The organism is Urbifossiella limnaea, from assembly GCF_007747215.1.
Classification (GTDB): domain Bacteria; phylum Planctomycetota; class Planctomycetia; order Gemmatales; family Gemmataceae; genus Urbifossiella; species Urbifossiella limnaea.
In genome coordinates this window covers 6,764,021-6,821,691 of the sequence record NZ_CP036273.1, presented here as the reverse complement: position 1 = coordinate 6,821,691, position 57,671 = coordinate 6,764,021, and the positions used below count along the sequence as shown (strand labels likewise).

Below are 57,671 nucleotides of genomic sequence, written 5' to 3'. Positions count from 1 at the left end.
CCGCCAGGATCATGTACATGAACACGAAGGCCAGCAGGAACGCCAGCAGGAAGTTCGAGTTCGAGTCCTTCATGAGCTTCGCCTCGCCGAGGAACTCGTACCGGTACTCCGGCGACAGGTTCAGCTCGGTCACGAAGCCTTCGAGCTCGGGCAGCGCGTTCCCCAGCGCGATACCGGGGGCGAGGTTCGACTGGATGGTCACCTGCCGCTGCCGGGCGTAGCGCTCGATCGCCGCCGGGCCGCGCTCGGACACCGGCCGCGCGATGTTCCGCAGCTCCACCAGCTTCCCCGTGTGGGCCGGCACTGTCAGGCCGAACACGGCCTCCTCGCGGTCGCGGCTCGGCAGCTCGGCGCGGAGCCACACGTCGAACTGGTCCGGCCCCTCCTTGTAGCGCGTCACCGGCTCGCCGCCGACGAGCAGGCCGAGCGTCGTCGCCAGCCCGCGCACGTTCACGCCCTGGTCGGCGACGCGGTCGCGGTCGATGTGGACCTGCAACTCCGGGCTGCGGCTGGCGGCGTTCGTGTCCACGTCGGTGTACTTGCCGCCGGCCGTACGCATCTTGCGCACGATCGTGGCGGCGTACTCGTTCAGCTTCTCCGTGTCCGGCCCGCGGAGGCTGATGTCGACCTGCGCGTTCTTGAACGCCGACGACGCGAACAGGTTTACCTCCTGCACCGCGGCGCGCACGTCCGGGTAGTCGGCGGTGACGACGCGGGCGTCGGCCATCGCGTCGCGCTGGCTGAACTCGCGCTGTCGTAGGTCGGTCATGCGGCAGTAGATCAGCGCCCGCGTCACGTCGCCCTGGCCCTTGGGGGCGCGGCCGTCGGTCGGGCCGATGGTGGTGAACACGTTCGTGACGCCGCGGACCTTCGCCAGCCGGCCCTCCATCTCGCGGCACGTGGCGTTCGCCTGCTGGAGGCTGGTGCCTTCCGGCAGGATGAGCGACACCTCGAACTCGCTCTGGTCGTCCTTCGGCACGAAGTCGCTGCCGACGAGGACGAACAGCACGGGCGTGCTGGCGAAGCACGCGACGGTGGCCAGGACGATGACCCAGCGGTGCCGCAGGCTCCACGCCAGCACGCCGACGTAGCGGCGCGTGACCCAGCCCCAGACGCCGCGCGGCGCGCCGTCCGCGGTCGCGTGCTTCGGCGGCTTCAGGAAGCGGGCGCACAGCATCGGCGTCAGCGTGAAGCTCACCGCCATGCTCAACAGGATCGAGAACCCGACGACGAACCCGAAGCTGTTGAAGAACCGCCCCACCTGGCCGCTCATGAACGCGATCGGGGCGAAGATCACCGCCAGCGACAGCGTCGTCGCCAGCACCGCCAGCGCGATCTCCTTCGTCGCCGCGCCGGCCGCGTCCCACGCCGTACGGCCTTCCTCTTCCATGTGGCGGAACACGTTCTCCAGCACCACCACCGCGTCGTCGATGACGATGCCGACGGCGAGGATGAGGCCGAGCAGCGTCATGTTGTTGAGGCTGAAGCCCATCGCGTCCATGAACGCGAACGTGCCGACGATGCTGGTCGGCACCGCCGTCGCGGCGATGAGCGTGGTCCGCCAGTCGCGGATGAACAGGAAGATGACGCCGCTCACCAGCACCGCCGCGAGCAGCAGGTGGAACTTCACCTCCTCGATGGACCCCTTGATGAACTTGGACTGGTCGCGGATCACCTCGATGCGGATGTCCGGCGGCAGCGACTGTTGAATCTGTTCGAGCCGCGCCCGCACCGCCTCCGCGACGGCGACGGTGTTGCCGCCGGACTGCTTCTGCACGACCAGGCTCACCGCCTCGTCGCCGTCCAGCCGGCTCAGGCCGCGCTCCTCCTCCCACCCGTCGGTCACCTCCGCCACGTCGCGGATTCGCGTGATCGTCTTGCCGCCGGCGGCGTCGTCGCGCACGGCCACGACCAGGTCGCGGAAGTCCTCCCAGTTCTTGACGCGGCCCATGACGCGGGCGTTCTGCTCGCCGGGGCCGGCCGTCACCTTGCCGCCGGGGAGCTCGACGTTCTGCTCGGCCAGCGTCCGCCGCACGTCCTCGGCGCTCACCTTCCGGCTCGTCAGCTGGTCGGGCCGCAGCGTGACGTTCACCGCCCGCGTCTTCCCGCCGACGAGCACGACCTGCCCCACGCCGAGCAGCCCTTCCAGGTCTTCCTTGATCTGCCGCTTGGCGATCTCGGTGATCTCGCGGATGTCGCGCCGGCCGCTCACCACGACGGTGACGACCGGCGCCGCGTCGAGGTTGAACCGCTCGACCTTCGGCGGGTCGGTGCCGACCGGGAGCGTGGGGAGGATGGTGGACACGCGGTCGCGCACGTCCTGCGCGGCCACCTCGCCGTTGCGCTCGAGCTTGAAGCCGATCACGACCGACGACACGCCTTCCTTCGTGGTGCTGCGGAGCTCGTCGATGCCGGCGACGGTGTTGACCGCCTCCTCGATCGGCTTCGTGACCGACGACTCCATCTCCTCGACGCCGGACCCCTTGAGCGTGGTGGTGACGACGACGACGGGCACGTCCACGTTGGGGAACAGCTCGACGCCGAGGCGCGAGTACGACGCGAGGCCGAGCACCACCGGCCCGAGCACGAGCATGGTGGTGAACACCGGCCGGCGGATGCAGACGTCCCAAATCGCCATCACGGCCTCGGAAGGGGAACCCGGAGGTTTGGCCACAAAAAGGCACAAGAGGACACAAAAAATAGAACCAAGACCAGGTCCGGGTCAGAGTTCAGGTTTTGCTCGGTCTTCCTTTTTGTGTCTTTTTGTGCCTTTTTGTGGCCAACAGTCTGAGTTCTGAAGTCACGGCCGCACGCGGATCGTGCCGCCGTCCACCAGCTGCGTCTGCCCGCTGGTGATGATCCGCTCGCCGGGCTTCAGCTCGCCACTCACCTCCACCCAGTCGCGGTCGCGGCGGCCGACACGCACCGGCACCGCCCGCGCCCTGTCGCCGTCGGCCACGAACACCTTCGTCACCCCGGCGAACGTCACGAGCGCGGCCGGCGGCACCGTCAGCACGTTGTCGTCGGCGCGGGTCTCGACCTCGGCCCGGGCGAACGAGCCCGGCGGCACCTTCCAGCGCGGGTCGTTGTTCGGCACGTCCACCTCCACGCCGAACGTGCGGTTCTGCACGTCCACCGTCGGGGCCACGCGCCGCACCACGCCGCGGAAGGGGCGGTCGAACGCCTCCACCCGCACCGCCACGGCCTGCCCCGGCCGCACCTCGGGGGCGTGCTTCTCCGGCACCGCGGCGCGCAGCTTCAGCGGGTGACACACCACCAGCCGGAACACGTTCTTCTCCGGCATCGCCCGCACCATCTCGCCCTCCCACACCATCCGCTGCGCCACGACGTACCGGAACGGCACCGCCGGCCCCAGTGCCGCCGCCCACGCCGACCACTCGTCCGTCACCGGGGCGCGGACCACCGTGTCCTTCAGCCGCTGCTCCGCCTGCTCCAGGTTCGCCTGCAACTTCCGCGCGTTCACCATCGCCGAGCGCGCTTCCGTCTGCACCTGCCGCAGCGCCGCGTCGGCGACCTTCCGCTCGGCGGCGACCACGGCCACGTCCTCGCGCGAGCCGCCGCCGCGCTCCAGCAGCTTCGTCTGCTGGTCGAGCTTGCGGGCGGACTCCTCCGCACTCGCCCGCGCCCGCGCCACCGCGGGCACGGCCTCGATCAGCTTGCCGAGGTCGACGCCGGCGCCGGGCACGGCGTCCAGTTCGAGCCGGGCCAGCTCCGCCTCCAGGCCGCGCCGCGCGACCTCGACTTCGAGGCGGTAGTCGTGGTCGTCCAGTTCGAGGAGCGTCTCGCCGGGCGAGACCGAGTCGCCGATGTCGCGGCGGACGCGGAGGACGCGGCCGTCCACCTTCGGCGCGAGCGTCACCTCGCGGTACGGGTCGAGGGTGCCGACGACGCTCACGGTGCGCGGGAGGCTCACGGCCGTCAGCGGCACGACGGTCACGGCCACGGGGGCGGCGTCGGCCCTGGCGCCGGTGTCGGCGGCCTTCGGCGCGCAGGCGGGGATGAAGAGGAGGAGGAGGGCGAGCAGAAGCGACCGAGCCGGCCCCGTCCGGGGTCGGAGTTGTTGAGGCGCCAAGAACTCCGACCCCGGACGGGGCCGGCTCGGGAGGTGCATCGCCGAGTCGCGCGTCATCGCTTCCCCCTCGCCAGCAGGCCGCCGAGGATCACGTCCAGAATGTCCGCCGTCTGCGCGTCCGGGTCGGTCGGCCGGCCCGAGAGCAGGTTCGTCAGGATGGTGCCGTACAGCAGGTCGCCCACCACGGCGAAGAACCGCTCCCGCGGCACCGCCCGCAACACGCCCGTCGCCACCAGTTGTTCCCAGAACCGGGAATGCTTGCAGTCGTGTTCGTCGCCGTCCTTGCGGGCGAAGTACAGCGGCCGGTGGTGGTGCGGGAACGCCGCCCGCTCCTGGATGAACAGCTCGGCCATCTCCGGCCGGCGGTGGAAGAACCCGAGGTACGTCCGCACCGCCCGGCCGATCTGCGCCACCGGGTCGGGGTCGGGCGCGTCCAGCACCGCGTCCATCTCGGCGGTCAGCTCCTCCAGGCCGCGCTCGACGGCGGCGAGGAACAGCGCCTCCTTCGTGGGGAAGTAGCGGTACACGGTGCCGTTGCCGACGCCGAGGCGGTCGGCGATCACCTGCACCTGCGTCCCCGCGAACCCGAACCCGGCGAACACCTTGGCCGCGGTGTCGAGGATCTGACCCTTGCGGCGCGCCTCCAGTTCGGGGTCGCGCGGCCGGCCGGGCTTGCGAGGGGCAGTCTCCACGAGAGTCACCGCAGGAGAGGGGATAATTAACGGACGGGTCCGTCCGCGAAATAGTACCCACGGAAGTGGACGAAAACAAGCCGTGTTCGGGGCGCAGGTTTTAGCCCCGAAGGGGCGGCAGCCAATAGCCCGGGGCGTCAGCCCTGGGATGAACGGGCCGTGTTCGGAGCCCCGAAGGGGTGGCAGCCAGCAGGCTTCCCAGGGCTTGCGCCCCTTCGGGGCTCCGGCATTTGCTGGCGTCCGCCCCGCATCCGCGTTACCCTCAGCGCATGAACGCCACCCTCCTCGCGCTGTCGCTCCTCGCCCCGGCCCAGACACCAAACGTCGTCGTCGTGTTCACCGACGACCAGGGCTACGGCGACGTCGGCTGCTACGGCGCGAAGGGTTACCGCACCCCGAACCTCGACCGACTGGCGAAGGAAGGCGTCCGCTTCACCGACTTCACCGTGTCGCAGCCGGTGTGCTCGGCGTCGCGGGTGTCGCTCCTAACCGGCTGCTACGCCAACCGCCTCGGCATCCACGGCGCCCTCGGGCCGGCCGCGCGGCACGGCATCCACGCCGACGAAACCACCCTCGCCGAGGTGTGCAAGAGCAAGGGCTACGCCACCTACGCCGTGGGGAAGTGGCACCTCGGGCACCACCCGCAATTCCTGCCGACGCGGCACGGCTTCGACGGCTACCTCGGCCTGCCGTACTCGAACGACATGTGGCCGTTCCACCCCGAGGCGAAGCCGGGGGCGTACCCGCCGCTGCCGCTGCTCGACGGCGAGAAGGTCGCCAACCCGAACGTGACCGCGGCCGACCAGTCGCGGCTGACGGCGCAGTACACAGAGCGCGCGGTGCGGTTCGTGCGCGACAACCGCGACCGGCCGTTCTTCCTGTACCTGGCGCACTCGATGCCGCACGTGCCGCTGTACGCCGGCGAGCGCTTCCGCGGCAGCTCGCAGGCGGGCGCGTTCGGCGACGTGATCCAGGAAATCGACTGGTCCGTCGGCGAGGTGCTGAAGACGCTCGACGAGCTAAAGCTGGCCGAGAACACGCTGGTGATCTTTACCTGCGACAACGGCCCGTGGCTGAGCTACGGCAACCACGCCGGCAGTGCCGGCCCGCTGCGCGAGGGGAAGGGCACCGTCTGGGAGGGCGGCGTGCGCGTGCCGTTCCTGGCGCGCTGGCCGGGCCGCATCCCCGCGGGGAGCGTGTGCCGCGAACCGGCCATGACCATCGACGTGCTGCCGACCGTGGCCCGCATCATCGGCGCCGAGCTACCTTCGCGCCGCATCGACGGGCTCGACATCGGCCCGCTGCTGCGCGGCGAGGCGGGGGCGAAGTCGCCGCACGCGGCGCAGTGGTATTTTTACGGCACCAACGAACTGCAGGCGGTCCGCGCCGGGAACTGGAAGCTCGTGCTGCCGCACACGTACCGCACGATGCGCGGCCAGGCGCCGGGCGCCGACGGCACGCCGGGCCGCTACCGGCAGGTGAAGCTGGAGGCACCGGAACTCTACGACCTGACCGCCGACGTGGGCGAGACGCGGGACGTAGCCGCGGCGAACCCCGAAGTGGTTCGCCGCATGATGGTACACGTCGAGGCGGCGCGGGCGGAGTTGGGCGACGCGCTGACGAAGCGCACGGGAACGGGCCAGCGCGAGCCGGGCCGCGTGCCCGCGCCGTGACCGGAAACGAAGCCGGGGGCCGATCGGCCCCCGGTCGTGTGCGTCACGTCACCGCGAGCCTCACAGCAGCTCGTTCACGGTGGCGCGGTCGTCGAGGATGTACATCGGCCGGCCGGCGCCGTTGGTGAACGTGTGGGCCGGGTCGATGCCGATCGCCTGGTAGATGGTGCTCAGCAGGTGCGGCACCTTGTACGGCCGGTCCTTCGGGTACTCGCCGCGGGCCGAGCTGCTGCCGACCGCCTGGCCCATCTTCAGCCCGCCGCCGGCGACCAGCGCGCTCATCACCGGGCTCCAGTGGTCGCGGCCGGCGTCCGTGCTGTTCACCTTCGGCGTGCGGCCGAACTCGCCCCACACCACGGTGATCACGTCGTCCTGCATCCCGCGGTCGTGCAGGTCCTGGATCAGGTTCGCCACGCCGCGGTCGAGCACCGGCAGCTGCCGCTTCAGCGTCGTGAAGTTGCCGCTGTGCGTGTCCCACCCGCCCGTGCTGAGCGTCACGCAGCCGACGCCCGCCTCGACGAGCCGGCGGGCCGTCAGGAACTGCTCGACGCCCTTGTACCGGTCGCGGGTGCGGGGGTCTTCCTGCTTCAGGTCGAGCGCCTGACGGACGGTGCCGCTGCTGATCATGTCGAAGGCGCGGGACGCGAACGCGTCCATGCCGCGCATCGTGCCGGTGCCGTCGATCTCGCGGCGGACGGTGTCGAACCGGCCGAGGAGGTCGCGGCGGTCGCCCATGCGGTCGGCGGTGCCCGGCCGCAGGTTCTGGATGCCGGGGCCTTCGGCGGTGAACGGCCGGTGCGAGATGCCGAGGAAGCCGGGCTCGGTGCCCATGCTCATGCCGCGCAGGCTGACGAACGGCGGCACGTCGGTGCTGGCGCCGGCGCGGGTGCGGCTGATGACCGACCCGATCGACGGGTGCTGGCCGCCGGTGGCCGTGCGGTTCGTGTTCTCGGTGTACCCGGTCATCACGTACGAGTCGGAGTGCTCGTCGTTGGCGACCAGCGAGCGCACGATGGACAGCTTGTCCATCATGCGGGCCTGCATCGGCATGTGCTCGCTGATCTGGATGCCGGGCACGTTCGTCGCGATCGGGCGGAACTCGCCGCGGAACTCCACCGGGGCGTCGGGCTTCAGGTCGTACATGTCCATGTGGCTGGGGCCGCCGGGCAGGTACACCATGATGACCGACTTCGGCGTGCTGCGGGCGGGGGCGCCGGGCGCCTGGCTGGCGGCGCGGGCGCGGAGGACGTCCGCGAGGGTGAGCCCGGCGCCGAACGCGCCGACCTGGAGGAAGTTCCGACGCGACACGCCGTCGCAGGACTTCTGCTTGCTGCCCCAGAACGTGAGCATGGACGCGACTCCGAGAGGGTGGTGGTGTGGGGTGGGAGGTTGGGCGATACGGAAACCACCGGCGGGGACCGGACCCTCCGAGGGCCGGTTGAAAGTGATATTAGCTTCGGCGAAGTGGCGCCGCAACTCGAAACTTCGGCAACGTGTCGGGTCGGCTCAACAGCTCCCGGCGCGCGGGGAACCCGCGCGCCGGGGTGTGGTCAGCGGTTCGGCAGCGTGATGGTCAGCGGCGGCAGTCCGCCCGGCACGCCGGGCGCGACCGGCGCCGGCGGAGCGCTCATCGAGGCCGGCGGCAGGCTCGGCGACACCGCCCCCGGCATCCGCGTCGAGGACGACCGCTCGATCACCGGCCCGTCGGCGCCGACCGACGTGTCGATGGTCATGGTCATCGGCTCGGCGTGCAGCGCGAAGCCCTGGTCGGGCTCGTACTTCGCCATCAGCATCACTCGCGACACCGACGGCGTGTACGTCGGCCACGGCAGGAACAGCGCGAAGCTCTTGCCGAACCGCTCGTCGGTCGTCACCAGCCGGGCCAGCACGTCCTTCTCGAACGTCCAGCTGCCGAGCCGCACCGGCTCCGCCGTCCCGGCCCGCGGGGAGGCGTCGAACAGCTCGACCGTTAGCTTCCCGTCGGGGTTGGCGATGGGGAGCATCTTCTGGCCGCCGGAGAACAGGAACATTTGCCCGACCAGGCCGGGCTTGAACTTCCCCTCGGCGGTCGGGTCGGGCAGCTTGGCGATGCGGTTCTGCCAGTTCAGGTGGAGGAACGCCGCCTGCGTGCCGCCGCCGAACGACGGCATTTTCGTCGCCAGCTTCGCCATCCCGCTGGCGGCCGCGGGCACCGCCGCCGCCGGCACCGTCGCCGACGCCTGCTTCACGCCGGCGTCGGCGGCCGGCTCGGCGCCGGTCTTCAGCTCCACCGACTTCACGTTCCCCGCGGCGTCCTTGTGGACGTGGATGCACCCCGGGGCCAGCGCGGCCATCACGGCCGCGAGCGTCACCGACCGAAGACGTTCCACGAGCGGCCCTCCGTGGCCTGGGGGTTGGGGGTGGGCGCCGGCTCGGCCGGCGGGGCGATGGCGAACCCGCGGCCGGGCACCGGCACCGGCGGGGGCGGCGACGCCGGCGCCGGCGGGGCCGGCGGCTGCGGCATGGCCATCGTGAACGACGCGCCCCGCGCCGCGGCCGGCGCCGCCGACGTGGCCCCCGCCGCCGGGGTCACCGTGCCGGCGGGCGTGTACGGCCCGGCCGGCACGAACGGCGGCAGCGTCACCCCCGCGGGCACGGCGACGGCGCCGGGCACCTCGGGCACGGCCGACGAGAACGGCGTCGGGCCGGGGAGGGGGATCGCACCGGGCGTGGCCGGCGCCGGGGCCGAGTTGGCCGGCGGCAGCCAGTTGTCCGCCGGCATCCACGGCGGCGTCGGGCCGAACTGGAACCCGCCGGGGATCGGCCCGTTCGGGTTCGGGAAGCCGGGGATCGCCTGCGGCGTCGCCCCCTTCATCGCCGGCCCGATCACCTCCAGGCCGTGCCCGTGGTACCGGGCGATGTCCGGCACGCACCACTCCATCCGCCGCGCCTCCTCCGCCAGGATGCGGGCCTGGTCGGCCTCGTTGCGGACGATGTGCGGCGTCATGATGATCAGGATCTCGCGCCGCTGCACGTTGTGCGTCCGGTACCGGAACAGCGACCCGACGTACGGGATGTCCTGCAGGAACGGGACGCCGTTCTGCGCCCGCGTGTCCTGGTTCGTGATCAGCCCGCCGATCACCACCGTCTCCCCGTCGCCGGCCAGGATCGTCGTCTGCACCGTCTGCACGTTGATCGGGAACGCCGTGCCCGCGGTGCCGACCGCGACCGGGTTCGCCGCCGGGCTGGCGATCTGCGGCTCGACGCGCATCAGCACCTTGCCGTCCGGGTTCACCCGCGGCGTCACCCGCAGGGTCACGCCGGTCGCGGTGTACGTCACCCCCTGGACGGTGCCGGTGGCGTTCTGCGAGATGTCGCCCGGGATCGGGAAGTTCTGGCCGACCTGCACGTACCCGGTCTGGTTGTCCGTCACCTGCACCTGCGGCCGGCTGGTGATCTCGGCCCGGCCCTGCGTCTTGAGCGCCCGCAGCAGCAGGTTGAACGACTGGCTCTGCGCGCTGAACACGAACCCGCTCACGCCGCCGGCCCCGACCCGGCCGACGCCCAGGTTCCCGAGCCCCTGGAAGCCGACGACGCCCTGGTTGAACAGGTTGCTGTTCGGCAGCGCCGACACCGGCGTGGTGTTGAAGTTGAACCCCGGCGTGCCCGGCCCGTTCCCGGTCGTGCCGCGGCCGAAGATGATCGGCGTCTGCAGCCCCACCTCGGCCCCGAACTCCTCGTTGTTCGACAGCTGGATGTCGGCGATCGTCACCTGGATGACGACCTGCGGGGGGGCGGCGTCGAGCCGCTCGATCATCCGCTTCAGCTCGCCGAAGTACTGCGGGCTGGCCGAGATCAGCACCGTGTTGCTGACCGGCTCGGCCACGATCACCACGTTCCGCAGCAGCTGCTGGTACGACGTGTTGAACCCGGCCGGCGTGATGACGTTGGCGACCGAGTTGGTCATGAACGTCTGGAGGTTCTGCGCCACGTCCGCGGCGGCCTGGTTGCGCAGCTTGTACACGTCCATCATCCGCTGCGGGGCGTCCGTCGCCTCCAGCCGCATGATGACCGCGCCGATCGTGTCCAGGTCGTTCTGGCTGCCGGCCACGATCAGGCTGTTCGTCCGGTCGTCGACCGAGATGCGGAGGTCGATCAGGCTCGCCCCCGGGCCGGGGTCGGCGCCGAGCGTCAGCAGCGGCCGGGCCGCCGTGGTGCCCTGGTTCAGCCCCCCCTGCTGCTGGCCCTGGGCGCCGCCCTGCCCGCCGGGCGTCAGCCCGGTGCGGTTGGTGCCGCTGAACAGCTGCTGGAGGGTGATGCCGGTCAGTACCGCGTCGGCCTTCGTGAGCGTGAACACCTTGATGTTCGACGACGCGGCGGCGACCGTGTCGAGCGAGGTCATCAGGGCGTCGATCAGCTCGATCGTCTTGTCCGGGGCGGTGACGACGATGCCGTTGATCCGCGCCGCCGGGATGATGTGGACGTCCGCCAGGAAGCCGCTCTCCACCGGCTTGCCGTCGGCGCCGACGAACTGGAGCGTGTTACTGCGGGTGGACAGGCCGCCGCCGGACGTCTGCCCGACTTGCGGGACGGTGGCGTTGAGGCCCGGCACGTTCTGGCCGATGCCTGCGCCGCCGCCGGGCTGCTGGGTCAGCCCCTGGAGCCCCTGGAACGCCCCCTGCTGGCCCTGCCCCTGGAGCCCCTGGAGGCCGCCCTGACCGCCCTGGGCGATCGTGGCCAGGTTGCCGATGGCCCCGATGTTCCCGGCCCCGGTGACGCTCTGCTGGTACCAGCGCTGCGACGCCTGGAGGTTGGGGTTCACCGTGTTGGCGGTGATGGCCTGGATGAGGATGCCGGCCACCTCGTCGGCCAGGCCGTTGCGGAGGCGGTACACCTTCACCCGGTTCTTGGCGATCGACGTGGCCGAGTCGAGCTGCAGCAGCAGCGCCTCGATGTCGGCCATGTCGCTCGGCGCGGCCTGCACCAGGACGCTGTTGCTGGCCAGGTCGAACGAGATGCGGACCTGGCTGCTCGGCGGCCCCTCGTTCGGGAACCGCTGGCTGTACAGCCACTGGATCTGCTGGGCCACGATCTGGGCGCTGGCGTTCTTCAGGAAGATGCTCTTCGGCCGCACGTCGAGCCCGTTGGGCACGTCGAGCCGGTCCACCTCTTTGATGATGTCCTCGAACCGGCCCTTCGGCCCGGCGATGAGGAGGCTGTTCGTCCGCGGCATGGCGATGACGTAGACGTTCTGCGTGGCGCTCGGCGCACCGGTGAGGGCGCTCAGGGCGTTGCCCGGTGTCGTCTGCCGGGCCGAGCTCGGCACGATGTTCCCGCCCGGCCCCACCTGCACCTTCGAGAACACGGTGTTCAGCGTGCCGGCGATGATGTTGGAGTCGGCGTGCTTGAGCGACACCATCCGCAACTCGGGCTCCAGGCGGTTGCCCTGCCCGACGCGGATCGTCTCGAGCAGCCGGAGGATGAGCTCCATGTCCCGCTGGTCGCGGGCGGTGAGGACGAGCACGCCGAGGTCGTTGATCGGCGTGGCGGTGACGGGGCCGCGCGGCGCGGCCACGCCGACGCCCTCACCGGGGAGCGGCACGCCCGGCCCCGCCGGCAGCGGCGTGGGCGGCTGCATCGTCGGGGGCAGCGCCGGCGGCTGCTGCACGGCCGGCAGCTGGTGACTGACCTGGACGATGTTCGGTGCCAGCCGGCGGCGCGCGCCGGGCAGCGGGACGGGTTCGTTCATCACCGCCCCGGTCGTGAAGTACCACGGGTCCGGGTCGGTCTCGGGGTCGTAGATCGTCCGGCTCATCGCCGGGGGGGCGTCCTTGCCCCGGTAGTCAAAATTTACGGGGCCCTCCCCGCCGAAGCGGGCCTGTCGGCCTCCTCGTCCCCCCGCGGCTCCCCCGCCGGGTCTCCCTCCGCCGCCGCCGCCCTGGAAGCCGCCGCCGCCCGGCCGGGCTCCGCCGCCGCCGAGGCCGGGGAACCCGCCGCCGCCGCCGAGGCCGGGGAACCCGCCGCCGAGGCCGGGGAATCCGCCGCCGCCCATGCCGCCGGCACCCTGGCCCTGACCGGTGCGACCCTGGTTGCCAGTGACGCGGCTGTTGGCGCTGTCGCGGCCCTGCACCGCGTCAACCAGTTGCTGCAACAGCGCCGGGTCGATCCCCTGGATCGGCACCACCCGCACCACCTCGGCGCCGTTCGTGGGCGTGGCGCTGTCGAGCTGGTCCACGAGCGCCTTCACCTCGCGGAACAGCGTCTCGCTGGCCAGAACGACGAGGCTGTTGGTGCGCTCGTCCACGCCGACGGACATGGCCGGCGGCCGCTGCTGGTTGCCCTGACCGCCGCCGCCCTGCGGGACGAACGGGAACAGCGGGTTGACGCCGCCGCCGCCGCCGCCGCTCGGCGCGATCGCCGTCTTGAACACGTCGCGGACCACCAGGACCATGTCGGCGGCCTCGGTGTTCTTCAGCGTGATGACGTTCGTCCGCTGGATGGCCTCCGAGTCGGTCTCGCCGCTGTCGATGACGTTGGCGAGGAGCCGGCGGATGGTGAGCAGGTCGAGCTGCGTGGCCTTGACCACGATCAGCGAGTTGCTGCTCGTCTCGGCCACGACGCGGACGCGGTCCTTGGACGGCGTGCCCGCGGCGCCGCCGCCGAGGAGGCCGCCCAGAAGCCCGCCGCCGCCGCCGCCGCCGAGGAGCCCGCCGATGAGGCCGCCCGGCCCGCCGCCGCCGCGGCCGCCACCGCCCTGGCCGCCCTGGCCGCCCTGCTGCTGCGGGCCGTTGAACACCTCGGTGACCACCTTCGACGCCTCGGCCGCGCCGACGAACTTCAGGCGAATCACCTCGAACAGGTTCTCGTCGGGCTTGGCCTGGCTCGTGTACAGCCGGACCAGCTCGCCCACCAGCGCCAGCGCCTCCGGGTCGCCGCTCTCGATGACGAGGCGGTTGCCGACGACGGTGATGTTGACCGGCTTCAGCTCCTGCTTGGCCGGGTCGACGATCTGGGCCAGGACGTAGCGCGGGTCGTACGGCCCGGACGGCAGCTGCGACTTGCGGGTCCCGCCGTTCGGCAGCGGGGCCGGCGGCGGCATCGTCAGCGGGGCGGGCGGCCCCATCGGGTTGGTGCCGGGGATCGGCCCGGACGGGATCGGGTCGGTGAGCGGGCGCGCCGGCCGCGGCTGGAAGTTGGCCGGCCCGTTCGGCCCCGACAGCAGGTTGTTGATGATGACCGGGTTCTTGTTCATCCCCCGCATGGCGTTGGAAATCGCCTCGGCCAGGATGCCTGCGTTGCCGTTGTCGAACTGCAGCGTCAGCCGCGAGCCGGCCGGCACGTTCGGGCCGCCGGGGATGGCGTTGGGGTCGAGCGCGCGGATGGCGCGCTCGGCGTCGTCCAGCTGCGTCTGCGTGCCGCGGAAGAGGATGCCGGGGTTGAGGCCGGTCTGCGGCTCGAGCACGGGGCCACCGCCGGCGATGCCGGACGGGAACAGCTTGCCGAGCGTGGTGGCCGTCGTGGTCGGGTCGAGGTTCTGCAGCGCGATGAGCTTGGTGACCAGCGCCCCGTTGTTGCCCGCGACCGGGTCGCTGCCGCGGAGCTGGGCCAGCACCTCGGCGTGCTCCTCGGGCGTGCCGTAGACCATGATCTGGTTACTGGTCGGGATCGACTGCACGCGGATGGCCGGGTTCTTCTCCTGGATGATCTTGGCGATGGCGTCGGCCGTGCCCGGCGCGACGGCGTGCGTCCGCAGTTCCGGCGCCGCCGGCACGATCTCCTTCTGGTCCGGGCTGGTCTTCTTGTCGAAGTTGGTGATGATCTCCTGCGCCAGCGTGATCTTCTCGGGCGGCGCCGTGATGAGGACGGCGTTGCGGCGGTTGTCCACGACGATCTGCACCGTCTTGGTGCGCGACCCGGCCGACGGGTAGGTGGTGTTGCGCGGGTCGCGGCGCGGGTCGTTGCCGCGCGGGTCGCCGCCGCCCTGGCCCGGGAAGTACGGGTTGCCGCCCGGGAACCCGAAGCGGGGGTCGGTCGGGAACGCCGGTGCGGCGGCGCCGGTCCCCTCGATGCGGGTCTGGTCGTCCTTGAGGAGCTGCTGCAGCACCGCGGCCATCTCGGGGGCGCGGCGCCACTTGCACACGTGGGTGATGCTCTCGGCCTGGCCGCCGCCCTTCTCGTAGTCCTCGAGCGTCTTCGAGATGCGGCTGATGTTCCCGGCCGTGTCCATCACCTGGATGGCGTTGGCGTTGGTCAGCAGCACGGCCCGGCCGAAGGGCGTGAGCATCTTGTCCACTTCGGGCATCACCTCCGACGCGGAGATGGCCTTGAACGGGCCGACGTTGCACAGCACGATCTCGGTCTTGCCGCGCTTGGACAGCTCGGTGTGCTCGATGCGCTGGAGCAGGGTGGGGTCGATCTTCTCGTCGGCCGGCTGGATGTAGAACGACGCCTGCCGGCGGATGATCATGAACTTCTGCGGGATCATCGCCTCGTTCAGGAGGTCGGTGACCTCGGCGAGGGTGAACTTCCGCGCGGGCCCCGGCGGCAGGATGGTGACCGAGCCGGTGGGCCGCACGGTGGTGACCAGGATGAGCCCGGTCTCCTTGCCGTACCAGTCGAGCACGGTCTGCCAGGGGGCGTTGTCCCAGCTGACGGTGACCGTCCGCGGCTCCTCGGCCTTCGGGGCCGGGGCGGCGGCCTTCGGGTCGGCCTTGTCCGGCGCCTTGTCGGGGACCGGGGTGGGGGCGGGGGCCGGCTGCTGGGCCGACGCGCGCTGGAACTCGGCGACGACGACGGGCGGGGCGATCTGCGGCGACTGGGCCGCGGCGTAGGTGGTGGCCATGCCGAGGCCGGCGGCGGCCCACATGGCGGTCGGCACCCACCGGCGGCGCTTCCAAACCGGGGCGTACCGGGTGCCGTCGATCTGGCTCATGGACTTCCCCCATCCGACTGCGGGCGGGTCGGCGGCGGCCGAAGGGCCGCAGCCGCGGCGCGCCCCGTTCCCCCACGGTGCGCGGCCGGCCGCCTACAAGTCGTCACGAACGTGTCGCGGGTGTTTACCGTCCGCCGCCGGGGTAAGCAACGGAGAACTGCCGTCGCCAGCAGTTTTTAATCTACGCCCAGTTTACCAGTTCTTCCGGGCCGCGGGGGTGAGAGGGGGGTGAGAGAAGCGGGGTTGTTACGAAGGCGAAAACAGGTGCCGCGAGCGGGGCAACTGGGGTTGGCGCCGGGGGGCCGATGCCGTTTGCTGAAGGGACCACACCGAGGGCCGGACGCGATGGGCATGCAGGACTACACGGCGAACCAGCAGAAGATCATCAAGCGGTACTACGAGAACATCGACCAGATCTCGCTGCAGCGCCTCGCCGAGTTGGTCGGCGACCTGTACCTGGCCACCGGCAAGAAGCTGGCGAAGGCGTGGGAGGCGGCCGCGGGGTGTATGCAGAAGCTCGGCGTGCCGCAGAGCCGCATCGACCACCTGCTGGCGCAGAAGAAGCCGGAGATGGTGGCGACGCTGGTGAAGGAGCTTTCGGGGAAGGAGTGAGGAGTCTTCGGGAGTCGGTGGGAGTGGAGGAGTTAGAACCTGGCGTTACTCCTCCACTCCCGAAGACTCTCTTACCCCCGCGTCGTGACGTAGCCCCGCAGCAGCCCGCCGAGTTCCTTCACCCAGCCGCGCAGGCCGGCGAACTCGGTCCGGTCCACGGCCGCCTCGCGGGCCACCAGGTACACGGCGTCGGCCGCCGGGCAGGCCGCGTCGCGGTCCGGCAGCACGCCCCACACGCCGGCGTCGATCAGCACCCAGTCGTACCACTGCCGCAACTGCTCGGTCAGCTTCGGCAAGTCGTCGGCGATGCCGGGCGGCGGCGCGGCCGGGTTCCCGCCCGCGGCCAGCACCTGCAGGTTCGGCACGGCCGTCGCTTGCGCCGCCCACGCCAGCGGCACCGTGTGCCCCAGCACCTCGACCAGCCCCGGCGCGGCCTTCAGCCCCATCATGCGCGCCACGCCCGGGCGTGTGATGTTGGCGTCGGCGATCAACACGCGGCCGGGCGTCTCGCGCGCCAGCGTGACGGCGAGGTTGAGCGCCACCGTGGTGGTGCCCGACTCGCCGGCCGCGGCGGTGAAGAACAGCACCCGCGGGGCGTGGTCAGCGAACTGCGCCTTCACCTCGTCGCGGAGCACGCGGTACTCGCCGCTGACGGGGTGGTCCGGGTGGTGGAAGGCCACGAGCGCCGCGTCCGGCCCCTCGCTCGGCTCCGGCGCCCGCACGCGGCCCGACAGGTCGTGGAAGCTGACCGAGAGGTAGCGCGGCGTGTCCGTCGCGAGGCGCGGGAACGGCCGTGCGTCGGCCGCGGGTTCGGCCTTCGCCGTGGCCGGCAGCGGCGGGAACTTGACGACCGCGGGGCCGGGCGAGAAGACCGCCCCGCCCGGGGCGCCGACCTCGACGAACGGCGCGTCGTCGGTCGCGGGGATGAAGTCGTCGGCGGGCGCGGGGCGGGGCGCCGCCCACGGGACGGACGGCGCCCCGCCGCCGCCTCCCGTCGTCGGGCCGTTCCACGCGCTGAACATCCGGCTCATTCCCTGCCCCCGTGCGGCCCGGTCCGACCCCGGCTCCCCCTGCCGTCAGGCCGACCGCTTCCGTGCCGCCTTTTGCTTCGTCCCGCGCGCCGGCCCCGCATCACCGGCCGCCGGCCGCGCCCGTAAGGTTTTCCCCGCCGGCCGCGCCGCCGGCGCCGGTTCCGCCGGTTGTTCCTCCGGCACGGGAATGCTCAACCGCCCCAGCGCCTCGACCGCCGCCTCGGTGTCCACCGTGTCGCTGCCGACGGCCGCGGCCAGCTCGCCGGCGACGGCCGCCGCCTGGTTCAGGACCCGCGGCATGCCGCCGCAGGCGCGGGCCAGTAGGTCGAGCGCCTCCAGGTCGAACACTTCGAGCGGACGCCCGCCCGCCGCTTCGATCTGATGCCGCAGGTACTTCACGGACTGCTCCGCGGTCAACGGTTCGAGGTGCGGCCGCGCCGCCACCCGCTGCGCCAGCGCCGCGTGCGCCGGCTTCGCCAGCATCTCGCGCAACACCGGCTGCGCCACGAGCACGGCCACCGCCGCGGCGCCGGCCGGCGTGTCGAGGTTCGCCAGGAGCCGCAGTTCTTCGAGCGCCTCGGCCGTGAGGTGCTGCGCCTCGTCGACGAGCAGCACGGTGGGCAGGCCGCCCTCGGCCGCGGCGAGAATGTGCGCCGTGACGGCGAGGCGGAGTTCCTGCTCGTTCAGCCCCTGGTACGGCTGGTTCAGGTCGAAGAGGATGGCCTGCAGCAGGTCGGCGGGGCGGGCGGCGTGAACGGTCGGCAGCACCGCACGCGGCACCGCCGTCGGGAGGCGGCTCAGCCAGCGCCGCGCGACGAGCGTCTTGCCGGTACCGGGGAGGCCGTCGAGCAGCACGAACGGCTCGCGGCGCGACAGCGCGGCGTCGAGGTCGGCCGCGGCGGCCTCGTGGGTGGGCGCGGGGAAATAGGCGAGCGGGTCGGCCGCGGGACGGAACGGGCGGCGGGCCAACCCGAAGTGCGACCAATCCACGTCGCCACCTTTTTCGCGCGAGGCGTGAGGCCGGAATGATTCCCCACGGGGTTATCGGCGGCGGTCGCGGCGGGGCTTGAGGCGCAAGTGGTTGGCGCCGCGTGTTGCGCAGATTGTGCCGGATTTTCCGCGGAATTTCGGCGCGAACGGCATTCAACTTCTCTCTTGGCGCCGCAGCACGTCTCGGTATAGTTTCGATCTCTCAACACGACCCGCCGCGGGGCGGATGGCACGGAGGCCGCGCATGAGCAGGACGCTCAGCCTGGTTCACGGCGGGTTGACGGCCGCGCGGGAACTGATCCGCCGCGGCCGCCGCCCGGAAGCGCTGACCCGCCTGCGGCAGCTGCTCGCAGGGTCGGACGTGGCTCCGGCGGCCGCCGCCGAGGCGCACCGATTGGCGGCGGAACTCCTGATCGACTTCGACCGTTTCGGCGCGGCCCGGCGGCACCTGCGTGCCGCGCTCGGGCTGGAGCCCGGCTGCGCCGCGACGTTCTACCTGGCCGGCCTGGCGTCCGAGCGCGACCCGGCCGGCGACGACCGCCGGGCCGCGGTGCGGTTCCGCCGGGCGAGCGAACTGGAGCCGACGAACGCCAACTACCGTGCCGCCTTCGGCCGGGCGCTGGTGCGGGCGAACCTGGTGAACGCCGGCGCCCGCGAGCTGGAAGCCGCGGCCGCTCTGGCGGCGGGTGATCTGACGGTGCTGCGGCTGGTGGTGAGCGGCCTGCTCGAAGCGGGGCGCTCGGCCGCGGCGCAGCGGGTGGTCCTGAAGGCGCGGTTCCTGCGGCCGGCGTGCGCGTCGGTGGCGGGGTTGTGGAACCAGGTGCGGTTCGAGGCGGCGCGGCAGTCGCAACGGAGCCACAGGGGCGCGCAGGATGCGCATGCGGCCAGGGAAGGCCGCCCCCTGCTCCCGTTCCTCCGCGTCGTGGGCGCCGAGGGCTGGCGCAGCGACGTGGTGTCGGCACCGCGGCCGCACCTCGCACGGCTGCGGGCGACGCGGGGTTAAATATCAACGCCATGAGCGGGGTCGCGTCAGCGCCCCGTGCGACCGCGGAGCTAGCATGCTCCGCGGTCGCACGGGGCGCTGACGCGACCCCGCTCGGTTGCATTCACGCGTGTCGCTTTACTCCCACGCCAGCGCCGCGGCGTCGAAGACGGGGCCGTCCACGCACACCCGCTTGTAGTCCCACCCGTCGGCCGTCTTCACCTTCGTCACGCAGCTGAAGCACGCCCCCACGCCGCACGCCATCGGCGTTTCCAGCGACACGTGACACGACACGCCCCACCCGGCCGTCAACTTCGCCAGCGCGTGCAGCATCGGCTCGGGGCCGCAACCCACCACCGGCCCGCCCGGGCCTTCGGCGGCGAGCAACTGGGTCACGAACCCCTTCGTGCCGAGCGAGCCGTCGTCGCTGGCGAGCTTCACGGTCACGCCCGCGGCGCGGAAGTCGTCCACGCCCGCCGCCAGCGCCGCGGTGCGGACGCCGTAGTACAGCGTCACCCGCCGCGCCCGCCGGCGTGGGGCGTCACCGCTGTAGCCGCGCGCGCCGAGCAGTTCCCGCGCGTACGCCAGGAACGGCGTCTGCCCGATGCCGCCGGCGACGAGCCGCACCTCGTCCACGCTGCCGACTTCCGGGAACGGCTTCCCCAGCGGCCCCCACACCTCCAGCGCCTCGCCCGCCTGCACGTCCACCAGCCGGCCCGTCATCTTGCCGACGACGAGGTACACCACGTCGAGCGCGGCGCTGTCCGGCGACAGGTCGTAGAGCGCGAACGGGCGGCCGAGCAGCGGGTCGGACGTGCCCGGCAGCCGCAGCATGACGAACTGCCCCGGCCGCACCGCCGCCGCCACGTCGGGGCAGTGCAGGCGGACGCGGTACGTCCGCTCGGCGAGGCGGACGTGTTCGAGAACGCGGGCGGTGCGCTGGAACATGGCGGGTGCGGCGGAGGAAGGAGCGGTCAGCGCGACTTCGGCAGCGGACGCCAGCCCTTGGGGCGGGCCGGCGACCGGGCCGGGCCGGGCCGCGGGCCGGCGGGCTTGAACGCGGCGCCCGGCTTCGCGGCCACGGGCTTCCCCGCGGCGCTGGGCTTGGGGCCGGCCGGCTTGAACGCGCCGCCCGGCCGCGGCCCGGCGGGCTGGGGCGCGGCGCCGGGCTTCGGCGCGGCGGGTCGGAACGCGCCGCCCGGCCTGGGACCGGCGGGCTTGAACGCGGCACCCGGCCGCGGGCCGGCGGGCTTGAACGCGGCGCCGGGGCGCGGGCCGGTGGGCTTGGGCCGGGGCGTCAGCTTCATCCCGTCCGGGATCGCCTTGGCCGCCTTCTCCTTCAGCTTGGCGATGCGCTCCGACGCCAGCGCCACCCACCGCCGCAGCTCGACCAGCTCGGGCTCGCTCACCCGCCGCGCCTTCCCCTTCGCCAGCTTGTCCAGCTTCACCGGGCCGATCGCCACGCGGCGGAGCTTCAGCACCTTGTGCCCCTGCTCCGCCAGCATCCGCCGGATCTCGCGGTTCTTCCCTTCCGTCAGCACGATGCGCAGCCACGTGCTGTCGCCCTGCGGCTTGAGCCGCCGCACGTCCGACGCCCGCACCTTGCCGTCGGACAGCCACACGCCGTCGAGCAGCTTCTGCAGGTCGTCAGGTCCGGGCTTGCCGGCGACGAGCACGAGGTACGTCTTGGGGATGCTGAACCGCGGGTGCGTCAGCGCGTGCGCCAGCTCGCCGTCGTTGGTCATCAGCAGGAGGCCTTCGCTGGCCTCGTCGAGCCGGCCGACCGTATACACGCGCTGCTCGACGTGCGGCAGCAACTCGACGGCGCGCGGGCGGCCGTCGGGGTCGTCGTTGGTGCAGAGGTAGCCGACGGGCTTGTTGACGGCCCAGTACACCGGCCGCTCGGTCTTGACCGGGTGGTCGTCGACGGACACGTCGTGGCTGGCGGGGTCGATCTTGAGGCCGAGGTCCACGACCTTCCGGCCGTTGACCTTGACGCGGCCGGCGGCGATGAGGTCGTCGCAGTGCCGCCGCGACCCGACGCCGGCGTGGGCCAGGAATTTGTTGAGCCGTTCCATGCGGTCATTCTAGTGCGGCCGCGGCGCGGGGTCGGAAATGATTCGGCGGTAGTGGCGGAGTGTCGGTTCGGGGGCAGAAGCGCGATCCGGCCGCGCGGCTGTCGCCCGTCGGGTCAGCTGTTCTCGATCACCCAGCGGATGGCCTGCCGGAGCACCTCCGACCCGGAGTCCGCGCCGAGTTTCGCCCGGATCCGCGCCCGGTACGTCTCGACGGTCTTGGGGCTCAGGTGGATCTGGCCGGCGATTTCGTTGGTGCTCAGCCCTTCCCCGAGTAGCCGGAACACCTCCAGTTTCGACCACACCAGCGCCCGGGCCGCGGGGAGGCGAGCGCGGAGCCGCTTCACCAGCTCGATCCCGTCCCCGCCCTTCAAGGACACGTCCACGATCACCACGTCGGGGGCGATCTCGGTCGCCCGAAGGATCCCCTCCGGAATGTCGGCCGCCTCCCCGCACACGCGGATGTCGGGCTCCCGGGACAGGCGGATCGCCAGCCCCTCCCGCGTGACCGGGTGGTCGTCCACGATCAGGACGCGGATCGGGGGCGCGGCGGCGGCGGCGGGCTTATCGGGCATCGGCGGCCCCGGCCAGGAGGGAGCAGACGACGAGGGTGCCGGCCGGTCCGGTGTCGAGGCGGAACGACGCCCCGATCCGCCCGGCCCGGTAGCGCATGAGTTTTAGCCCGAGCCCGCCGGCCGCCTCGGCCTCCGCGGTGGTGAACCCCCGGCCGTCGTCACCGACCCGGAGTTCGGTCGCGGCGTCGCCGGCGGTCAGGGTGATCCAGACCCGGGTGGCGCCCGCGTGCCGGAGGGCGTTGGTGACGGCCTCCTCGGCGATCCGCAGCAGGTGCGAGGCGGCCGCGTCCGGGAGCCGGGGCGTGCCGGCGGGCTCGAACGTACACCCCACGCGCGTCGTCTCGCGGACGCGGTCGGCCAACGCCGCGAGGGCCGGGCCGAGGCCGGCCGCGTCCACCTCGGCGGCCACCAGCCCGCGGGATAGCGCGCGCACCCGGGCGAGCGCGTCCCGCAGGCCGTCGCTGACCCGGACCGCGAGGCCCAGTTCCTCGGCCCCCCGATCCCGGAGGTCGCCCACCAGCGCCTCGGTCATCAGCCGGAGGCCGGTCAGCTCCTGGCCGACCGAGTCGTGGAGCTCGCGGCCGATCCGCTCCTGCTCGGCGGCGGCGATCTCCAGCACCTCCCGCTCCAGCCGCTCCCGCTCAGTGGTGTCCCGAATGACGGCCACGAACCGGTCGAGGTGGTCTACCCGGCCGACCGTGAGGTCGGCCGGGAACGTCGTGCCGTCCCGCCGGACGCAGGCGACCTCGCGGTCGCCGCCCCCGGCCTTCTCGGCCCCGGCGTTCATGAGGGCCGTGACGTACGACTCGTGGCGGGTTCGGTCGCACCGGGCCAGCAGCGTGTCGAGGCTCCGGCCGACCAGCTCGGCCGCCGGCCACCCGAATGCCCGCTCGGCGGCCCGGTTGACGGACTCGACCACTCCCGACCCGGCGAAGGTGATGATCGGGTCGGCCGCCGCCTCCAGGATCGCCGTGGTTCGGTCGCTCCGCTCCCGGAGGTCTTGTTCCAGTCGCTTGCGCGCGGTCAGGTCCCGCTCGGTGAGGCTGACCGCCGGGGCGGCGCCGTCGACCGGCCGCAGGAGCGTGGCGGTGACCGAGACGTCGAGCACCCGGCGGCTGCACATTTGCACGAGGCACCGCGGGTCCGGACCATTCGGTAGGGCCCGTCCCGCGTGGAGATGAGCCGTGTTTCGACTGATGACACTGTGTTGCACGAAGTGCGGGAACTCGCTCCACGTCGAGACGGTGGAGACGGAGCCGCCGACCGCGGGGTGGAGGTGCCGGTGCCCGCGGTGTAACACCTGGTTCGTGGTTCCCGGCGGGGACGCGGGAGAGCCGAAGCAGGACCCGACCGGGTGGGCGATCCGGGCGCAACCGGTGGCCTGAACTTACGTCGCGTCGGCGGCGGGCTGAGCCGACGTCACGGGCTCGGCCGGTGTCTTCCAGCCGGCCCGCGCGATCGCCTCGTGGGTCGGCACCTTCACGCCCCAGGCGAGGCCGACCCAGCTCATCACGCGGATCAGGTAGTAGCTCACGTCCACCTGCCACCACGAGAGCCCGTGGCGGGCCGACGTGGGGAACGCGTGGTGGGCGTTGTGCCACCCCTCGCCCAGGGCGAGGATCCCGAACACCACGTTGTTGCGGCTCTCGTCCGCGCTCCGGTACGGCCGGAACCCCCACAGGTGGCAGGCCGAGTTGACGCTCCAGGTGACGTGGTGGACGAGGAAGATGCGCGCCAGCCCGCCCCAGACGATGCCCGACCACACCCCGACCCAGCTCATCTTCACCAGGCCCCCGATGAGGCCGGGGATGACCAGCCCGAGGACGACCCACAGCGGCCACAGGGCGTCCGCGACCCGGAGGGCGCGACTCTTCTGCAGGTCCTTGACGTAGTCGTACAGGTCCGGCGGGTCGGCCCGGAAGAACCAGCCGACGTGGGAGTGCCACGCCCCGCGGAGCGCCCCGAGAACGCCGCCCCCGGCGTGGTGCGGGGTGTGCGGGTCGTCGGCCGAGTCGCTGTGCTGGTGGTGCCGGCGGTGGTACGCCACCCACTTGAACAGCGACCCCTGGAGGGCCATCGACCCGAGGGCGGCGAACACCACCTTCACCCAGGTGTACGTCTCGAACGAGCGGTGCACGAACAGGCGGTGGAACCCGACGGTGATGCCCAGGGCGGTGGCCAGGTACATCCCGAGTAGGAGGCCCAGGTCGGTCCAGGAGAAGCCCCACCCCCAGAGGAAGAACGGTGCGGCGACGAGCCCGAGGAGGGGGACGACGATGACGAGGAGGATGACCGCCTGGACCAGGACCGGGGCACGGCCCGGTGGGGCCGTCGGGAGTTCGGCAGCGGGCTCGGCGACGGGAACCACGGCTTTCTCGGTCACGACACCCCTCCGCGAATCCGGCTCTTGTTCGAGCGAGTAGGAAATCGTCAGGGCAACTTCCGGACCGACCCGCCGCACGGTGTCTCAGGCGGTCATGTGGGTTGGAGGGCCGGCGGCCGGGACTCGGTGCCGAGATTCCACGCCCGGGGGTCTGGAACCCGGCACAACACGTACGCCAGGTAGCCCGACAGGGCCGCGGCCAGGAAGCACCACACGGACGCGAACGCCTCCCGGAAGGCGACGTAGGACACCCCGGCGGCGGCCAGGGCCAGCCACCCGAGTGGGCGGACGGCGGGCACGCGGGACGCGGCCAGGGGGACGCACACGGCCGCCAGATAGGCAGCCGGCCACACCGGGCCGGGGTCCGGCAGGTCGTACCGGAGGGAGTGGCCGACGACCCGCGGCCCCTCCCACCCGCCGGCCGCGACCGGGACGAAGTACGCGGCGGCGACGGCCAGCCCGGCGGCCGCGAGCCCCACGAACGCCCGACGCCGCCGGCCGGGGCGCTCCAGGGCGGCGGCGGCAAGCGGCACCCCGACCGGCCAGACGGCGAGGGCGAAGAACAGGAACGCGCCGCTCGCCGCCCGGGCGAGTACCGGGTCGTGCCGCCCGACCGCGAACCAGACCGCGCCCTCGAACACCTGCTGGACCCCGAACAGGAGGGGGAGTGCGGCCAGGGGGAGGTACGCCCGGTCCTTGACCGCGGCCGCGGCGAGGCAGTACCCGCCGACCGGCAACAGTACGACGGCCACCCCGGCACTCACCTCGGTCGAGAAGCACACGCGATTCCTTCCGGGGGCGAGAGGGGCGAGCCGCCGGCGCGGGGCCGGCCTCCCACCCCGCGGTGCTCCGGCTACCGGCCCGCCGCAGGGGCGTGCAGCCGGTCCCCGGGCTCGGGGGCCGTGGTGAACGGGTGGCGGCTGTGGGTCGTCGCGGGGGAGGTGGTGTGGGCCGAGATCGTGCTCCGCTCCGTTGGTGTTGGGATCGGGGCGGGCGGCGGGCGTTGCTACTGGTCGTCGGCCGCCCGCTGAGACTGGTGGAACACCCAGTCCGTCTCCGCTTGAGTCATCTCGGGAAGGGGGACGAACCCGAGTATCAGGGTCACCCGGCGCCGCATCAGGGCCGCGGCCTCCGGGGACAGGGCCGGGTACAGCAGCTTTGCCCGGCTTCGGTGCTTCGGGTTGTCGCGCATCGCCACTCCCAGGTGCCCGTGCCGTTAGACGCCGAGCGGGCAGGTGCCGTCCAGGGGGCCGCCGACCCTGGTGTAGACCCGAAGGACCGTCGCGTCGGGAACGCGCGGCGCGAGGGCGGGCGCGGGCGCCGCCGTTCCCGGAGCTGGTACGCGGGCCGCGGACGCAACCGAGACGGGCAGGTCGGAGATGTGTTGTTGGTCCGGCCGGCGTTCGTGACGCATGGCGTTCGTCCGGGGTAGGAATCGCGGGGTCCGGCCGGCCGCGGGATTTAATTATACGCTTGGTGGTTTTTAAGATTGCAGAATCTTCAATTCTTTACCGGTTTCGCAGGCTACGGCGTGCACCTCGCGGGCACGGTGTACCGCGTGATGTACGCGCCCGAGTGCCCGAGGTGCCGCCGACGCCGGCGCAGATCGCCGACCGCACCATCGGCGCGCAGTTCCTGACTTTCAAGCGCTACCGGCGGGTGCCGTTCGCGCCGCTCAACAGCACGTTCGACTGACCCACGAACGCCGAACGCCCGGGAGGGACAACCCCCGGGCGCCGGGTGACACCCGCCCGGGGCGGTGCTGGAATGCCACGGACACCAGCACTTTACCCCGGTCGTGTCCAACCCGCCTCACCCCGCCAGTCGGCGCGGCGAGCCTTCTTTATCGCACGCCCCCGAACCGGGTGGGCGACTGCCAAGACGACCATGCTACCGGCCCACAGGCAGCCAGCCAGATGGACCGGCGGGAGCACGAGTACGGCCGCCATCGCCAGAATCGCCGCCCAGAAACTGAGGAAAGCGGCCGCGTAGTACTCGCGTCGGTAAGCCTGGAGCATGGCGACAGCCGCGAGCGGGTTGGCGAGCCAGAGTCCGACTCCGCAGAAGTACTTGACTGCCACGCCCTCGATCGCGACCGCCGCGGGCGCGAAGACGAAAGGCAGTGTTAACAGCATGACCCCCGGCACGCCTGGGGAAACGGGAACGACGCACGCCGCCCCGTAGAGCAAGCAACCGAGGACCATCAGGCCGGTGCCAATTCGGTAAGCGGTCATGCGAGACTCCACACCTTGCCCGGGATGCCTACCCCCTAAGCGGATCGAACCTCGCAAACCTGCCACCACCGATTACTGTTTTCGCGCGGGGTGTGCCGGCACCTCACCCCATCGCCTTCGCCGCCTCCACCGCATTCGCCAACGCGGTCTCGGCGTACACCTGGGTCACGTCCGCCCGCTTGTGTCCCAGCAGCACCTGCGCGGCCTCCAGGCCGAACCGCGACCGCACCTCGGTGGCGAAACTGTGCCGCAGCTGACCCGGCGACCACGGCGGCACGCCGGCCCGCTCGCACGCCCGGTGGACGAAGGCGGCGTAGCTGTCGTGGGTGAACTCCGTGCCGGTCTTCCGCACCGTCTCCGCGTCCGGCTTCGAGCGGTCCACCTGCGACGGCTGTACCTTCGACTTCCGCGCCGCGCGCAGGGCCACGTGTGGCCGTAGCGCTCGCGGACGACGCGCAGCGCCTGCCGGTATTCGTCGGCCTCGCCGGTGGGGCGGCGTCGTCGCCGATCGGGCGCCGACCGCGGCCGGGGTGCCGGCGGCAAGTTCGCCGCACAGCCGTGCGAATTCGGCCCGGCTCTCAGGGCTGTCGTACCGGCCGAGCGCGACCCACCGGCCGCCGACCCAGCAGCGGGCAGAGTTCTGCTGCGGGTGCTTGCAGTACGTGGGGAACTTGCTTCTGGGACGAGGCATGCGGAACCCCCGGGAAGGGGTTTACGGAACGACGTTCCGTAAACCTTGGCTATCCCGGCCGCACGCCCCACGCGGGGCGGACACCTAAACGGTGTGGCCGAATCGACTTGTCAGATACGCCCGCCGGGACTCGAACCCGGAACATCCCGCTTAGAAGTCCCGTCGGGCAACCGACTTAACCACCGCGAAGTGCCTGCATTCCTAGCAATTTACATCAATAAGGCGGGGCGTGCAAGCCGCTCATTCCGCTCAAAATGGTGCCTCGAAACCGGGTTTCCGGTCCGTTTCCGGTCCGTTCACGGACCGCGGACCGAACCCCTAAGCTGCTCGTCGAAAGCAGGTCGATTCGACTCTTGCCACATCAACCATGAGCATTTCAGCCTCCGTGCCCGACCGCCCGGATGGCATTCCCCACCATCCGGGCGACCACCGGGTCGGGGTCGGCTGCCGCGGCACGTAGCGCCGAGAGGGCCGGAGCCCCCCGCGGGCCGAGGCGGTAGAGTCCGACCAGTGCGAGCTTCCGCACCGCCGGATCGGGTCCCTCAAGGGCGTCGATGAGGAACTCCGCGGTTCCAGGCCCGTCGCCGGCCACCTCCTGTAACGCCAGCTGGATCGCCCGCTCCCGCTGGTAGGCGTGCTCGGTTCCCAGGGTCAATAGTGGGCCGACGGGTGTCGAGTCGCCGGCGTGTCGGAGCAGGCGAGCGAGGGTCCATTCGCGGGCTGCCCCGTAGCTCGCTCGACATCTGTCGGCCAGCGCAACCACCATTCGGTCGGCAGCGTCCACGGCGACGAGAAGGTCAGCGACCCAGTCGGACGCGGCTCCACCCGCCTGCACCCGGTGGAGGGTGGCGAGCAGGGGCTCGATGGCTTCGCCGCCGAACTCCCGGACGGCCTCCCGGATGGCCGTGGGACGGCCGCCCACCCCGTCGTCCAGCACGCTGGCCAGCAGCGGGCCCAGGGACGCGGGGCCGATCTGCCGAATCGCCTCCCGGGCCACCCCGTGCCGGGTCATGAGCGAGAATGGCGGGCACGGCTCGTCGTCCTCCGAGAGCATGCGGACGAGAGCAGGGGCTAGGCCGTGGTCCCTGGGGCCGAGATCGGCGAGGGTCGCTCGGACTAGTCCGGCGCTGGACCGGGGGTCGGTCAGGGCTGCCAGGGTCGCCCCCTCCGGTGCCCCATCCAAGGTCTGCCGGACGGGGCGCGTCAGCCCCACCCGGGTTACGGCCTCGCGGGCCACCCGTAGGTTCCGCACTACGTACCTGGCCCCTGCGGCCGCCGCGTCCGACCCAGTGTACTTCGCGGTGTAACCGTCTGCTTCTTCCTCTGCGGAGCGCGCGGCTAGTTCTTCCTCGGCGGCAACGAGCGCACGGCCGAACTCGGCGTCGATCAGGGTTGGGTCGAGGCCGATGACGGGGGGGCTCTCGATAACTGTACTATGCCAGGTCGAGAGGGCACCCAGCCACGCCCGGAGCGTGTCCAGGTCGTCCGCCGCCGACCCTTCGCCAGGGGACACCGGCCGGACCGGCGCCCCAGCCGCCCGGCCGGCCCTCCAAACGTACCGCCGGAACCAGCCGAGCATGGGTGCGACTCCAAGGCGGGACATGAACACATCTATCGGCGGGACTCGGCGGGTGAGGCACCAGACAAAGCCTACCCGCCCGCCGGGCCAGGTGCCGAATCGGTTTCCGTCTGTTCGCGCTTTAGCTCTGTTAGACTTGCCGACTTGCCACACATGAAGGTGTCGTGAACCGCTCACAGAAAATTCCCCGCCCGTCCAGCGGCGGCCCCCTCCCCCGATCCCCGAGCCATGACCGGGAGCACTCACCGGGTCACCGCTCGCGGCGGCGGGGCGGTCGGCACCTCGCCGCGCTGCACCCGCAGGCAGTAGTCGAGCCCCTCCCGGGCGGAGCCGAGCGTCGGCTGAACACCGAGGGCCGCCCGGTAGGCGGCTATGGCCTCGTCGTACCGCCCCCACTTCCGCCGCACGTCACCGACCCCGACGAACGCGACGGCGTACTTCGGGTCGATCCGAAGTGCCTCCCTGTACCGCTCCTCCGCACCCGTCAGGTCACCCTGGCGTTCGAGCACATCACCGAGGTTGTTGACCGCGACCGCGTCTTTCGGATTGAGCCGGGCGGCCTCCCGGAACGCCGCCGCCGCCCCGTCCAGGTCTCCCTTGGCTTGGAGGACGGTCCCTAGGCTGTGGTGTGGTTGGGCGAGCGCGGGGTCGAGGTGGATGGCCTCACGGAGCGCCGCAGCCGCCCCGTCCAGGTCCTTCCGGTCGCGGAGGAGGGTCCCCAGGCCGTGGTGCGGGAGGGCGTACTTGGGGTCGAGGCGGATGGCCTCCCGGTACGCCGCCGCCGCCCCGTCCAACTCCCCCTTGGCCCGGAGGACCATCCCCAGGTGGTTGTGCCAGTTGGCGTGCTTGGGATCGAGGCGGATGGCCTCACGGAGCGCCGCCGCCGCCCCGTCCAGGTCCTTACGGTCGCGGATGACGATCCCCAGGCCCTTGTGCGGGACGGCGAACACGGGGACGAGGCGGATGGCCTCCCGGTATGCCGCCGCCGCCCCGTCCAGGTCCTTACGGTCGCGGAGGACGTTCCCCAGGCCGAGGGGCGGGGGAGTGAGATTGGGGTCAAGCCGGGCGGCCTCGCGGTACGCCGCCGCCGCCCCGTCCAGGTCCTTCCGGTCGAAGAGGACGTTCCCCAGGCCGTAGTGCGGGAGGGCGTACTTGGGGTCGAGGCGGATGGCCTCCCGGTACGCCGCCGCCGCCCCGTCCAGGTCCTTCCGCTTGTAGAGGACGATCCCCAGGTTGTTGTGCGGGCGGGCGTGCTTGGGGTCGAGGCGGATGGCCTCCCGGTACGCCGCCGCCGCCCCGTCCAGGTCCTTCCGCTCGTAGAGGACGATCCCCAGGTTGTTGTGCGGGAGGGCATACTTGGGGTCGAGGCGGATGGCCTCCCGGTACGCCGCCGCCGCCCCGTCCAGGTCCTTCCGGTCAAGGAGGACGTTCCCCAGGTTGTAGAGCGCGGTCGCATTCTCAGGTTGGAGTGCCGCCGCGGCTTGATACCACCGGACCCGCTCGCCGGCCTTATCAGAGGTTTTGATCAGGTAGGTATCGCCGAGTTGCATCAGCAGGGCGAAGTCCGTCCGCCGCGCCACCGCGAACCGGAGTAGGAGCTGCCGGGCGGGCGCGGTCGGCATCGCCGGAGAGCCGCTGTACGCCAACACCAGCCCCGACGGCTGGGCTGCCCACTCGTGCCGCCCGACCAGTGCCGACAGTCCGGCCACGTCCCCGGCCGCCATCCGCTGCCGCACATCATCCCGGAACGGGTCCGGGTCGGCCGTGGACAAAAGATCGCGGACCGCCGCCGACCGCGACCGGGCCAGCCAACCGTCCAGGCCAGCAAGCAGCGCAGTTCGGATGGGTGAGGCGTTGATGCGCGCGGCGGCCTCGGCCGGCGGAGTGGTGCCCGGTACGATCCCGTACCCGGCGAACGCCGCCGCCCACCGCTCCACCACCCGCTCCGGCAGCGGGAGTGTTTTTGAGTCCAGCACCGTCCAGCGGAAGTCGTTCACCCCGTCCAGGGTGCGGAGCATCGCCAAATCGCGGGCGTAGGCGGCTCGGCGGTCGGCGTGTTCGGCCACGGCGTCGTCGGCGGCGCGGCGGTCGGCCTGGTCGAGGAGCGGGGCGGCGCGGGCGGCGTCGCCCGCTTCGAGTACCGCCTTCGTCCGGTCCAGCAGGTCCCCCACCGCGTCCGCCGCCCGCGACTTCCGCTCGCCCTCCTCGCCCTCCAACCGTGCGGCCTCGGTCCGCTTCTTCCCCTCCTCGTCCACCCGCCACACGGCCACGCCGCCGGCCCCGGCCACCAGCAGCACCGCCGCCGCCGCCAGCCACACCTGCACCCGCCGCCGCTTCCGCTGCTCCGCCGCCCGCGCCTCCGCCTCGCGGCGGGTGATTGCCTCCGCCTCCGCCTTCGCCTCGGCCGTCGCCCGCTCGCCCTCCGCCTTCACCCGGTCGAGCTCCGCCTGACGCGCCCGCGCCTCCGCCTGCGCCCGGAAGTCGGCCACCGCCGCCGCCACCTCCCCGGCGTTCGCCGGGCGGTCGGCCGGGCGCGGGCTCAGGCACCGCTTGCACAGCGCCACCAGCTCCGGCTCCGCCCCGCAGGCGTCCAGCCGCGACAGACAGTCGGCCACGTCCCCCTGCGCGGCCTTCACCCGCGTCGTCTCCGCCGACCCCGCCTCGAACGGCGGCCGACCGGTCAGGATAACCGCCATCACCGCGCCGAGGCCGAACACGTCGCTCCGCGGTGTCACCTTGTGCGCCGCCCCCGCCGCCTGCTCCGGTGGCATGTACGCCGGCGTCCCCATCACCGCCCCGGCCTGCGTGTGGTGCCCGTCCGAGCCGCGGAGGGAGCGCACCTCGGTGTTCGGGGCCGTGGCGCCTGCGTCGGCGACCGTCCCGTCGGCCGCGCCCCCGGGCCGCAGCACCTTCGCCAACCCCCAGTCCATGACCTGCACCTCGCCGAACGCGCCGACCATCACGTTCGCCGGCTTCAGGTCGCGGTGGATCACGTCGTGGGCGTGGGCGTACCCGACCGCCTGGCACACCGCCTCGAACACCGCCACGAACCGGCCGCGGTCGTCGCCCGGGTCGCGGCGGGTGCGCAAGAGCTGGTCGAGGGTGTCGCCCTTGATGAGCTTCATGGCGAGGAACGGGCGGCCGTCGGGGAGGGTGCCGAAGTCGTGGACCGGAGGGATGCCCGGGTGCTGGAGCTGGCCGGCGATGTGGGCCTCGTCGGCGAAGCGGCGGGCGGTGCCACTGTCCGGGCCGAACTGCTCCTGGAGCAGCTTCACCGCCACCTCGCGGCCCAGCGCCGTGTCGGTGGCCCGGTAGACGGCGCCCATGCCGCCGCGGGCGATCTCGGCGCCGAGGACGTACCGCCCGCCGGCCGGTGGGGTGATGGCGAGAGGCGGGAGCGAGTCGCCGCGGCGGGTGGTAACGTCCGGGTCGGGCGTCCGCGCGGTGAGGTCGGGCGGGTCGGCAGGCATGGGTGCGAGTCCCGGGAAGTCGCACCGATGCTATCACGTCCACACCCGGCGGACAATCTCCAGGATGTCGGCCCGGCACTCGGCCCGCCCCCCCCGTCGCCCGCCTCCCTCCCCGCCCGCGGTCGGCATCGCCCCGGCCGTGTCCCAGACCTGGAACCACTTCAGGTCGCCGGCCTTCCGCAGGTCGTTCAGCCGTTGCTCGCTGGCGGTCGAGGCGGCCCCGGCAGTGCGGGCAGGCGTCGGGGAGGTGGGGCGTCGTGGCACTCGGCGATCTGGCCGGGCGGCGGCGGGGGCCGGTGACGGTGGCACGAAAGCCGGTGCCGTTTCGGGCCTATGGCGGGGCGTCCGTCTGGGAAGTTGCGGTTATCGCCGGCGAGGATGGCCACGACGCTCGCCGGCCGCGTAGCGGGCTGGGCGCGCCGGCGGGCGCGCAAGACACCGCCGCGACGGCCGCGAGGCGGAGGCGCGTCATGTGCGGGCTCGGGGTCAGGGGGTGCGGGCCGGCAGGAAGCGGTGTCGTTCGAGGAACGCGGTCATCCTCCGCAGACATTCCTCGTAGTCGTCGCTTTTGAGCGTCTTGCGGAACTCGGGGCTGTTGAAGAACCCGTGCCCGCGGCCGTCGAACGCCGCCACCTCGCACACGTTCCCGGCGGCGGCCATCGCCTTCTCGAACGCCGTCACCTGAGCGAACGGCACCGTGGTGTCGGCGGTGCCGTGGAACACGATTGTGGGCGGTAGCCCGCGGCGGACGTGTTGCTGCGGGGAGATGACCTTGAGGTCGTCACCGCGCTTCAGGCTGAGGAGGTCGAGCACTGGGTTGAACAGCACCAGCCCGTCGGCCGCGGCCTCCTCGTCTCTCCCGTCGGTGAAACCTGGCACGATCGTCGTACAGGCCGCGAGGTGCCCGCCGGCTGACCCGCCGGCCGCGACGATCCGCTTCGGGTCCACGCCGAGCTCGCGGGCGTGGGCGCGGACGTAGCGGATCGCCGCCTTCGCGTCGCGGACCGCATCCGCCGGCGTCGTCTTGTGCTTCGACGCGACGCGGTAGTCGGCGCAGATGGCGACGCACCCCTTCGCGGCGAAGTGCCGGGCGAATGAGTCGAATTGCGACGGGTTCCAGGCGTTCCACCCGCCGCCGAAGAAGAACACGACCGCCGTCCGCCCGTCGCCGGCCATCAGGTCCGGCGGGTCGAAGACGTGGAGCTTGAGTTTGTCGTCTGACGCCTCGCGGTAAATGAGGTCGCGCGGCGGGGCCGGGGCGTCCGTCTTCGGCGGCGCGTCCGTCTTCGGCGGCGCGTCCGTCTTCGGCGGCGCGTCCGTCTTCGGCGGCGCGTCCGTCTTCGGCTGTCGGATGATCGCCACGGGCAGGTCGTTCTTCTGTGCCGCGCCCGGGGTGCTTCGGCCGTCGGCGACCATCTTCTCCATCAGCGCCGTGATCCGCCGCACCTCGTCGGGCTGCTCGGTGGCTAGGTCGCGGCGCTCACTGAGGTCGGCGGTGAGGTCGTACAGGTGCGGGCGGGTTCCGTCCGGGGCGCCGCTACCGGGGCCGAAGATCAGCTTCATCTTCCCCGATCGCACGGCGAAAACGCCCGACGACGAGTGATGCACGACCGCCTCGTGAATCGGCCGGTCGCCGCCGCGCAGCAGTGACATCAGGCTGACGCTGTCCTCGCCGGCGGTCGGCGGGAGCGTCGCCCCGAGCGCCTCCGCGAGCGTCGCCATGATGTCCACCGAACAGATCGTCTGCGAACACGTCGTCCCCGGCCGGACGACACCGGGCCAGCGGACGATGAACGGGACGCGGTGCCCGCCTTCCCAGGCGTCGGCCTTGTACCCCCGCAGCGGGCCGCTCGGGAAGTGCCCGGCGGCTTCCAACTGCGGCACGCCGATGTACGCCGCGCAGCCGTTGTCGCTGGTGAAGATCACGAGGGTGTCGTCGGCGACGCCGTTCGTCCGCAGCGCGTCGAGCACCCGGCCGATCACCGCGTCGGTCTGCATCACGAAATCGGCGTAGGGGTGGCCGATCGCGCTGCGGCCTTGCCACTCGCGGGCGATGGCGATCGGCGTGTGCGGGGCGGTCAGCGGCAGGTACAGGAGAAACGGCTGCTTCGCCTTCGCGCCGCGGGCGATCACGTCGCACGCCCGGTCGGCCAGCGCCGGGAGCACGTCTTCGAGCTTCCAGTCGGGCAGCGCCGGTCCTTGCAGGCTGGCCCGGTTCCGCACCAGCTGCGCCGCCGGCAGCAGCCGCGACGGCACACCGACGGTGCGGTCATTCTCGATGAAGCAGTACGGCGGCCAGTTCGGCACGCACGTCCCGAAGTATTCGGCGAAGCCGCGCGTCGTCGGCCCGCCGGGGATGTTTCGGGCGAATACGTCCTTCCACGCCGCGACCATCTCGGGCGTCGTCGCCTCGACCGCCTTCCCGCCTCCGCCGGCCTTGCCGCCAAGCCCCTGGAAGTGCTTCTTCTGGTCCGCCGTGATCGGCCAGTCCCAGCCGAGGTGCCACTTGCCGACGCACGCGGTGTGGTAGCCGTGCTGCCGGGCGAGGCCGGCGACCGTCAGCCGGTCCGGGGCGATCAGCGGGGCGCCCCACACGCCCACGATGCCGGCTTGCAGCCGCGTCCGCCAGTGGTAGCGGCCGGTGAGGAGCGAGTACCGGGTCGGCGAGCACACGCCGGACGACGAGTGGGCGTCGGTGAACCGCATCCCGTCACGGGCGAGGGAGTCGATGTGTGGCGTCGGGATGCGACCGCGGTCCGGGTTGTAGCACGACACGTCGCCGTACCCGAGGTCGTCGGCCAGGATGACGACGACGTTCGGCTTGCGCGGCTGGGCGGCGGCCGGGCCTGCGGCGGCCGCGACCACGACGGCGGCGGAGAGGAGGCGGAGCATCGGGGGGACTCCGGGGCGTTACGACTTCTTCTTGGCCGGCTGCGGGTTCTGCCACCGCGGGGCGACGAGCGTCGCGTTCCAGGCGTCGAGCTCGCGCTGCAGCGCGGCGACCGTGTCCGACCGGGTCGCGGCGAGGTCGCGCGATTCGGCGATGTCGTCGCCGAGGTGGTACAGCTCGGCCGGCGCCTTGCCGACCCGCACGAGCTTGTAAACCCCGCGCCGCACCGCGAAGTTCTGCCCGCCGCCGGTCCGCCAGAACAGGGTGCGGTCGGCAAGCCCCGCCGTCGTGTCACGGCGGAGGTGGGGGAGGAGGTTCACGCCGTCGAGCCCGGCCGCCGGCTGCCCGCCCGCGGCGGCGACGGCGGTCGGGAACACGTCGAGCGAACTCACCGGGTGCTCGAACCGGCCCGGCTTCAGCGCCGCTGGCCACGACACGAAGAACGGCACCCGCACGCCGCCCTCGTACACCTGCCCCTTCGCACCCCGGAGCGGGGTGTTCCGGCAGTTCGTCACCCCGACCGGCCCGCCGTTGTCGCTGAAAAAGACGACGAGCGTGTCGTCGGCGATCCCGTGCGCCTTCAGCCGCGCCACCACCCGGCCGACGGCGTCGTCGAGCCCGCACACCATGGCGGCGTAGGTGCGGAGCTTCTCGTCGGCGATACCGCGGACGCGGTCGAGGTACGCCGGCGGTGCCTGGAGCGGCGTGTGCGGGGCGTTGAACGCGAGGTACAGGAAGAACGGGTCGCCGCGGTGCCGGTCCACGAACGCCGCCGCCTCCCGGCCGATGGCGTCGGTGAGGTAGTCGCTCTCCTCGACCGGCTCGGAGTTACGGACGAGGGGTATGAAGTATTCCTGCCGGGCGCGGGCCGGGTTGGTGCGGAACTGGTTGTGGTCGAAGTACTGGTGCCCGCCGCCGAGCAGCCCGAAGTACGACTCGAACCCGCGGCGGTTCGGGTGGTACGACGGGTGCGCCCCGAGGTGCCACTTGCCGACGGCCCCGGTCTTGTACCCGGCCCGTCGCAGCGCGTCGGCGAGCGTCGTCTGGTCGAGCGGAAGCCCGACGGTAGCGTTGTCAGGGAGCCACGCCGGGTTGTTCTCGTGGCCGAACCGCTGCTGGTAACGGCCCGTCAGCAGCCCGGCCCGGGTCGGCGAGCAGAACGGGTGGGTAACATACCCGCTGGTGCAGACGACCCCGCCCCGCGCCAGCGCGTCGAGGTGCGGCGTAGGGATGTCGCGGCACCCCTGGAAGCCGACATCGGCGTACCCGAGGTCGTCGGCGACGACCACGACGATGTTCGGTTTGCGGGAGGGCTGGGCCTCCGCGAACCCCGCGAGTGTGACGACGAGCGCGAGCGGGGCGAGGTAGCGGATCACGGGCGGGCTCCGGGAGGTGGGCCCATTGTGCGTCGGAACCGTGCCTCCCGCCAGCACGTAAACCCGACCAGTTTCGCACATTTCGCACCGCGTGACGTGAACTCCCAGGCGCGCTCGTCGTCGTCGGTGGCGTAGATCAGGTGGACGTGACCGCGGAGCGGGTCGGGCCAGCCGAATTGTGTCGTGACTGATGCTGTAGGGCTCCGGCCGGCGGCACTCACCATGACCGCATACGGGCCTGGGCCGGCGGGGCACCGAGATCCCACCGCAACACCGGGGTGCGGGGTTTGTGTCGGCAGGGGCCGCCCGGGCCTCGGCTCGTGGCCGCAGACCCGGCAGGTACGCAGCAGCCGTTTGCAAAAGTAGCAAAAAGTAGCGAAGCCCGGCGGTTGTGCGGATAACGCCGTGCGACACCTGCGACACCAAGTTAAGAAAGGTTAAGCCGCCGACTGGCCACAACGGAGCCGACAGCGGGCCGGTCGGCGTGGCAGCGGCGGTAGGGTTTATCGTGGGGGATCGGCACCCCGCCCGCCGTCACCCGGAGGCCCACTCGTGTCCCAGCCCGACCCTGACCCTCCCGAAGCCGCCCACCCGGCAGCGTGCGACACATGCGACACATTGTTGAGAAATGCTAAGGTGCCGCCGCTGAGCGACCGGCAGCGGCGGTTCCTCGCGGCGTACCAGGAGCGGCTGGCCGTCGCCCCGGCCGCCCGCCTCGCGGGGGTCCACCGGGCGAGCGTCTACAGGTGGCGGTCCGACCCCGTCTTCGCCGCCGCGATGCGGGACGCGGCCGAGGTGTTCTTCGCGAACGTCCAGGCGCGGGTGCTGGCGGCGGAGGCCGAGCGGGAGGTCTGGCGGGCGGCCCGCGAGCGGGCGCGCCACCCCATGCGGTGCGACTACCTGGCCCGCGCCCGGGCCGCCAAGCGGCGGTAGCGGGGTCACGCCGGGGTGTTGCACACGGACCGCGCCAGATGCAGCGCCCTTCAACGGTCCGCTTCGACCCGCGCAGGCCATCGCCCCAGACCCCCGTCCGCGCAGCCGCTATGCTGTGGAAGCGCAGACATCCCGCCTCGAAGCGGGGCGTCGGACACCCAATTGATTTTGGCATAATCCGAGGCGGCGATGGGCGGGCGGGGCAGCGGGAACTGGTGGCGCTGGCAGTCCCGGAAATCGACCGTCGAGGAGTCGCTGACGCTGTCCCTGAGGGACTTCCGCAAGTCGCTCTACCAAACCGCGGCCGGCGCGCTCGCCTGGACCTCGTCGAGCGGTGCCAGATCGTCCATCGGCTACGTCGTAACCTGGAACAACGACGCGCCCTCGATCACCCTGAGCTACCGCTGGCGCGACGCCGAGGACGTGCGGATCTTGGTCTGGTTGGAGAGGACGCCCACGCCGTTCGGCGGCTCGCGCTGGTGGTTCACCTGTCCGCTGGTCGTGCGCGGCGTGGCCTGCAACCGGCGCGCGGGCAAGTTGTACCTCCCCCCGGGCTCGCGGTACTTCGGCTGCCGAACGTGCCACGACCTGACGTACCGGAGTGCCCAGGAAGCGCACCAGGACCAGCGGCTCCTGAACCATCTCGGCGTCGCCTTGGGGGCGGACAGGGAGACGCGCCGCGAGCTCCTGGCGCGGCTCCGCGGGTAAGCACCTACCCAAGGTTCGAACGCTAACCCCTCACCGGTGGCGGCTGCCGGCGGTCGGTGCTCTTGGAATTCCTCCACAACGCCCGGGCCTTCTCCGGGTCGCGCGCCTTCCACGACGCGTACTCCTTCGCCTTCTGGCACGGCTCGCACCGGACGCGGCGGGGGATTCGGCCAGTCTTGGTCAGTGGAATCAGGGCGTGACACTGTTGGCACATTAGCCCGGCTAGGTCGGGCGTGTAGGAAACACACACCTCTCCGGGGTCAAGGAACGCCCCTTCTTCGCCCCCTGAGGTCAACGCATCGGTCAGAAATCGAATCACCCGCTCCACTTCCTCGGACGGCTTATTCTCACCGATCACGGCGCAGACCAACGCGTTGCCAGGGATCGCGCCCGGTCGTGCGACTTGGCGGGCGACCGGGGGCGCCCACGCGAATTGTGCGAGGGCACTCACGGCGAGCGCCCGACGGTCGGCGTACGGGTTGCGCCACTCGGGCGGCGTCCGGAGGAGGGCCCGGATTGAATAGACCACCCGCTTCCACACATTCCAAGCGTCATCCACGCCCCGCGCGGCCGAGCTGCTGTAGCACGCCGCCGCGGCATACCGCGTGAGGAACCTGATCTCCTCCACGGCCGCAGGTCCAAGTGGGACGAAGTCAAACACGCTCGGGTATGTAAAGAACTGCGCGACCATATAGGAGTTGGTGAGGTCGCTGACGTAGTCCAGCGCGAGCAGTTCGCCGAGCGTCATTCGTCCCCCGGGCTCGATCCGTCATTTCCTAGGGCCAGAAGTCTCAGCGTCGAGCCCGCCCCCCTCCGACAGCCTGTTACAGTGCATTCGGGACGTGACACCCGACGGGCGTCGGGCGTCGGGGGTGTGAAGGATCGAGGCACGCGCCGATCACGGATAGTAGTGGGGGTGGGGAGCCTTTCGGCCGTGCGGTAAGTCGTTGCTTTAGCTGAGTTAGGGCGTGGATGACACGCTGGTTGCGACACCGCGACCGGTGCCGGTCGCGGTGCGTACCGCGGTCCGCGCACGGGGCGGGGACCGCAGGTGCCCCGCGTAGCGTCGAGACTGACTCATGACGCCCGACGGGTGTCGGGAACGGGCCATCCAGGAGGTAGACGATGCCGACGAGGCGACAGCAGGTTCTGATCCCGGAACCGCTCGCGGGCGAGCGACGGGTGCTGATCTCGGAGATGTCGATCCGCGCCGGGGTGACGACGGCCCTCCTTCGCGCGCTCGCCGAGCGGGGCGAGGTGCCGGCGGTCCGGTGCGGCAAGTTCTGGAGCTTCAGCTTGGCCGACCTCGGCGTGGTCCGGGCCGCGGCCACCGCGGCGGGGCACCCGCCGATCGTCGCCTCGACCGCCGCGGGGGCCACGGCGTGACCGACATCCTCGCCGAGACGGTGCTGACGATCGCCCAGGCCGCCCGGGAGGAGCCCGGCGCCAAGGGCGCGGCTCATGCCAGCCGCTACCGCTTGGTCCGCTGGGCGACCCGCGGGGTTCGGGTCGGCGGCGTGGTCGTGCGGCTGGAGGCGGTGCGCAGCGGTGGTAACTGGGTGACGAGCCGGGAGGCGCTGGCCCGGTTCCGGGCCGCGACGACGGCGGCGGCCAGTGGGCCGGTCACCCCGGCGAGAACGCCGGCCGAGCGCCGCCGGGAGTCGGAGGCGGCCGAGCGGGCGCTCATCGCCGCGGGGTGGTAGCCCTGCGACGACGGCTGCGGGCAGGCCGGTGGCGTAACGGCCGCTGCCACCGGCGGCGGGCGGGTGGCACCTGAGACAGGCACCGAGGTCGAGTTGCCTCATGGTTCGAACCAACACCGACGACGGCGCGGCCTCCTCATCGGATGTGCCCGAACCGGACCCGACGGCCGCCGCCGCATGGCACGCCGCGGCCGACCGCCTCACCGAGTGGGCGTGGGACCGGCTCGCGGTGAGGGTGGACCGCTACGGCGGGTACTACGTCAAGGACGGACGCGTCGAGAAGTGCGCGAAGCCCCCGCAGGGGCCACAGCCCCACGCCTTCAACAAGGCCGTCCTCAAGCAACACTTCGAGGCGCGGGGCTCGGGCGATGTGGCCGGCGGCTACCCGCTCACCGCCCCGACCGAGACCGACCCCTGCGTCGGGAAGTGGGTCGGGATCGACTGGGACAACCACGACCACCTCCCCGAGGTCGCGGCCCGGAATCTCCGCCACGTCCTCCACGTCTACCGCCGACTCATCGGCCTCGGGTTCCGCCCGCTGCTCTGCACCTGGGGCGGAGGGGGGTATCACCTGTGGGTCTTCATCGACGGGAAGGTTCCCGGCCCGATCCTGCACGCGTTCGGGCGGTGGCTCGTCGCGGATCACGAGGCCTTCGGGATTCCCGGGCCGCCAGAGTCGAACCCCAAGAAGCCGTCGATCCCGAAGTTCGGGAACTTCCTCCGGTTCCCCGGCCGGCACCACACCCGGGACGTGTGGGCGATCGTGTTCGACGGGGAGGGCTGGGTCCAGGGCGCGGCCGCGGTCGAACACGTCCTCTCCCTCCCGCGTAGCCCGGTCGCACTGATCCCGCCCGGGGCGGCGCCCGTCCCGAAGCCCGAGCGGCCGAAGCGGCTGTCCGTCGTCCACACCACCGCCGGGGTGCAGTTCGAGCCGCAGGTCCACCCGCGCGACGTGTTCGCGGAGTACAACCGGCGAGTCGAACTCGGCATGGTCGTCGCCTGGCACGAGCAGCTGGGCGGGCACGAGGTGACGGGCCGGGGGGTCGACCGGGTCGAGTTCCGGCGGGGCGGGAAGGACGGGGGCGGGAACAGCTTTAACGTCGCTGTCCGGGACGGCGTCCCGGTGACGTACAACTTCTCGTCCAACGCCGGCATCCCGCACAACGACGGGCTCGGCCCGTCGCAGGTCCGGTGCTTCTACGAGAAGGGGGCGTGCGACACCCGCACGATGCGGGAGTTCGCGGCTCGACTGCGAGGGGAGCTCGGGTGGGACAAGGCCGAGAGCAGCCCCGGCGGGCACGACGACGGCACGGCCGGCGGGGGGGCCGCGCCCCCACCGCCGGCCGCGGCAGCCGCACCCGCGGGGGACCATTTCGAAGGGACGCCCGAGCACACCGACCTGGCCAACGCCCGGCAGTTCGTGGCCGACCACCGGGACAACGTCATCTTCGCCGACGACCTGAAGTGCTACTTCGTCTTCAACGGGAAGGTCTGGGAGCGTGACCCGAACGGCAACATCGCCGGGCGGCTGGCCCAGCAGACCGTCCGGCGGATGGCGTTGGCCGCCGCGAGGCGGGTGGGCGACGCGGCGCTGGCCGTGGCTGCGGCTGTCACCGAGGACGAGAAGAAGGCGGCAGATCGGGTCAAGGCGAAGGCCGAGGCGGACCTCCGCTGGGCGAAGGGCTCGTGCAACGAGAAGCCGATCCGGAGCATGGTCGCCCTCGCCCGGGTCCACCTCCGCATCCCGAACGCCGGGGACGTGTTCGACACCCAGCCGTGGCTCCTGAACTGCACGAACGGGACGGTCAACCTGAAGACCGGGGAGCTGCTGGGGCACCGCCGCGAGGACATGATCACCAAGCTGTGCCCCACCCGGTACGTGTCCGGGGCGGTCGCGCCGGCGTACCGGGCGTTCCTCGCGTCGGTACTCCCCGACCCGGACCTCGCCGGGTACATCCGCTACCTGAGCGGGTACGTCGCCACCGGGGAGGTGATGGACCAGTCGCTCCTCATCTGCCATGGCACCGGGGCGAACGGGAAGACGACCCTCCTGGAGGCCTGGGTCGGGGTACTCGGGGCCGGCCAGTACGCCGTCACCGCCCCGCCCGAGTTGATCGTCGGCGGGGGCGAGACCCGCCACCCGGTCGAGAAGACCGTCCTCCGCGGGGCCCGGCTGGCGGTGTGCCAGGAGACGGACGACGACGAGGCGATCGACGCCAAGCGGGTGAAGGCGCTGACCGGCGCGTCCCGGGTCCAGGCCCGGGGGATGCGGGAGAACTTCAGCGAGTTCCCCCCGACCCACAAGCTCGTCCTGGCCACCAACCCGCTACCGCGTGTCAAGTCCAACGACCACGCCACCTGGCGGCGGGTGCGGGTGGTCCACTTCGCGGTACAGTTCTGGACCGACCTCGACCGCTTCCGCGGCCCGGACGGGGAGTACCCACCCGAGCTCCGGGCCGACCCGCTGCTGCCGGAGAAGTTGGCCGCCGAGGCCGAGGGCATCCTGGCCGACATGGTGGAGCACGCCGGGCTCTTCTACGCCCGCGGGAAGGAGGTCCCGGTCCCGCCGGTGCTGGCCGAGGCGGTCCAGACCTACCGCCGCGCCGAGGACTCCGTGGGCCGGTTCTTCTCGTCGTGCTGCGTGCCCGCGGGCGACAACCGGGGCCCCGAGTGGCGCGTGAGGGGCGGGCAGTTCTACAAGGCGTACCTCGACTGGTTCAAGGTCGAGATCGACCCGAATGAGGTGGGTCGCGTCGGGTCGAAGGCGTTCGGCGAGCGGGCGGCCGCGGTGTTCCAGCGGAAGACCGTCAGCGGCCTCGACTACTACGCAGTCGCGGTGCGCCCGCTGCTCGGCAAGATTCCCGTCGAGGAGCGGCCCGAGCCCGCACGCCCGAAAGAGGATCGGGCGCGAACCGTCGAGGGGTGGGACGCGCTCCTCGGCTAGGGGTGGTGGTGCGTGGGTGGGGGTTCGAAAGGCGGTTTGGGGTTAATCCCTCGCGAGACTCACCCCCTATAGGGGAGTCAACCCAAAACCGCCTCCCATCCCCCACCCATCCCCCCCTTCGCCGACGAGCGGCGGTCGGGCCTGCTGCTCGAACTGGACCGAAGTACGCGGACGTGGTGTTGGCCCGCGCCGCAGCGACGTTCGGCGACGGCGTGCCGATCCGGCTGGTCGAGGGCGGGGCCGAGGTCGGGTACGCGGACGTGGCGGCCCGCCGCCGGGCCGAGGCGGCCGCGGCGTAAGGGGCGTCGTCCGGGACGGGAAATCGCCCGGAACCCTGCAACAGGGCTGCAAAAGTCTGCAACTCGGGCCGGACGGAGGGGGTGCCATGGCTGCGCAGCGGAAGAAGAACGACGACGCGGTGGTCCTCGCCCTCGCCTGCGGGGCGACGGTCGAGGCCGCCGCGAAGCAGGGCGGGGTGTCCGAGCGGACGGTCTACACCCGGCTCCGCGACCCCGAGTTCCAGAAGCGGGTGAAGGAGGCCCGGACCGACCTCGTCCGGCGGTCGGCGGGGCTGCTGTCGGCGGCGTCGGGCGAGGCGGTGCAGACGCTGCTGGCGCTGATGAAGGAGTCGGCCCCGCCGTCGGTGCGACTCGGCGCCGCGAAGGCCGTACTGGAGCTCGGGATCAAGGTCCGTGAGTTGGCCGAGCTCGAGGCCGAGCTCCGCGAACTGGAGGCGAATATCAAGGCCCTCGGCCCGCCGCGGGAGGTGCGGACGTGGTGACCCGGCATGCCCGGCTCAGCCGGTTGCGAGCGGCTCTGGACGCCGTCGTGGCGGTCGCGGCCGCCCCGCCGACGGAGGTGTGGCTGCCGGTCAAGGACGGCGGGACCGAGGTGCCGGGCCGCTACCCGATGCCCGGGGGGAAGGCCGTCCTCGTCCTGTACGCCGACGACGACTCTGCCGCGACGGAGGAGCCCGCATGAGCACCCGCGCCCTCGGCCGCCGCCTCGCCGACCTCGCCCGCCGCCAGGCCGCCGCGGCCGAGCGCCACGCAGCCGTCGCCGCGGTGGTGGACGCGGGGCACGCCGAGCGGGTGGCGTTCCTGATGATGGTCCCCGAGGACCTGCGGATGGCGGTCGGGATCGCCCTGCGCGACCCCGACGGTGACGACGCCCTCCACTCGTGGGTGTCCCGGCCGTTCGCCAGCTGGGCCAGCATCCCGGCCGGGTTCCAGTTCCCGAGGGCGCTGGTCGAGTGGCTCCTGGCCCGGCCACACGCCTGGTTCCTGGGTCACAGTTGCGAGCGGTGCGGGCTCGGGGTGCCGCTGCTCTCTACCTGGTCGAACGACCCCGCCCCGCCGCCCACCATCGTCGTCTTCCCGACGTGCCCGGCGTGCGGCGGGGTCACATCCCACGCCGCCAACTGGTACACGGAGCCGCCGCCATGACCTTGCACGGCCGGGTGGCGAGGCTGAGCCGGCGGCTGCCGGGGCGGCGGCCGAAGGGGGTGCCGACCGACCCGGCGGCGCTGCTCACCGGGCTGCGGGACGGCACGGTGCGGATGGAGGACTTCGACCGGACGGACTACGACCAGTTGAACGCCGTGGCGTACGCGGCGGCGCTGCTGATCGCCCGGATCGGCGTGGAAGGGGCTCGATGATCCGCGGACGGTTGGACGACGAGCAACCACACGGCGTTCACTTCAACACCGACAGGAGCGTGGCGACGGTAATGTTCGACGGCCCCGCGCCCGACCCGGCCGTGCTGGCGAGGCTCAAGCAGCGGCTGGGCCCGTCGGGGCTGGCGATTACCGCCCACCCCTGAGGTCGGCCGGGTGCCCCACCAGATCCCTAGCCGAACCCGGTGGGTGTCGGGTAGACGAGCGAAGGCTCCAGGACGGTCACCGTCACTTCGTCCCCGCGTGTTCTGCGTCCGGTAGCCTAGTGCAGTCTCAGGTGACATGCTGTTTGAGCGGTTCGGTGGGTGCGCACCCGAAGTGGGAACACACCCGGTCCTTGACCTCGTCGGCGGTGAGTTTCCGGTCGGGCTCGACGATGGCTCGCTTGCCGTGCATCCACTTGGGCTCGATCGGGTTCAGCCACTGGGCCTTGACCGGCAACCCACACACCCGGATGCGGCACCCCCGCTTGGTCCGCGGGACCCGCCGGTTGTGTGTCTCGATCCACCGCCGGACCCGCTTGCTGACGTGCCACGCGGCGTTATCCCAGACCAGCACGAACACCTTCTTCCCCTCGCCCGCGAACACCCCACACGCCCACCCCAGGAAGTCCTCGGTCACCTGGCTGACCGGCCGACCGTCCACGAACCGCAGCAGCATCCCGCCCGTGTCCTGGCGGTAGATCGTAGCCGTACGGTGAAATGACGCTCTCGGGGCTGGTTACAGTCGGGGTCGCGGTTCAATGACCGACACCGGGAGTGCGAATCGCGCACCCGGACCCGTTTCCGGCTGACCCGGCCGCCGCGCACCGGTACACTCGGCGGTCATGGCCGACGTCACCCACCTGCTCGACGCCGCCGCGGCCGGCGACCGCCGGGCCGCCGCCGACCTGCTCCCGCTCGTATACGACGAGTTGCGGAAGCTCGCCACCGCCCGCATGGCCGCCGAGTCGCCGGACCACACCCTCCAACCCACCGCCCTGGTCCACGAGGCCTACCTCCGGCTGGTCGGCCCGGCCGACGCGATCCGCTGGGACAACCGCGGGCACTTCTTCGCCGCGGCCGCCGAGGCCATGCGCCGCATCCTGGTGGAAGCCGCACGGCGAAAGGGGGCCGAGAAGCACGGCGGCGACCGCCGGCGGGTCGAGTTGACCGACGTGCCGGCCGAGCCCGAGGTCGACGGCGAGCGGCTGCTCGCCCTGGACGCGGCCCTCACCCGGCTGGCCGCCGAGGACCCGGTCGCCGCCCGGGTGGTCGAGCTCCGGCACTTCGCCGGCCTGTCGGTCGAGGATGCGGCCGCCGCCCTCGGCCTGTCCCGGGCCACCGCCTACCGCCACTGGACCTACGCCCGGGCCTGGCTCAAGGACGCCGTCGCCGGGGCCGACCCGGGCTGACGAACTTTTTTTCCGGATTCCGTGAGACGAACGGGCGGAGTCCTCGCATTGGGGGATGAACCCGAACCCGGAGCGCCCATGCCCGCCGACCCGAAGCGCGTCAAGGAGGTCTTCCTGGAGGCGGCCGAACTGCCCGACGGGGCCGCCCGGTCCGCATTTCTCGACCGCTCCTGCGGGGGCGACGCCGACCTTCGGGGGCGGGTCGAGGTGCTGCTCCGGTCCCACGACCCGGAGGGGAGTTTCCTGGGCACCCCGGCGGCCGTGGTTCCGGACCCGGACGCCGCCGCCACCCGGGCGTTCGAACCGGACCCGGATCATGCCGCCACCCGCACCGGCGGCGGCTCCGCCCCCACCGACGACGAGGTGCCGCTCGGGTTCCTGGTCCCGACCCAGAGGCCCGATTCGCTTGGCCGGCTGGGGCATTACGAGGTGCTGCAAGTGCTCGGCAAGGGCGGTTTCGGCATCGTCTTCCGTGCGTTCGACGACGTGCTCCAACGGGTCGTGGCGGTGAAAGTGATGGCCCCGCAGATCGCGGCCACTTCGCCGGCGCGGAAGCGGTTCCTGCGCGAAGCGCGATCCTCGGCCGCGGTCCGGCACGAAAACGTGGTGCAGGTCTATAAAGTCGTCGAACAGCCACTGCCCTATCTCGTGATGGAATTCATCCCCGGCGAGACGCTGCAGGACAAGCTGAACCGCACCGGGCCGCTGGAGGTGGCCGACATCGTCCGGATCGGCCGGCAGATCGCCGAGGGGCTGGCCGCCGCCCATGCCACCGACCTGATTCACCGGGACATCAAGCCGGGCAACGTGTTGATCGAAAGCGGCGCGCGGAAAACCGTCAAGATAACGGACTTCGGCCTGGCCCGGGCGGCGGACGACGCCAGCATCTCGCAAAGCGGCCTCATCGCCGGCACGCCGATGTACATGGCCCCGGAGCAGGCCACGGGGGAGACGCTGGACCAGCGGGCCGATCTTTTCAGCCTCGGCAGCGTGCTGTACCAAATGGCGTCGGGCCGGCCGCCGTTCCGGGCGAACAGCACGGTGGCGGTATTGAAGCGGGTCGCGGAGGAGACGCCACGGTCCATCCGCGAGATCATTCCGGAAACGCCGCAGTGGCTTTGCGACATCATCACGAAACTGCACGCCAAGAACCCGGACGAACGCTTTCAATCGGCGCGGGAAGTCGCCGATGTCTTCGCCGACTGCGAGGCGCAACTGAAAGCCAATTCGAAGTTGAAGGATTTCAGCCGCATTCCGCTCAGCAAGCAACCCACCACAAGGAAGTCCGGCAGTTGGAAGTGGGCCGCGGCGGCCGTCCTGCTGCTTCCCGTGCTCGCGCTGGCGGTCTCGGAGTTCGCCGGGGTGACGCAGTTGTTCCGGCCGCAGGCGACGACGGACCCGATCACGCCTGTTGCTCAGTCCGAAGTGAAGACGCCGCCGACCGCCATCGCCCCGGCCGCCATCGCCCCGACCACCATCGCCCCGTTCACCGATGCCGACGTCCAGCGGATCGCCGCTCTGGCGGCCGCCGAGCAAGTCGAGGAAGTCCGCAAGGAACTGATGCGCCGCAACCCCGGCTTCGACGGCAAGGTGGAGCACAAGATCGAGGACGGCGTCGTCACGGAATTAAAGATGGTGACGCCCAAGGTGACGGACATTTCCCCGATCCGGGTCTTCAACGCCCTGCGAACGCTCGATTTGAGTGCCAGATCCGTCAATAAAAAGGCGTTCTCTCCGTTGACCGACCTGTCGCCGTTGACGGGAATGAACCTGGCGCGGCTGACGCAGTTGATTCTGACGGATACTCAGGTGAACGACGCCGGGATGGTCAATTTCAAGGACTGCAAGGCCCTGACGCACCTCCATCTCGACGGAACGGACGTGAGCGACCGGGGGCTGGCCCACTTCAAGGACTGCAAGAACCTGGCGAACCTCAAACTGAGTCACACGTGGGTGGGCGACGCGGGCCTAGCCCACTTCCAGGACTGCAAGGGCCTGAATCGCCTCTATTTGAGTTTCACGAAGGTGAGCGACACGGGCTTGGCCCACTTCAAGGACTGCAAGAACCTGACGCACCTGCACCTGAACCGAACGCAGGTGGGCGATGCGGGCCTGGCCCACTTCAAGGGCATGCCTCTGAATGAGTTGGCGATCAATTCAACCGGCATCACCGACCTGACTCCCCTGCAAGGCATGCCGCTGGAAGAAATCTGCCTGACCCCGAAGAGCATCACCAAGGGCCTGGCTCTTCTCCGCGACATGAAAAGCATCAAATCCATCGGAATCCAATACGGTATATTCTGGCCGGCGGCGGAGTATTGGGAGCGCTACGACAAGGGGGAGTTCACGAAGTAACTTGGAGAACCGTGCCTTTGAAGCATCCCCTTCTTCCGACCTTTCGGGCCGTAACTACCCGGTCGTCCCATACCTCTTGGCGGGAAGCGGAAGGTCGGCTTGCGGCTTCCCGGTATCGCCGCCAAGGAGACGCGGGAGGACCTGCTTGCGTTGGATGAGACGCTCGACCGTCTCGCGGAGGAGGATCCGATGAAGGCGGAACTCGTCAAACTCCGCTTTTTCGGCGGCCTTTCCCTTCCGGAGGCGGCCGCCGCGCTGGGCATGCCGGAACGCACGGCCCGCCGCCACTGGACCTTCGCCCGGGCCTGGCTGCGGGATGCGGTCGAAGGGGCGGAAAAATAATTGGATTTTCCGTGGCCGGAATTCCGCCCGGAATACGCACTGTTGTAGGAGCCGCAATTCGAGCCCGAATGGGAGCCGACGCCATGACCTTGGAAGAGATCTTTCAGGCCGCCCTGGACAAACCGGATGCCGCCTCGCGGGACGCCTACCTGGCCAAGGCCTGTGGTGACGCGAAAACGCGCCAGCGTGTGGAGGATCTGCTGGCCGCCCATTTCCGCAGCGGCGCGTTCCTGCAATCCCAGGATGGGACGGAACTGCGCGACGGATCAACCCTCGACAAAACGGAACTCCGGGCGGAATCCACCGACGACAGAACCGTGACCTTCGCGGGGGATGCCGCGCCTTCCTCCAAGCGTTCGGAGGAAGCTGAAAGCTTGCACTTCCTGGCCCCGACCAAGCGGCCCGATTCGCTTGGCCGGCTGGGGCATTACGAGGTGCTGCAAGTGCTCGGCAAGGGCGGTTTCGGCACCGTCTTCCGGGCGTTTGACGACGAGCTCCAACGCGTCGTGGCGGTGAAGGTGATGGCCCCGCAGATCGCGGCCACCTCGCCGGCCCGCAAGCGTTTCCTGCGCGAAGCGCGGTCCTCGGCGGCGGTCCGGAACGAAAACGTCGTGCAGGTCTACGAAGTCGTCGAACAGCCACTGCCCTATCTCGTGATGGAATTCATCCCCGGCGAGACGCTGCAGGACAAGCTGAACCGCACCGGGCCGCTGGAGGTGGCCGACATCGTACGGATCGGCCGGCAGGTGGCCGAAGGGCTGACCGCCGCCCATGCCACCGACCTGATCCATCGCGACATCAAGCCGGGCAACATCCTGCTGGAGGGCGGGGCCGGGCGGGTGAAGATAACGGACTTCGGCCTGGCTCGCGCGGCGGACGACGCCAGCATCTCGCAAAGCGGCCTCATCGCCGGCACGCCGATGTACATGGCCCCGGAGCAGGCCAAGGGGGAAACGCTGGACCAGCGGGCCGACCTGTTCAGCCTCGGCAGCGTGCTGTACCAGATGGCCGCCGGCCGCCCGCCGTTCCGGGCGAACAGCACGGTGGCGGTCTTGAAGCGGGTCGCCGAGGAAACGCCGCGCGCCATCCGCGAGATCATCCCGGAAACGCCGCAGTGGCTTTGCGACATCATTTCCAAGCTGCACGCCAAGAACCCGGAGGACCGCTACCAGTCGGCCCGCGAGGTGGCCGACGTACTCGCCGACTGCGAGGCCCAACTCAAAGCCAATTCGAAGTTGAAGGATTTCAGCCGCATTCCCCGGAGCAAGCAGCCCGCTGCGGGAAAATCAGGACGGTGGAAGTGGGTCGCCGCGGCGGTGCTGTTGCTTCCCCTGATCGCGCTCGCCGTGACTGAGTTCACCGGGGTGACGCATCTATTCCGGTCGCAGGTAACGACTGACCCGATCAAACCTAGTGGCGATCCGACGCCGATAGCCGCAAACAGAATGCCGGACACCGACGGCTGGGTGCAACTCTTCAACGGCAAAGACCTGACGGGGTGGAAAAGGCATCCCGATCAGCCTGGGAATTGGCTCGTGAAAGATGGAGTACTGATCGGTCGCGGTCCCAAGATTTCCCACCTGTTCACCGAGCGGAGCGACTACCGCGATTTCCACCTGCGCCTCGAGTGCCGCGCGGACCATCAGAAAACGGATAGTGGCATATACTTCCGGTGCGGCTTCGACGTTTCCCGCACCTATCCTCCCGGGTACGAATTTTCCCTGGGTCACGACTATGATGGTTCCCTGTACGAGGCGCCGCCGACGGGCAAATTACTCATCCGGAGTGTGCGGACCGCAGAGACGGCGCACGAGTGGCGAACGGTTGACATTATCGTGGTTGGCCCACGGTTTATGGCGAAGATCAACGGGGTCGTAGTTGTGGACTTCACCCACCCGGAGCCCGCGCATCAGTTCGGACACATAGCACTTCAACTCCTGGAGCCGATTCGCAGTTCCTTCGTCCAGTTCCGCAAGATCGAGATCAAGGAGTTGCCGCAGCTGTCAACGTTCAAGAACAGCATCGGCATGGAGTTCGTGATCGTGCCGAAAGGCAAATCGTGGCTGGGCGGCGGCAACGGCAAGCTGGGCGACAAGGAGGTGGAGATCCCGGCCGACTTCTACCTGGGCAAGTACGAGGTCACGCAGGAGGAGTGGCAGAAGGTGATGGGCGCGAACCCCAGCTACTTCTCGCGCGCAGGCGACGGCAAGGACGTGGTGAAAGATATCTCTGACGCCGATATGAAACGGTTCCCGGTAGAAAACGTGTCGTGGGACCAGTGCCAGATCTTTGTGGCGAAGCTGAACCAGCGTGAGAAGGAGACGGGCTGGGTTTATCGGCTGCCGACGGCGACGGAATGGGAGTACGCCTGCCGGGGCGGACCGATGGCGGACAAGCTAGACAGCGCCTTCGACTTCTATCTCACGAAGCCGACGAATACCCTGTTGTCGGAACAGGCGAACACTCAACTCACTGGGCTCAAGCGGCCGTGCAAGGTCGGCTCGTACAGCCCGAACAGACTTGGTCTTTTCGATATGCATGGCAACGTCGCGGAATGGTGTGAAGAAAGTCCCCACGCCACGGCTACAGCCAAAGGCCTCCGCGGTGGCTGCTGGCTCGACGACTCCCGGAGATGGGGGGCGAGGGTCGGCGGCATTTTCCGGGCGGTGGGACAGATGAAAGTCCTCGGCTTGCGTCTGGCCCGCGTTCCGTCGCCCGAAGCGAAGACACCCTCGCTCGCCGTCGCCCCGTTCACCGATGCCGACGTCCAGCGCATCGCCGCGCCGCCGGCCGCCGGGCAGGTCGAGGAAGTCCGCAAGGAGTTGAAGCGACTCAACCCCGGTTTCGACGGCAAGATCGAGCCTACCATAAAAAAGAACGTAGTCACCGGACTGAAATTCAACACCGACGAGGTGGACAACGTCGCCCCCGTGCGGGCGCTGAAGGGGCTCGTTTCTCTCGATTGCAGCGGCATCAAAGAGGTCAAAGGGAAGCTGAGTGACCTTTCGCCGCTCAAGGGCATGGCACTCACCTCGCTAAACATCAGTAATTCAAAAGTCGCCGACCTTTCCCCTCTCAAGGGCATGGCACTCACCTCGCTATACCTTGAACATACAGACGTGACCGACCTGTCGCCGCTCAAGGGGATGCCGCTGGAGTCTCTCAAAATCTACAATAATCTCGTTAAAGATCTATCCCCGCTAAAAGGGATGCCGCTGGTAGTTTTTTGGTGCAACACCGCACCGGTGGACGACTTGACGCCACTGAAAGATATGAAGTTGAAACACTTGGACATTAGAAACACAGCCGTTACCGATCTTTCGCCGCTGAAGGGAATGCCCCTTCAGCGTCTAGATATGGGTGGAACCAAAACGTCTGATCTAACGCCGCTCAAGGGCATGCCGCTCAAAACACTCAAGATCTATCGTACTCAGATCCAGGACCTGACACCGCTACAAGGCATGCCGCTGAAGTCTTTGAGTATGTATGAATCCAGCGTGACCGACCTGTCGCCTCTGAAAGGGATGCAGTTGGAGGACATCCGCCTGACCCCCAAGAACATCACCCAGGGCCTGGACATCCTCCGCGACATGAAGAGCCTCAAAACGATCGGCATCCACTATTTTCCTGAAAAAATCTGGCCGGCGGCGGAGTTCTGGGAGCGCTACGACAAGGGGGAGTTCAAGGAGTAGCGTCGCGGCGGCCGCCGACCGTTCTCCTCGCCGCCGTCCCTCGCATTGGGATAACGCCGTCCGCCGTCACCCCTCTCGGTGACGCGGCTCGCCGCGGGCCTTCGCCCACGCATCCGGCAACAGGTCTCCCAGGTCAGCCCCGGCCCGCCGGGCGGGCAACTCCGACAGGACGTGCGTCAGGTACGACCACGGGTCGAGGCGATGCCGGGTCGCGCTGGCGCAGACGCTGAGCAGCACGGACGCGGTCTTCAACCCGCCGTCACCGCCGACGTGCAGCCAGTTGGTGCGGCCGATCGCGAGCGGACGGATGGCGCGTTCGGCCGCCCCGTTGTCGAGGGCGAACCTCGCGTCGTCGAGGTAACGAACCAAACTCGCCCACTGGTTCCGGGCGTACCCGACGGCCTGACCGAACAGGCTCTTCGGCGTCGCGGAGCGGTGCTGCTCGTCGAGCCAGCCGGCGAACACGGCCAGGATCGGCCCGGCCCGCGTGCGTCGCACCCGCACCACGTCGGCGGCAGTGAACGTCTCGCCCGGTTTCTCCCGTGCAAGCGTGATCTCGCGTTCGACGGCGTAAAGCGTGCGGACGAAGGCCAGGGCCTCGACCGCCCGCGGGTCGGTCGGCTCGGCGTCCACGAAGTACCGCCGGGCGTGCATCCAGCAGCCGAGGTGCCGCACGTCGTTGTGGACGGCGTTGTACCCGTCGTAGGCGTCGGCGTGGACGAACCCGCGGTAGCCGGCGAGGAACGCCTGCGGGAACTCCTGGCGGCGGCCGGCGGTCAGGTCGAAGAGGGTGTATGGGTTCGCGGCGTCGGCGGGGCTATTCACGACGTGGTCGCGGTAGTACTCCTCGCGTTCCGCTGGCTCGTGGCTCGGGATGTCGTGCAGCTTCTCGTAGTCCGCCCGGGCCTGGGCGATGACCTTCTCGGTCGCCAGTTGCTCGTAGTTGAAGAGCGTCGGCGTCTTCTTCGTCGCGTTCTTGATGTCGGTGAGTACGTCACGCATCTCCCGCTTGACGACGCCGTCCCCCGAGCGGCGGTTGCCGACCTTCGGCCCCTTCAGGAACGTCTCGATCCGCTGGGTGCGGGGGCCGTCCTTGCCGTCGCCGCCCTCCCGTTCCCAGGCACACAGCGGGTAGTCCGCTACGCGATCGAGCCAGCAGCCGACGAGTGCGTTGCCGACCTTGATTTTGTGGTCGAGGAACGAGAACGGCAGGCCGGGGTCGAGCGTCTCGACCCAGAGGGACACGCGGGCGAACTCCACCGCGAGCGGGTTGATGTCCACCCCGTAGATGCACCGCTCCACGACGTGCCGCCGGAGCAGGGCTTTCACCCGGTCGGCAAAGAACTCACCTTGCTGCGGGTCGTCGGGGAAGAATCGGACGACTTCCTCGTCCGCCTGCCCCTCCCGGGGCCGGCCGTAGGGGAGCGTGACCTTGTTCGCCTCGGCCGGGTCGTCTAGCTTCATGTGGAAGCAGAGGGAGCGGTACAGGGCCTCGGTCAGGTAGTGGAGGGCCGCGACGAGGAACGACGCCGAGCCGCACGCCGGGTCGCAGACCTTCAGCCCGAGGATCACCTCCGGCCGCTTCGGGGTGAGGGTGCCGTCGTCGGCCTTGTCGTAGCAGAGCGGCTCCAACGTGCGGTGGACGGTCGGCACGGCCAGTTGTGGCCGGGTGTAGAAGGTGCCCGTGCCCTTACGGGTGTTGCCGGCCCTAACGAGGTAGAACTCGCCAGTTGCGACCACCCGCTTGATGAGCCGGTCGGCCACGCCGCCGATGCGGGCCTGGTACTCGGTGTTGGTTTCCCGCCGCCCCTGCTTGGTCACCAGTCCGGCCAGGACGACCGCCTCAGCGGCCCACCGCTTCGCGGCCTCAACCGCGTCGAGGTAATCGCCGCCGTGGACGCCCTCGGGTTCGGCCGGGGCCGCGGCCTCCACCTCGTCAGGGGCGTCGGCCTCGGCGTCCACTTCCTCGCCGGCCGGTTCCTGTTCGTCGCCCTCTTCCTCGGCCTCGTCCGCCTTCCCGCCGCCGGTGACCTTTTCCTTCTTCAGCGTGGTGAGAAGGTCCTTCAGCCCCTTCCGGTCCTTCTCCAGCATCTCCCGGAGGCGGGACAGTGGCAGCACGGGTTCGCGGCCGAGGTTGAGGAACACCTGCGGGCCGACCGCCGCGTCCGTCCGCTTCAGCCGGTAGTCGAGCAGACCTTCGTAAATGAGGCCGATGAACTCGGTGCGGAGGTCGGTGTAGTCCACCGGCCCCTCCACGAAGGTCTTCGCCCGTCCCCGGATCACCGGGAGCGGCCCCCGGAGTAGCTTGCGGAGGACGGCGAACACGGTGGCGTCGGTCACGACCACGCCGTGTTCCAGAACGTGCAGGGCACGCACGACCGGGACGGATGAATCCTCCTTCCCGGGTCGGAACAGCACGCCACCGTAGGCCCGGAGCGGGAACTGCCCGTGGGCCGACCCGCCGTGGATCAGGCGGAACAGCGCCATGAGCCGGGGCCACGCGGTCTCCCGGTTCATCAGCCCCTGGGTGCCGCCCTCGTTCCGGGTGGCCTCCTCCAGCAACTCGTACAGCGACCGGACGCCGTAGGACGAGGCGTACACCGGGTCGTTGACCGGGAGGAGCCCCCGCGACTCGGCGAACAGGCAGACGACGAGCCGCATCACGACGCGGACGGTCGCCTGGAGCAGAGCCTCGTGGGCCTCGGCGTCGGTCAGCGGGCGGGTCGAGTCGGCGGCGACCAGCGGGGCGAACAGGTTCTCGGCCGTGCGGTTGGCCGACGAGGCCTCGTCAAGTAGCAGTTCGACCGCCTGGCGGACGTTCTCGCGGAGGACGCTCGACAGGTCGGCCTGCCGCTTGCGGGAGTCCTCGACGGCCTCCAGCAACCCGGACACGCCGTCCCGGACCGGCTTCAGGCTGTCGGGCGACAGCAGGAGCCGAAGCCCGGCCAACTCCTGGCTACCGTCGCCGTCGTCGAACCAGCGGTCGGCTTCCCACTCGCACCACGACTCGAAGTCGAGGCCGGCGTAGACGAGCCGGAACTGTCGGCCGTTGGTCAGCAGCCCGAGGCGGTGTCCGGTGCCCCGCAGGAGTTCCAGAAACCGGGCGTACGAGGTGCGGCCCCGGCCCCGGCCGACGTGCGGGGAGGGGTCGGTCATCACCAGCAGGGCCGGCGTCGTGCCCTCGGCGTCCGCGAAGACGACGCGGTGAGGCCGGAGCGTCTCGGTGCGGGTGCCGATGCGAACCGTTGTCGTCAGCCGAACCGGGATGTCGTTCGACTTCGCCAGTCGCCCCTGCTTGTGCCCCAAGTACTGCTCCAGCAGCGCGTCCACCCAGGCGAGTGTGACCAGTGTGACCCTCTCTGAGTCCGGCCCGTCGGGCGCCGAGGCGAACCGGGCGGCGGCGTCCCGCAGTTTGTTCGTGACGTGGAACGGCGCCGCGGCCGGGGCGTCGGGGAAACGCTCCAGCATGACGACCGGCGACAAGAGCAGCCCCTGGTGGCGGAGTCGCGACCACCAGGCGTGGGAATCGTTGGGCGTCACCGGCGGGTGTCCTCGGGCGTCGCCGGCACCAGGTACGCGAGGGCCAGGGGTAACACCCGCACCTCACGGAGGGTGTACCGGCGGGGCAGTGTCACTTTGAGCCGGCGGTCCCGCTCGCGGGTCAGGATCTCGCGGGTCCGATCCACGTCCTGCTTGAGGAGCCCCATCTGGGCCTCGATCTCACCGAGCCGCAGTTTGGTCTCCTGGTTGAACTCCTCGAACAGGCTCGGCTGGGCGGCCTCGGCCTCCTGGCGGACGAGTTCGCGGGCCAGCTTGTTGAGTTCCTGCTCGCGGCTCCGGTCCTGAAGCTCGCGGAGGCGGTATTTGTAGCCCTCCTTGGTCGTCTCCGTGTCACGCTCTCGGACGTGATCGGCCTGCTGCTGCATGGACCCTAGGAGCGCCTCCTCCCGACCGCGGCGGTAGGCCTCCAGCTCGCCCCGGTGCTTGAACCACCGCCCCCGGAAGATCCGGACCCAGTCGTCGCGACGGTCGGCCGACTTCACGGGTAGAAATTCGCTCCGCGCCACCTCATGGCCGAACGACTCCTCGACGGGAACGAGCTTGTCCCCCTCGACCCGAAAGACGGCGGACAGCACCTCGTCGTGGAGCGGCTCGCGGAGCTCGTTGACTACCGTGACCGCGTGGTAGAAAACGAGCAGGGCCTCGAACCCGGTTTTCGGCAGCGCCGCGACCGACCAGCGGTAGACGGGGTCGTGCGAGGTGGGGTCATGCAGCTGCCGGGTCAGGGTGGACATGGCCTGCCGCATGACCGGGTGGCCGAGCCGCATCAGGATCTGATGCTTCTTCAGCCGCATCATCTCCCGCCCGCCGATCTCCTCGGTGACCCGGCGGGCGTCGAACACGACCTCCATGCGGTCGGTGCGGGTGCCGACCGTCAACGTCTGCCGGGCCAGTCCTTCCCACCGGGGCGGCGGCTTGAGCCGGAAGCACCCGGGCCGGTCGGCGATCTCCTCCAGGGCCCCCTGGCCCTCGACGGCGAGGGCCGCCCGCATCAGGTCGGTCAGGGCGTCGGGTGAGATCCCGAACCGGGTCTCGGTGCCCTCCAGCAACTCCCTGGCCCGGCGTGCTGCAGCAACGATCTCGTCGTCCCCGGACCGACCCAGTTCCTGCCGCTCGGGGCTGGCGGCGAGTTGCCGGTCCACGACCAGCCCGACCTGTTGGACCGGGGTCGGCTCGCCCTGGAAGTGCCGCTGGATGGCAGCGTCAAAGACGCGTTCGACGCTCCCCAGGTCTTCCCGGACTTGTTCCACTTTCTGTGCGACCTGGTAGAGGAACTCCAGGTCCTCGTCCTCGTCCGACCGGAAGTAGTGGACGTACACGTCGCGGACCTGACCGTGGCGGGACACCCGCCCGTTCCGCTGCTGGAGTCGGCTGGGCGACCACGGGATGTCGTAGTGGAGGACGAACCGACACGACTCCTGCATGTTGATGCCTTCCGACGCCGCGTCCGTCGCCAGTAGCAGCCGGACCGGGGCGGCGGGGTCCTCGAACTCACCCTTGACCGACTCGAACTCGTCGGCCGACATGCCGCCGTAGAGGAGCCGCAGGGTGTTCTTGTCGAACCCCTCCTGGAGCAGCCGCTGTTCCAGGTAGAACAGAGTCTCCTTGTACTCGGTGAACACGATCAGCCGCTCGTCGTCGCGGAGCTTCAGGCCCTTGAAGAGGTTCTTCTTGATCCACCCGACGAGCGCGTCCGTCTTGGAGTCCGACCGCCGGGCGAGGTCGGCCACCTTGCCGGCGTCCTCGACCCGTGTCCGGTCGTACCCAAGCGCCTCCAGGGCGGCATCGACCCGCTGCTGCGGGCCTTCAAGCCCCCGGCCGCTGGTCCGCAGCCACGCCCCGGAGTACCGGGCCGTGTCGTCCTCCAAGGTGGACCGTTCGTCGTCGCTGCGGGCCTCGCCCTCGGCCCGCTCGGCGGAGACGCGGGCCATGTCGAACAGCGTCCCGCTGTCCTCCGGGGCGTCCTCCTGGGTGTGCCGCCACCACGTCCGGGCGAACGCGAACGGGCAGGAGAGTAGTCGCTTGGTCAGCAGGACGCTCACGAACTGGCCGAGCCACCGCTCCTGTGCCGAGGCCCGGTCGAGTGCCGCCCGGCCGTGCCGGCGGTA

General features: G+C 70.9%; 45 protein-coding genes (2 of these 45 running past the window's edge). 18 read left to right on the top strand and 27 right to left on the bottom strand.

Annotated elements, in window-relative coordinates:
- The 3 genes from ETAA1_RS27715 to ETAA1_RS27705 form a co-directional block, all read right to left on the bottom strand.
- Nucleotides 1-2,638 carry the 5' portion of an efflux RND transporter permease subunit gene (locus ETAA1_RS27715; RefSeq protein ID WP_145243867.1) on the bottom strand. It extends 521 nt beyond the left edge of the window, so only the first 2,638 of its 3,159 coding nucleotides appear in the window; it begins with the start codon at nucleotides 2,636-2,638; its stop codon lies off the left edge, out of view.
- Nucleotides 2,639-2,800: 162 nt separating this feature from the next.
- Nucleotides 2,801-4,150: an efflux RND transporter periplasmic adaptor subunit gene (locus ETAA1_RS27710; protein WP_145243866.1), complete on the bottom strand. Its 1,350-nt coding sequence runs from the start codon at nucleotides 4,148-4,150 to the stop codon at nucleotides 2,801-2,803.
- A complete protein-coding gene (locus tag ETAA1_RS27705) occupies nucleotides 4,147-4,785 on the bottom strand; it encodes a TetR/AcrR family transcriptional regulator (RefSeq protein ID WP_202920457.1) in 639 nt (212 codons plus the stop codon). Before ETAA1_RS27705 ends, ETAA1_RS27710 begins: the two co-directional genes overlap by 4 nt.
- A 269-nt stretch (nucleotides 4,786-5,054) precedes the next feature.
- Here ETAA1_RS27705 and ETAA1_RS27700 point away from each other — a divergent pair, with 269 nt between their 5' ends.
- Nucleotides 5,055-6,458: a sulfatase family protein gene (locus tag ETAA1_RS27700; RefSeq protein WP_145243864.1), complete on the top strand. Its 1,404-nt coding sequence runs from the start codon at nucleotides 5,055-5,057 to the stop codon at nucleotides 6,456-6,458.
- A 60-nt stretch (nucleotides 6,459-6,518) separates the two neighbouring features.
- Here the strand turns inward: ETAA1_RS27700 and ETAA1_RS27695 are convergent, their stop codons facing one another.
- From ETAA1_RS27695 to ETAA1_RS32465, 3 genes are all read right to left on the bottom strand, one after another.
- Entirely contained in the window at nucleotides 6,519-7,808 is a 1,290-nt protein-coding gene (locus ETAA1_RS27695; RefSeq protein WP_145243863.1) for a DUF1501 domain-containing protein, read from the bottom strand.
- Nucleotides 7,809-8,008: 200 nt separating this feature from the next.
- A complete protein-coding gene (locus ETAA1_RS27690; RefSeq protein WP_145243862.1) occupies nucleotides 8,009-8,827 on the bottom strand; it encodes a hypothetical protein in 819 nt (272 codons plus the stop codon).
- A complete protein-coding gene (locus tag ETAA1_RS32465; RefSeq protein WP_202920456.1) occupies nucleotides 8,806-15,369 on the bottom strand; it encodes a secretin N-terminal domain-containing protein in 6,564 nt (2,187 codons plus the stop codon). The genes ETAA1_RS27690 and ETAA1_RS32465 overlap by 22 nt, the downstream gene beginning before the upstream one ends.
- Before the next feature lie 351 nt (nucleotides 15,370-15,720).
- Here ETAA1_RS32465 and ETAA1_RS27655 point away from each other — a divergent pair, with 351 nt between their 5' ends.
- Nucleotides 15,721-15,981, top strand: a complete 261-nt coding sequence (locus ETAA1_RS27655; RefSeq protein ID WP_202920455.1) for a hypothetical protein — start codon at nucleotides 15,721-15,723, stop codon at nucleotides 15,979-15,981.
- Nucleotides 15,982-16,052: 71 nt separating this feature from the next.
- Here ETAA1_RS27655 and ETAA1_RS27650 read toward each other — a convergent pair whose 3' ends face one another.
- Nucleotides 16,053-17,012, bottom strand: a complete 960-nt coding sequence (locus ETAA1_RS27650) for a tyrosine-protein kinase family protein (protein ID WP_145243860.1) — start codon at nucleotides 17,010-17,012, stop codon at nucleotides 16,053-16,055.
- 45 nt (nucleotides 17,013-17,057) lie between these two features.
- A complete protein-coding gene (locus ETAA1_RS27645; RefSeq protein ID WP_145243859.1) occupies nucleotides 17,058-18,002 on the bottom strand; it encodes an ExeA family protein in 945 nt (314 codons plus the stop codon).
- A gap of 244 nt (nucleotides 18,003-18,246) precedes the next feature.
- On the opposite strand from ETAA1_RS27645, the gene ETAA1_RS27640 reads away from it, so the two are divergent.
- Nucleotides 18,247-19,005 carry a hypothetical protein gene (locus ETAA1_RS27640; RefSeq protein WP_145243858.1) on the top strand — a complete coding sequence of 253 codons (759 nt, stop codon included), beginning with the start codon at nucleotides 18,247-18,249 and terminating at the stop codon, nucleotides 19,003-19,005.
- A 117-nt stretch (nucleotides 19,006-19,122) separates the two neighbouring features.
- Here ETAA1_RS27640 and ETAA1_RS27635 read toward each other — a convergent pair whose 3' ends face one another.
- From ETAA1_RS27635 to ETAA1_RS27565, 15 genes are all read right to left on the bottom strand, one after another.
- Nucleotides 19,123-19,932: a dihydroorotate dehydrogenase electron transfer subunit gene (locus tag ETAA1_RS27635; protein ID WP_145243857.1), complete on the bottom strand. Its 810-nt coding sequence runs from the start codon at nucleotides 19,930-19,932 to the stop codon at nucleotides 19,123-19,125.
- Nucleotides 19,933-19,958: 26 nt separating this feature from the next.
- The gene (locus ETAA1_RS27630) at nucleotides 19,959-21,062 is read right to left on the bottom strand and encodes a pseudouridine synthase (protein ID WP_202920454.1); all 1,104 of its coding nucleotides are present in this window, start codon (nucleotides 21,060-21,062) and stop codon (nucleotides 19,959-19,961) included.
- A gap of 113 nt (nucleotides 21,063-21,175) precedes the next feature.
- Complete coding sequence (locus ETAA1_RS27625) at nucleotides 21,176-21,634, bottom strand: response regulator transcription factor (protein ID WP_145243856.1); 459 nt, start codon at nucleotides 21,632-21,634, stop codon at nucleotides 21,176-21,178.
- On the bottom strand, nucleotides 21,624-22,757 hold the full coding sequence (locus ETAA1_RS27620) for a sensor histidine kinase (protein ID WP_145243855.1): 1,134 nt from the start codon (nucleotides 22,755-22,757) through the stop codon (nucleotides 21,624-21,626). Before ETAA1_RS27620 ends, ETAA1_RS27625 begins: the two co-directional genes overlap by 11 nt.
- A gap of 264 nt (nucleotides 22,758-23,021) precedes the next feature.
- Complete coding sequence (locus tag ETAA1_RS27615; protein ID WP_238389310.1) at nucleotides 23,022-24,017, bottom strand: acyl-CoA desaturase; 996 nt, start codon at nucleotides 24,015-24,017, stop codon at nucleotides 23,022-23,024.
- A 92-nt stretch (nucleotides 24,018-24,109) separates the two neighbouring features.
- Nucleotides 24,110-24,799, bottom strand: a complete 690-nt coding sequence (locus ETAA1_RS27610; protein WP_145243854.1) for a DUF6629 family protein — start codon at nucleotides 24,797-24,799, stop codon at nucleotides 24,110-24,112.
- A 224-nt stretch (nucleotides 24,800-25,023) separates the two neighbouring features.
- Entirely contained in the window at nucleotides 25,024-25,209 is a 186-nt protein-coding gene (locus ETAA1_RS27605) for a hypothetical protein (RefSeq protein ID WP_145243853.1), read from the bottom strand.
- A 24-nt stretch (nucleotides 25,210-25,233) separates the two neighbouring features.
- The gene (locus tag ETAA1_RS27600) at nucleotides 25,234-25,431 is read right to left on the bottom strand and encodes a hypothetical protein (RefSeq protein WP_145243852.1); all 198 of its coding nucleotides are present in this window, start codon (nucleotides 25,429-25,431) and stop codon (nucleotides 25,234-25,236) included.
- Nucleotides 25,432-25,804: 373 nt separating this feature from the next.
- On the bottom strand, nucleotides 25,805-26,251 hold the full coding sequence (locus ETAA1_RS27595) for a hypothetical protein (RefSeq protein ID WP_145243851.1): 447 nt from the start codon (nucleotides 26,249-26,251) through the stop codon (nucleotides 25,805-25,807).
- Nucleotides 26,252-26,354: 103 nt separating this feature from the next.
- Complete coding sequence (locus ETAA1_RS27590) at nucleotides 26,355-26,678, bottom strand: tyrosine-type recombinase/integrase (RefSeq protein ID WP_202920453.1); 324 nt, start codon at nucleotides 26,676-26,678, stop codon at nucleotides 26,355-26,357.
- Nucleotides 26,679-27,318: 640 nt separating this feature from the next.
- Nucleotides 27,319-28,521 carry a hypothetical protein gene (locus tag ETAA1_RS27585; RefSeq protein WP_145243850.1) on the bottom strand — a complete coding sequence of 401 codons (1,203 nt, stop codon included), beginning with the start codon at nucleotides 28,519-28,521 and terminating at the stop codon, nucleotides 27,319-27,321.
- 242 nt (nucleotides 28,522-28,763) lie between these two features.
- The gene (locus ETAA1_RS33595; RefSeq protein ID WP_145243849.1) at nucleotides 28,764-31,991 is read right to left on the bottom strand and encodes a tetratricopeptide repeat protein; all 3,228 of its coding nucleotides are present in this window, start codon (nucleotides 31,989-31,991) and stop codon (nucleotides 28,764-28,766) included.
- A 33-nt stretch (nucleotides 31,992-32,024) separates the two neighbouring features.
- Complete coding sequence (locus ETAA1_RS27575) at nucleotides 32,025-32,255, bottom strand: hypothetical protein (RefSeq protein ID WP_145243848.1); 231 nt, start codon at nucleotides 32,253-32,255, stop codon at nucleotides 32,025-32,027.
- 222 nt (nucleotides 32,256-32,477) lie between these two features.
- On the bottom strand, nucleotides 32,478-34,883 hold the full coding sequence (locus ETAA1_RS27570; RefSeq protein ID WP_145243847.1) for a sulfatase-like hydrolase/transferase: 2,406 nt from the start codon (nucleotides 34,881-34,883) through the stop codon (nucleotides 32,478-32,480).
- An 18-nt stretch (nucleotides 34,884-34,901) separates the two neighbouring features.
- Nucleotides 34,902-36,257 carry a sulfatase-like hydrolase/transferase gene (locus ETAA1_RS27565; RefSeq protein WP_202920452.1) on the bottom strand — a complete coding sequence of 452 codons (1,356 nt, stop codon included), beginning with the start codon at nucleotides 36,255-36,257 and terminating at the stop codon, nucleotides 34,902-34,904.
- A gap of 636 nt (nucleotides 36,258-36,893) precedes the next feature.
- On the opposite strand from ETAA1_RS27565, the gene ETAA1_RS27560 reads away from it, so the two are divergent.
- Together ETAA1_RS27560 and ETAA1_RS27555 are read left to right on the top strand one after the other, a co-directional pair.
- Nucleotides 36,894-37,190 (top strand): hypothetical protein, encoded by a 297-nt coding sequence (locus tag ETAA1_RS27560; RefSeq protein ID WP_145243845.1) that lies wholly within the window; start codon nucleotides 36,894-36,896, stop codon nucleotides 37,188-37,190.
- Nucleotides 37,191-37,379: 189 nt separating this feature from the next.
- The gene (locus ETAA1_RS27555) at nucleotides 37,380-37,898 is read left to right on the top strand and encodes a hypothetical protein (protein WP_145243844.1); all 519 of its coding nucleotides are present in this window, start codon (nucleotides 37,380-37,382) and stop codon (nucleotides 37,896-37,898) included.
- A gap of 22 nt (nucleotides 37,899-37,920) precedes the next feature.
- Here ETAA1_RS27555 and ETAA1_RS27550 read toward each other — a convergent pair whose 3' ends face one another.
- A complete protein-coding gene (locus ETAA1_RS27550) occupies nucleotides 37,921-38,646 on the bottom strand; it encodes a hypothetical protein (protein WP_145243843.1) in 726 nt (241 codons plus the stop codon).
- Between the two features lie 377 nt (nucleotides 38,647-39,023).
- On the opposite strand from ETAA1_RS27550, the gene ETAA1_RS27545 reads away from it, so the two are divergent.
- The 9 genes from ETAA1_RS27545 to ETAA1_RS32460 all read left to right on the top strand — a co-directional run bounded on the left by ETAA1_RS27545 (nucleotide 39,024) and on the right by ETAA1_RS32460 (nucleotide 44,366).
- Complete coding sequence (locus ETAA1_RS27545) at nucleotides 39,024-39,284, top strand: hypothetical protein (protein WP_145243842.1); 261 nt, start codon at nucleotides 39,024-39,026, stop codon at nucleotides 39,282-39,284.
- On the top strand, nucleotides 39,281-39,601 hold the full coding sequence (locus ETAA1_RS27540; protein WP_145243841.1) for a DUF1580 domain-containing protein: 321 nt from the start codon (nucleotides 39,281-39,283) through the stop codon (nucleotides 39,599-39,601). Before ETAA1_RS27545 ends, ETAA1_RS27540 begins: the two co-directional genes overlap by 4 nt.
- 100 nt (nucleotides 39,602-39,701) lie before the next feature.
- Nucleotides 39,702-42,545: a DNA primase family protein gene (locus ETAA1_RS27535; protein WP_145243840.1), complete on the top strand. Its 2,844-nt coding sequence runs from the start codon at nucleotides 39,702-39,704 to the stop codon at nucleotides 42,543-42,545.
- A gap of 173 nt (nucleotides 42,546-42,718) precedes the next feature.
- Complete coding sequence (locus ETAA1_RS33590) at nucleotides 42,719-42,844, top strand: hypothetical protein (protein ID WP_261341998.1); 126 nt, start codon at nucleotides 42,719-42,721, stop codon at nucleotides 42,842-42,844.
- 86 nt (nucleotides 42,845-42,930) lie between these two features.
- The gene (locus tag ETAA1_RS27530; RefSeq protein WP_145243839.1) at nucleotides 42,931-43,326 is read left to right on the top strand and encodes a hypothetical protein; all 396 of its coding nucleotides are present in this window, start codon (nucleotides 42,931-42,933) and stop codon (nucleotides 43,324-43,326) included.
- Nucleotides 43,320-43,526 carry a hypothetical protein gene (locus ETAA1_RS27525; RefSeq protein ID WP_145243838.1) on the top strand — a complete coding sequence of 69 codons (207 nt, stop codon included), beginning with the start codon at nucleotides 43,320-43,322 and terminating at the stop codon, nucleotides 43,524-43,526. The genes ETAA1_RS27530 and ETAA1_RS27525 overlap by 7 nt, the downstream gene beginning before the upstream one ends.
- Nucleotides 43,523-43,990, top strand: a complete 468-nt coding sequence (locus tag ETAA1_RS27520) for a hypothetical protein (RefSeq protein ID WP_145243837.1) — start codon at nucleotides 43,523-43,525, stop codon at nucleotides 43,988-43,990. The genes ETAA1_RS27525 and ETAA1_RS27520 overlap by 4 nt, the downstream gene beginning before the upstream one ends.
- Nucleotides 43,987-44,202 (top strand): hypothetical protein, encoded by a 216-nt coding sequence (locus tag ETAA1_RS27515; RefSeq protein ID WP_145243836.1) that lies wholly within the window; start codon nucleotides 43,987-43,989, stop codon nucleotides 44,200-44,202. The genes ETAA1_RS27520 and ETAA1_RS27515 overlap by 4 nt, the downstream gene beginning before the upstream one ends.
- Complete coding sequence (locus ETAA1_RS32460) at nucleotides 44,199-44,366, top strand: hypothetical protein (RefSeq protein ID WP_202920451.1); 168 nt, start codon at nucleotides 44,199-44,201, stop codon at nucleotides 44,364-44,366. The genes ETAA1_RS27515 and ETAA1_RS32460 overlap by 4 nt, the downstream gene beginning before the upstream one ends.
- A 127-nt stretch (nucleotides 44,367-44,493) precedes the next feature.
- Here the strand turns inward: ETAA1_RS32460 and ETAA1_RS27510 are convergent, their stop codons facing one another.
- Complete coding sequence (locus ETAA1_RS27510; protein ID WP_145243835.1) at nucleotides 44,494-44,880, bottom strand: transposase; 387 nt, start codon at nucleotides 44,878-44,880, stop codon at nucleotides 44,494-44,496.
- Nucleotides 44,881-45,046: 166 nt separating this feature from the next.
- Here ETAA1_RS27510 and ETAA1_RS27505 point away from each other — a divergent pair, with 166 nt between their 5' ends.
- The 4 genes from ETAA1_RS27505 (at nucleotide 45,047) to ETAA1_RS27490 (ending at nucleotide 52,002) form a co-directional block, all read left to right on the top strand.
- Nucleotides 45,047-45,613 carry an ECF-type sigma factor gene (locus ETAA1_RS27505; protein WP_145243834.1) on the top strand — a complete coding sequence of 189 codons (567 nt, stop codon included), beginning with the start codon at nucleotides 45,047-45,049 and terminating at the stop codon, nucleotides 45,611-45,613.
- Between the two features lie 78 nt (nucleotides 45,614-45,691).
- On the top strand, nucleotides 45,692-47,968 hold the full coding sequence (locus tag ETAA1_RS27500; RefSeq protein WP_145243833.1) for a serine/threonine-protein kinase: 2,277 nt from the start codon (nucleotides 45,692-45,694) through the stop codon (nucleotides 47,966-47,968).
- A 99-nt stretch (nucleotides 47,969-48,067) separates the two neighbouring features.
- The gene (locus tag ETAA1_RS27495) at nucleotides 48,068-48,310 is read left to right on the top strand and encodes an ECF-type sigma factor (RefSeq protein WP_315851282.1); all 243 of its coding nucleotides are present in this window, start codon (nucleotides 48,068-48,070) and stop codon (nucleotides 48,308-48,310) included.
- Nucleotides 48,311-48,393: 83 nt separating this feature from the next.
- Nucleotides 48,394-52,002, top strand: a complete 3,609-nt coding sequence (locus tag ETAA1_RS27490) for a protein kinase domain-containing protein (protein WP_202920450.1) — start codon at nucleotides 48,394-48,396, stop codon at nucleotides 52,000-52,002.
- A 66-nt stretch (nucleotides 52,003-52,068) separates the two neighbouring features.
- Here the strand turns inward: ETAA1_RS27490 and tnpC are convergent, their stop codons facing one another.
- Both tnpC and drmD read right to left on the bottom strand, forming a co-directional pair.
- On the bottom strand, nucleotides 52,069-55,542 hold the full coding sequence (tnpC, locus tag ETAA1_RS27485; protein ID WP_145243830.1) for an IS66 family transposase: 3,474 nt from the start codon (nucleotides 55,540-55,542) through the stop codon (nucleotides 52,069-52,071).
- Nucleotides 55,539-57,671: the 3' portion of a DISARM system SNF2-like helicase DrmD gene (gene drmD, locus ETAA1_RS27480; protein WP_145243829.1), read on the bottom strand. Its footprint extends 1,158 nt past the window's final position; only the last 2,133 of its 3,291 coding nucleotides appear in the window; its start codon lies off the right edge, out of view — the gene reads right to left on this strand; the stop codon is at nucleotides 55,539-55,541. The genes tnpC and drmD overlap by 4 nt, the downstream gene beginning before the upstream one ends.

Excerpts from the sequence above, each read along its gene's own strand:
- ETAA1_RS27710 (WP_145243866.1), bottom strand. The coding sequence starts at position 4,150 with ATGACGCGCGACTCGGCGATGCACCTCCCGAGCCGGCCCCGTCCGGGG.
- ETAA1_RS27700 (WP_145243864.1), top strand. The coding sequence starts at position 5,055 with ATGAACGCCACCCTCCTCGCGCTGTCGCTCCTCGCCCCGGCCCAGACA.
- ETAA1_RS27695 (WP_145243863.1), bottom strand. The coding sequence starts at position 7,808 with ATGCTCACGTTCTGGGGCAGCAAGCAGAAGTCCTGCGACGGCGTGTCG.
- ETAA1_RS32465 (WP_202920456.1), bottom strand. The coding sequence starts at position 15,369 with ATGAGCCAGATCGACGGCACCCGGTACGCCCCGGTTTGGAAGCGCCGC.
- ETAA1_RS27655 (WP_202920455.1), top strand. The coding sequence starts at position 15,721 with ATGCAGGACTACACGGCGAACCAGCAGAAGATCATCAAGCGGTACTAC.
- ETAA1_RS27650 (WP_145243860.1), bottom strand. The coding sequence starts at position 17,012 with ATGAGCCGGATGTTCAGCGCGTGGAACGGCCCGACGACGGGAGGCGGC.
- ETAA1_RS27640 (WP_145243858.1), top strand. The coding sequence starts at position 18,247 with ATGAGCAGGACGCTCAGCCTGGTTCACGGCGGGTTGACGGCCGCGCGG.
- ETAA1_RS27635 (WP_145243857.1), bottom strand. The coding sequence starts at position 19,932 with ATGTTCCAGCGCACCGCCCGCGTTCTCGAACACGTCCGCCTCGCCGAG.
- ETAA1_RS27630 (WP_202920454.1), bottom strand. The coding sequence starts at position 21,062 with ATGGAACGGCTCAACAAATTCCTGGCCCACGCCGGCGTCGGGTCGCGG.
- ETAA1_RS27625 (WP_145243856.1), bottom strand. The coding sequence starts at position 21,634 with ATGCCCGATAAGCCCGCCGCCGCCGCCGCGCCCCCGATCCGCGTCCTG.
- ETAA1_RS27620 (WP_145243855.1), bottom strand. The coding sequence starts at position 22,757 with ATGTGCAGCCGCCGGGTGCTCGACGTCTCGGTCACCGCCACGCTCCTG.
- ETAA1_RS27605 (WP_145243853.1), bottom strand. The coding sequence starts at position 25,209 with ATGCGCGACAACCCGAAGCACCGAAGCCGGGCAAAGCTGCTGTACCCG.
- ETAA1_RS27600 (WP_145243852.1), bottom strand. The coding sequence starts at position 25,431 with ATGCGTCACGAACGCCGGCCGGACCAACAACACATCTCCGACCTGCCC.
- ETAA1_RS27595 (WP_145243851.1), bottom strand. The coding sequence starts at position 26,251 with ATGACCGCTTACCGAATTGGCACCGGCCTGATGGTCCTCGGTTGCTTG.
- ETAA1_RS27585 (WP_145243850.1), bottom strand. The coding sequence starts at position 28,521 with ATGCTCGGCTGGTTCCGGCGGTACGTTTGGAGGGCCGGCCGGGCGGCT.
- ETAA1_RS33595 (WP_145243849.1), bottom strand. The coding sequence starts at position 31,991 with ATGCCTGCCGACCCGCCCGACCTCACCGCGCGGACGCCCGACCCGGAC.
- ETAA1_RS27570 (WP_145243847.1), bottom strand. The coding sequence starts at position 34,883 with ATGCTCCGCCTCCTCTCCGCCGCCGTCGTGGTCGCGGCCGCCGCAGGC.
- ETAA1_RS27555 (WP_145243844.1), top strand. The coding sequence starts at position 37,380 with ATGGGCGGGCGGGGCAGCGGGAACTGGTGGCGCTGGCAGTCCCGGAAA.
- ETAA1_RS27550 (WP_145243843.1), bottom strand. The coding sequence starts at position 38,646 with ATGACGCTCGGCGAACTGCTCGCGCTGGACTACGTCAGCGACCTCACC.
- ETAA1_RS27545 (WP_145243842.1), top strand. The coding sequence starts at position 39,024 with ATGCCGACGAGGCGACAGCAGGTTCTGATCCCGGAACCGCTCGCGGGC.
- ETAA1_RS27535 (WP_145243840.1), top strand. The coding sequence starts at position 39,702 with ATGGTTCGAACCAACACCGACGACGGCGCGGCCTCCTCATCGGATGTG.
- ETAA1_RS27530 (WP_145243839.1), top strand. The coding sequence starts at position 42,931 with ATGGCTGCGCAGCGGAAGAAGAACGACGACGCGGTGGTCCTCGCCCTC.
- ETAA1_RS27520 (WP_145243837.1), top strand. The coding sequence starts at position 43,523 with ATGAGCACCCGCGCCCTCGGCCGCCGCCTCGCCGACCTCGCCCGCCGC.
- ETAA1_RS27515 (WP_145243836.1), top strand. The coding sequence starts at position 43,987 with ATGACCTTGCACGGCCGGGTGGCGAGGCTGAGCCGGCGGCTGCCGGGG.
- ETAA1_RS32460 (WP_202920451.1), top strand. The coding sequence starts at position 44,199 with ATGATCCGCGGACGGTTGGACGACGAGCAACCACACGGCGTTCACTTC.
- ETAA1_RS27510 (WP_145243835.1), bottom strand. The coding sequence starts at position 44,880 with ATGCTGCTGCGGTTCGTGGACGGTCGGCCGGTCAGCCAGGTGACCGAG.
- ETAA1_RS27505 (WP_145243834.1), top strand. The coding sequence starts at position 45,047 with ATGGCCGACGTCACCCACCTGCTCGACGCCGCCGCGGCCGGCGACCGC.
- ETAA1_RS27500 (WP_145243833.1), top strand. The coding sequence starts at position 45,692 with ATGCCCGCCGACCCGAAGCGCGTCAAGGAGGTCTTCCTGGAGGCGGCC.
- ETAA1_RS27490 (WP_202920450.1), top strand. The coding sequence starts at position 48,394 with ATGACCTTGGAAGAGATCTTTCAGGCCGCCCTGGACAAACCGGATGCC.